This window comes from Nocardia gamkensis NBRC 108242 (assembly GCF_001612985.1).
GTDB classification, from domain to species: Bacteria; Actinomycetota; Actinomycetes; order Mycobacteriales; family Mycobacteriaceae; genus Nocardia; species Nocardia gamkensis.
Window position 1 is genome coordinate 1 of the sequence record NZ_BDBM01000046.1, and the last position, 57671, is coordinate 57671.

The 57671-nt window shown below is 67.6% G+C and carries 49 protein-coding genes, 4 tRNA genes and 1 other annotated feature (1 of these 54 running past the window's edge); of the genes, 24 read left to right on the forward strand and 29 right to left on the reverse strand.

Translation table 11 applies throughout. The annotated features are described in order from the left end of the window. Positions 1–511: 511 nt before the first annotated feature. A complete protein-coding gene (locus tag NG1_RS37035) occupies positions 512–1066 on the forward strand; it encodes a hypothetical protein (RefSeq protein ID WP_157114265.1) in 555 nt (184 codons plus the stop codon). Positions 1067–2220: 1154 nt separating this feature from the next. Next, complete coding sequence (locus NG1_RS27765; protein WP_157114266.1) at positions 2221–2559, forward strand: hypothetical protein; 339 nt, start codon at positions 2221–2223, stop codon at positions 2557–2559. Here NG1_RS27765 and NG1_RS27770 read toward each other — a convergent pair. Further along, on the reverse strand, positions 2536–3504 hold the full coding sequence (locus tag NG1_RS27770; RefSeq protein ID WP_062975662.1) for a hypothetical protein: 969 nt from the start codon (positions 3502–3504) through the stop codon (positions 2536–2538). The two genes, NG1_RS27765 and NG1_RS27770, sit on opposite strands and share 24 nt — an antisense overlap. Positions 3505–3690: 186 nt before the next feature. On the opposite strand from NG1_RS27770, the gene NG1_RS27775 reads away from it, so the two are divergent. The 3 genes from NG1_RS27775 to NG1_RS27790 all read left to right on the forward strand — a co-directional run bounded on the left by NG1_RS27775 (position 3691) and on the right by NG1_RS27790 (position 5840). After that, on the forward strand, positions 3691–3978 hold the full coding sequence (locus tag NG1_RS27775; protein ID WP_063910457.1) for a hypothetical protein: 288 nt from the start codon (positions 3691–3693) through the stop codon (positions 3976–3978). Continuing rightward, positions 3938–4067 (forward strand) — a sequence feature (AL1L pseudoknot). (Overlaps the previous gene by 41 nt.) 372 nt (positions 4068–4439) lie before the next feature. Beyond that, entirely contained in the window at positions 4440–4718 is a 279-nt protein-coding gene (locus tag NG1_RS27785) for a type II toxin-antitoxin system RelE/ParE family toxin (protein ID WP_247611451.1), read from the forward strand. A 42-nt stretch (positions 4719–4760) separates the two neighbouring features. Next, entirely contained in the window at positions 4761–5840 is a 1080-nt protein-coding gene (locus tag NG1_RS27790) for a HigA family addiction module antitoxin (protein ID WP_062975666.1), read from the forward strand. Between the two features lie 355 nt (positions 5841–6195). Here the strand turns inward: NG1_RS27790 and NG1_RS35030 are convergent, their stop codons facing one another. Further along, the gene (locus tag NG1_RS35030) at positions 6196–9588 is read right to left on the reverse strand and encodes a type I restriction-modification system subunit M (RefSeq protein WP_063910458.1); all 3393 of its coding nucleotides are present in this window, start codon (positions 9586–9588) and stop codon (positions 6196–6198) included. Positions 9589–10133: 545 nt separating this feature from the next. Beyond that, positions 10134–10215, reverse strand: a tRNA-Leu gene (locus tag NG1_RS27800). A gap of 386 nt (positions 10216–10601) precedes the next feature. Between NG1_RS27800 and NG1_RS27805 the strand changes: the two genes are divergently transcribed. Both NG1_RS27805 and acpS read left to right on the forward strand, forming a co-directional pair. Beyond that, positions 10602–19919, forward strand: coding sequence for a type I polyketide synthase (locus NG1_RS27805; protein WP_062975668.1), 9318 nt, complete (start codon positions 10602–10604; stop codon positions 19917–19919). 76 nt (positions 19920–19995) lie between these two features. Further along, positions 19996–20433 (forward strand): holo-ACP synthase AcpS, encoded by a 438-nt coding sequence (acpS, locus tag NG1_RS27810; RefSeq protein WP_040865364.1) that lies wholly within the window; start codon positions 19996–19998, stop codon positions 20431–20433. 36 nt (positions 20434–20469) lie between these two features. Here the strand turns inward: acpS and NG1_RS27815 are convergent, their stop codons facing one another. After that, positions 20470–21090 (reverse strand): TetR/AcrR family transcriptional regulator, encoded by a 621-nt coding sequence (locus NG1_RS27815; protein WP_227954938.1) that lies wholly within the window; start codon positions 21088–21090, stop codon positions 20470–20472. 295 nt (positions 21091–21385) lie between these two features. Here NG1_RS27815 and NG1_RS27820 point away from each other — a divergent pair, with 295 nt between their 5' ends. Then, positions 21386–22612, forward strand: a complete 1227-nt coding sequence (locus tag NG1_RS27820; protein WP_157114268.1) for a hypothetical protein — start codon at positions 21386–21388, stop codon at positions 22610–22612. 68 nt (positions 22613–22680) lie between these two features. Here the strand turns inward: NG1_RS27820 and bcp are convergent, their stop codons facing one another. Then, positions 22681–23154, reverse strand: a complete 474-nt coding sequence (gene bcp, locus NG1_RS27825) for a thioredoxin-dependent thiol peroxidase (protein ID WP_062975728.1) — start codon at positions 23152–23154, stop codon at positions 22681–22683. A gap of 165 nt (positions 23155–23319) precedes the next feature. Here bcp and NG1_RS27830 point away from each other — a divergent pair, with 165 nt between their 5' ends. Next, on the forward strand, positions 23320–23541 hold the full coding sequence (locus NG1_RS27830; RefSeq protein WP_040865367.1) for a DUF3618 domain-containing protein: 222 nt from the start codon (positions 23320–23322) through the stop codon (positions 23539–23541). Between the two features lie 63 nt (positions 23542–23604). Here NG1_RS27830 and NG1_RS27835 read toward each other — a convergent pair whose 3' ends face one another. Next, a complete protein-coding gene (locus NG1_RS27835; protein WP_040865425.1) occupies positions 23605–23901 on the reverse strand; it encodes an excalibur calcium-binding domain-containing protein in 297 nt (98 codons plus the stop codon). A 101-nt stretch (positions 23902–24002) separates the two neighbouring features. Further along, a complete protein-coding gene (locus NG1_RS27840; RefSeq protein WP_062975672.1) occupies positions 24003–24992 on the reverse strand; it encodes a pirin family protein in 990 nt (329 codons plus the stop codon). 58 nt (positions 24993–25050) lie between these two features. On the opposite strand from NG1_RS27840, the gene NG1_RS27845 reads away from it, so the two are divergent. After that, positions 25051–25515: a MarR family winged helix-turn-helix transcriptional regulator gene (locus NG1_RS27845; protein WP_062975674.1), complete on the forward strand. Its 465-nt coding sequence runs from the start codon at positions 25051–25053 to the stop codon at positions 25513–25515. Between the two features lie 29 nt (positions 25516–25544). Here the strand turns inward: NG1_RS27845 and NG1_RS27850 are convergent, their stop codons facing one another. The 5 genes from NG1_RS27850 to NG1_RS27865 form a co-directional block, all read right to left on the reverse strand. Next, the gene (locus NG1_RS27850) at positions 25545–26066 is read right to left on the reverse strand and encodes a DnaJ family domain-containing protein (protein WP_062975676.1); all 522 of its coding nucleotides are present in this window, start codon (positions 26064–26066) and stop codon (positions 25545–25547) included. A 90-nt stretch (positions 26067–26156) separates the two neighbouring features. Next, positions 26157–26471 carry a hypothetical protein gene (locus NG1_RS27855; protein ID WP_051174964.1) on the reverse strand — a complete coding sequence of 105 codons (315 nt, stop codon included), beginning with the start codon at positions 26469–26471 and terminating at the stop codon, positions 26157–26159. A 112-nt stretch (positions 26472–26583) separates the two neighbouring features. Next, positions 26584–27225 (reverse strand): transglycosylase SLT domain-containing protein, encoded by a 642-nt coding sequence (locus NG1_RS27860; RefSeq protein WP_062975678.1) that lies wholly within the window; start codon positions 27223–27225, stop codon positions 26584–26586. A 520-nt stretch (positions 27226–27745) separates the two neighbouring features. Then, complete coding sequence (locus NG1_RS35960; protein WP_084499242.1) at positions 27746–27946, reverse strand: hypothetical protein; 201 nt, start codon at positions 27944–27946, stop codon at positions 27746–27748. After that, positions 27939–28011 (reverse strand) — tRNA-Lys (locus NG1_RS27865). Before NG1_RS27865 ends, NG1_RS35960 begins: the two co-directional genes overlap by 8 nt. Before the next feature lie 308 nt (positions 28012–28319). Here NG1_RS27865 and NG1_RS27870 point away from each other — a divergent pair. Further along, the gene (locus NG1_RS27870; RefSeq protein WP_040865373.1) at positions 28320–29558 is read left to right on the forward strand and encodes a L,D-transpeptidase; all 1239 of its coding nucleotides are present in this window, start codon (positions 28320–28322) and stop codon (positions 29556–29558) included. 70 nt (positions 29559–29628) lie between these two features. Here NG1_RS27870 and NG1_RS27875 read toward each other — a convergent pair whose 3' ends face one another. The 3 genes from NG1_RS27875 to orn form a co-directional block, all read right to left on the reverse strand. Next, a complete protein-coding gene (locus NG1_RS27875) occupies positions 29629–29880 on the reverse strand; it encodes a hypothetical protein (protein WP_062975680.1) in 252 nt (83 codons plus the stop codon). 192 nt (positions 29881–30072) lie between these two features. Further along, positions 30073–30148 (reverse strand) — tRNA-His (locus NG1_RS27880). 55 nt (positions 30149–30203) lie between these two features. After that, a complete protein-coding gene (gene orn, locus NG1_RS27885) occupies positions 30204–30857 on the reverse strand; it encodes an oligoribonuclease (protein WP_062975682.1) in 654 nt (217 codons plus the stop codon). A gap of 187 nt (positions 30858–31044) precedes the next feature. On the opposite strand from orn, the gene NG1_RS27890 reads away from it, so the two are divergent. Next, entirely contained in the window at positions 31045–32751 is a 1707-nt protein-coding gene (locus NG1_RS27890; RefSeq protein WP_062975730.1) for a helicase HerA-like domain-containing protein, read from the forward strand. Positions 32752–32757: 6 nt separating this feature from the next. On the opposite strand, the gene cmrA is transcribed toward NG1_RS27890, so the two are convergent. From cmrA to NG1_RS27905, 3 genes are all read right to left on the reverse strand, one after another. Next, positions 32758–33561 carry a mycolate reductase gene (cmrA, locus tag NG1_RS27895; protein ID WP_062975684.1) on the reverse strand — a complete coding sequence of 268 codons (804 nt, stop codon included), beginning with the start codon at positions 33559–33561 and terminating at the stop codon, positions 32758–32760. A gap of 125 nt (positions 33562–33686) precedes the next feature. Next, positions 33687–35717, reverse strand: coding sequence for an NADPH-dependent 2,4-dienoyl-CoA reductase (locus NG1_RS27900; protein ID WP_062975686.1), 2031 nt, complete (start codon positions 35715–35717; stop codon positions 33687–33689). Between the two features lie 21 nt (positions 35718–35738). Beyond that, positions 35739–36296, reverse strand: a complete 558-nt coding sequence (locus NG1_RS27905) for a PadR family transcriptional regulator (protein WP_062975688.1) — start codon at positions 36294–36296, stop codon at positions 35739–35741. Between the two features lie 119 nt (positions 36297–36415). Here NG1_RS27905 and NG1_RS27910 point away from each other — a divergent pair, with 119 nt between their 5' ends. Then, entirely contained in the window at positions 36416–37780 is a 1365-nt protein-coding gene (locus NG1_RS27910; RefSeq protein ID WP_062975690.1) for an MFS transporter, read from the forward strand. Between the two features lie 44 nt (positions 37781–37824). Here the strand turns inward: NG1_RS27910 and NG1_RS27915 are convergent, their stop codons facing one another. Then, positions 37825–38445: a TetR family transcriptional regulator gene (locus NG1_RS27915; RefSeq protein WP_245660087.1), complete on the reverse strand. Its 621-nt coding sequence runs from the start codon at positions 38443–38445 to the stop codon at positions 37825–37827. 170 nt (positions 38446–38615) lie between these two features. On the opposite strand from NG1_RS27915, the gene NG1_RS27920 reads away from it, so the two are divergent. Genes NG1_RS27920 through NG1_RS27930 form a run of 3 tightly spaced genes read left to right on the forward strand, consistent with a single transcriptional unit; the run spans position 38616 to position 41221 of the window. Then, on the forward strand, positions 38616–39734 hold the full coding sequence (locus NG1_RS27920; RefSeq protein WP_062975694.1) for a ferredoxin reductase: 1119 nt from the start codon (positions 38616–38618) through the stop codon (positions 39732–39734). A 20-nt stretch (positions 39735–39754) separates the two neighbouring features. Next, entirely contained in the window at positions 39755–40903 is a 1149-nt protein-coding gene (locus NG1_RS27925) for a fatty acid desaturase family protein (RefSeq protein ID WP_062975697.1), read from the forward strand. Further along, entirely contained in the window at positions 40904–41221 is a 318-nt protein-coding gene (locus tag NG1_RS27930; RefSeq protein WP_062975699.1) for a hypothetical protein, read from the forward strand. Here NG1_RS27930 and NG1_RS27935 read toward each other — a convergent pair whose 3' ends face one another. Continuing rightward, positions 41222–41752 carry a DUF4254 domain-containing protein gene (locus NG1_RS27935; RefSeq protein WP_062975701.1) on the reverse strand — a complete coding sequence of 177 codons (531 nt, stop codon included), beginning with the start codon at positions 41750–41752 and terminating at the stop codon, positions 41222–41224. 431 nt (positions 41753–42183) lie between these two features. On the opposite strand from NG1_RS27935, the gene NG1_RS27940 reads away from it, so the two are divergent. Next, the gene (locus tag NG1_RS27940) at positions 42184–42462 is read left to right on the forward strand and encodes a hypothetical protein (protein WP_210750904.1); all 279 of its coding nucleotides are present in this window, start codon (positions 42184–42186) and stop codon (positions 42460–42462) included. 43 nt (positions 42463–42505) lie between these two features. Here the strand turns inward: NG1_RS27940 and NG1_RS27945 are convergent, their stop codons facing one another. From NG1_RS27945 to lpqS, 3 genes are all read right to left on the reverse strand, one after another. Continuing rightward, on the reverse strand, positions 42506–43744 hold the full coding sequence (locus NG1_RS27945) for an MFS transporter (protein ID WP_062975732.1): 1239 nt from the start codon (positions 43742–43744) through the stop codon (positions 42506–42508). After that, positions 43741–44793 (reverse strand): PLP-dependent cysteine synthase family protein, encoded by a 1053-nt coding sequence (locus tag NG1_RS27950; protein WP_245660089.1) that lies wholly within the window; start codon positions 44791–44793, stop codon positions 43741–43743. The genes NG1_RS27945 and NG1_RS27950 overlap by 4 nt, the downstream gene beginning before the upstream one ends. Before the next feature lie 239 nt (positions 44794–45032). Further along, positions 45033–45449, reverse strand: coding sequence for a putative copper homeostasis (lipo)protein LpqS (gene lpqS, locus NG1_RS27955; RefSeq protein ID WP_062975703.1), 417 nt, complete (start codon positions 45447–45449; stop codon positions 45033–45035). Between the two features lie 227 nt (positions 45450–45676). On the opposite strand from lpqS, the gene NG1_RS27960 reads away from it, so the two are divergent. Further along, on the forward strand, positions 45677–46354 hold the full coding sequence (locus tag NG1_RS27960; protein WP_062975705.1) for a DUF4389 domain-containing protein: 678 nt from the start codon (positions 45677–45679) through the stop codon (positions 46352–46354). Between the two features lie 32 nt (positions 46355–46386). Here the strand turns inward: NG1_RS27960 and NG1_RS27965 are convergent, their stop codons facing one another. From NG1_RS27965 to NG1_RS27975, 3 genes are read right to left on the reverse strand one after another with little or no spacing between them, the layout of a single operon-like run. Next, entirely contained in the window at positions 46387–47382 is a 996-nt protein-coding gene (locus tag NG1_RS27965) for an ABC transporter ATP-binding protein (RefSeq protein WP_062975707.1), read from the reverse strand. Then, complete coding sequence (locus NG1_RS27970; protein WP_062975709.1) at positions 47379–48206, reverse strand: ABC transporter permease; 828 nt, start codon at positions 48204–48206, stop codon at positions 47379–47381. Before NG1_RS27970 ends, NG1_RS27965 begins: the two co-directional genes overlap by 4 nt. Further along, positions 48199–48972: an ABC transporter permease gene (locus tag NG1_RS27975; protein ID WP_062975711.1), complete on the reverse strand. Its 774-nt coding sequence runs from the start codon at positions 48970–48972 to the stop codon at positions 48199–48201. Before NG1_RS27975 ends, NG1_RS27970 begins: the two co-directional genes overlap by 8 nt. Positions 48973–49200: 228 nt before the next feature. Between NG1_RS27975 and ectB the strand changes: the two genes are divergently transcribed. Then, entirely contained in the window at positions 49201–50457 is a 1257-nt protein-coding gene (ectB, locus tag NG1_RS27980) for a diaminobutyrate--2-oxoglutarate transaminase (protein ID WP_062975713.1), read from the forward strand. 129 nt (positions 50458–50586) lie between these two features. Continuing rightward, a complete protein-coding gene (locus tag NG1_RS27985; protein ID WP_062975714.1) occupies positions 50587–50988 on the forward strand; it encodes a group I truncated hemoglobin in 402 nt (133 codons plus the stop codon). Between the two features lie 211 nt (positions 50989–51199). On the opposite strand, the gene NG1_RS27990 is transcribed toward NG1_RS27985, so the two are convergent. Beyond that, positions 51200–51273: transfer RNA gene (locus NG1_RS27990), tRNA-Arg, on the reverse strand. A 201-nt stretch (positions 51274–51474) separates the two neighbouring features. Here NG1_RS27990 and NG1_RS27995 point away from each other — a divergent pair. The 3 genes from NG1_RS27995 (at position 51475) to NG1_RS28005 (ending at position 55132) form a co-directional block, all read left to right on the forward strand. After that, on the forward strand, positions 51475–53508 hold the full coding sequence (locus NG1_RS27995; protein WP_062975716.1) for a bifunctional copper resistance protein CopD/cytochrome c oxidase assembly protein: 2034 nt from the start codon (positions 51475–51477) through the stop codon (positions 53506–53508). Continuing rightward, positions 53505–54473 carry a serine/threonine dehydratase gene (locus NG1_RS28000; protein ID WP_084499244.1) on the forward strand — a complete coding sequence of 323 codons (969 nt, stop codon included), beginning with the start codon at positions 53505–53507 and terminating at the stop codon, positions 54471–54473. The genes NG1_RS27995 and NG1_RS28000 overlap by 4 nt, the downstream gene beginning before the upstream one ends. Positions 54474–54634: 161 nt before the next feature. Continuing rightward, positions 54635–55132, forward strand: coding sequence for a single-stranded DNA-binding protein (locus NG1_RS28005; RefSeq protein WP_084499245.1), 498 nt, complete (start codon positions 54635–54637; stop codon positions 55130–55132). Between the two features lie 808 nt (positions 55133–55940). Here NG1_RS28005 and NG1_RS35965 read toward each other — a convergent pair. Together NG1_RS35965 and NG1_RS28010 are read right to left on the reverse strand one after the other, a co-directional pair. Beyond that, the gene (locus NG1_RS35965) at positions 55941–56354 is read right to left on the reverse strand and encodes a kinase (RefSeq protein ID WP_245660088.1); all 414 of its coding nucleotides are present in this window, start codon (positions 56352–56354) and stop codon (positions 55941–55943) included. Between the two features lie 134 nt (positions 56355–56488). Further along, positions 56489–57349 carry a P-loop nucleotide/nucleoside kinase family protein gene (locus NG1_RS28010; RefSeq protein ID WP_062975720.1) on the reverse strand — a complete coding sequence of 287 codons (861 nt, stop codon included), beginning with the start codon at positions 57347–57349 and terminating at the stop codon, positions 56489–56491. Between the two features lie 185 nt (positions 57350–57534). Here NG1_RS28010 and NG1_RS28015 point away from each other — a divergent pair, with 185 nt between their 5' ends. Next, positions 57535–57671, forward strand: the 5' end (the start) of a protein-coding gene (locus NG1_RS28015) for a hypothetical protein (RefSeq protein ID WP_062975722.1). The gene runs 217 nt beyond the window's last position; 137 of the gene's 354 nt are visible here — the first part of the coding sequence; its start codon is at positions 57535–57537; its stop codon lies beyond the right edge, outside the window.

Here is a 57671-nt window from a genome sequence, read left to right on the forward strand (position 1 = left end):
ACGTGGGTCGGTGGAGTGCTACATCGTCGGTTGCTGGTGGGTGGCTGATTCGAGGATTTTCGGTCGGGCGACACGCCGACGCTTGGTCGGCATGGGAGGAGTGGGCGCGACCCGGTGGCGATCGTGGTGTGCGCGATGGGCTTCGGCGTTCGCGGAAATCCCCAGGTTGAGCCGATAGGCTCGTCGGCGGCGCGTGGGTCGGTAATGCGTGGTCGTTCCGCGTGTCAGAGGAGCGCTCGTCCACGCGGACGTCTCGGTCCGAGCGATGGCGCTGGCGGTAGAGGGCGGGCGTCTTCCGCTCGCACCCGCGAGGGTGTCATTTCCGACGCGAATATGTGGGCCTACGCTTGTGTGCCGAGAGTTGGGTGAAGACACTCACAAACACCTGACGCGAGGTGGTCAGGGAAGGGCGTTTGGTTGCTTCCCACGGGGTTTCGAACCGACTCCTGGCGAGTGAACTCGAGGCGTGGCAGGGCAGAATCGAGCGTGCGGGCGAGAGAAGGGGTTGCTGATGGATGGAAGTGCGGAACTGTACGCCGACCTGCTCGGCCAGATCGAAGAACTGCTGCCGAGTGTTGCCGATGAGATTCGTCGTGACGTCGATCGGGGCGGTCGAGAACTGGAGCTGTACGAGCCGACCGAGGCGTACACGTTTAGTGATGACTATCAGGAGGTCGATCGGCGAGAGGCTACGCACCGCCGACATCCTCCGCGACAGAGTCCATCTCAAGCGGAGCAGCAGCCTGCGCAGCCAGACCACATCGTACCGTTTCGACAGCAACAGCGACTCGGTGGAAACAGCGGTGACATTGTGCGTCCGCTATCTGGTGACGGGCGCCTGGCGATACTTCTCGACGCAGTGATCACGCTGCTTCGGACGGTCAACGGCTCGGAAGGCGAATTGACCAGTTACCTACGCCAAAAAGGCGTTCGATCTGTGACCTTCGGTGTTGGGGACATTGACATGGACCGGAGCCAGATCTCCGTGGACCAGATCGGCTACATCGCGGCTCAGAGAGGTGAAGTCATGGACACTCTGCTCACTGCCTTGGAAGATCTGCAATGATCTCCGCTGCCAGCTTGAAGGCTGCCGTGGAATCGGCTCTGTCCCTGACGTTGTCAGGTCCATACTCCGCTCGTGCAAAGCCGACCGACCTGTATGAGGCAGCCATGTTCACGATGATGTTGCGTGCGGCGGAGCATGCGGGCGGTACTGTGTTCGTGACGAATGACGGACTGAATTCTGCCGTAGATGCCCGGTTTCGGACAAGCCCGGGCATTTTGTCGGCGAGCAGTGAGTACACCTATGCAGTTGTCACCTTCCCCGCGACACCAACACGTCATGCGCAAAGAGTTGAGGTACACCTGGGCATACGGTTCAGCGGTCGGTCAGGTATCTGCCATGAGTGCGATATCGCGATGCTCACCGGAGCTGAGGCGGACCGAGTGCGGGCGGGTCGACGATCTTTCCCATCTTCACGCGCGCTGATCACAGCGGTCGAGGCCAAGTTGCTGACTCGCGGGCCTGGTCTCGAAGACGGTCGCAATTTGTTGGGTCTAGGAACTGAGTTTCGCCTACAGAAATGCCGGCTTGTTGCCCCGAACAGCGGCGCGGCTTCCTTACGCAGACTGTTCGCTTATTGGCCGTGCCAGTTGTCGGAGAATCTCATCCCGGGTACTGCCGAAGCGTTGAAGTTGGAGGACGATCTTCGCGAGACCATCTTGGAGTGGCTGAGTCGCCGTCGGCGGCGTCAACTGTAGTGGCCTTTGACCTGTGATTCCGGATAGCGGGAGTCGGAGTCCAAGTTGTTTTCGTTCCAATGTTTGCTGATGTCTCAGGTCACAGGGGATGGATGTGGCTGCAGCGGGCTGCGTAGTCGGCCAGATGACGTCGCGATGCCGGTCTCCATGACTGTGCTCGGCCTTGAAGTCGCCGATTGCGACGCGCGCGTTGGCAGCAGGACCGCTGGCCCCTCCCCACCGAATGAGACCGATTAGTCTCTTCTCTCGGGGTCAGATCAGATTGTATGACACCGAACCAAACTCGGTAGTTGGGCATACCCCACCGGCAGAATTTAGCTGCGGGTGGCGAACTCGTCACGGACTTGCGGTTTTGCCGACGTCATGCTTGACGGGGCGCCCCGCCGAACCTCGGTCGCGAACTCTCTTCTGGCGCTCCCGAGCGGACTCCTGACCGCGCTCGGTCCCGATGACCGCGTCGTGACCGGCTCGAACGCGTTCTTCGACCAGATTGCGCAACTGTTCCACGGTGACACCGATGGTGCCTGCCAGGCCATGTTGGACAAGTTCGATGAACTGCGTGTTTACCAGGTGACGTGGAACTTGGGGGTAGCCGAGCATCCGCCCGTCTTCTCCGTTGCCGCGAGTTCGGCCGCTGAGGGTGCAGTCGTCTTGCAGAAGGAGCCTGACGTACGAGACGGGGAGGTACATACCTGGGGCGAGACTATCTACGCGGTTTACGGGGTTGTCCTGCCAGTATGCAAGTTTCAGGAAGCACGGATCGGTTCCGAGTCGCTAGTCTTCCGGTCGGGCCGCTGATCTGCTGAGACGAGCCACCTCCTCAAGGCGGTCCAGCTGACCGAGCAGTCGTGCATCAACCGACATCGTGCGCCGGGTTGGGTCAAGACGTTTGTACTGAACGAGGACGAAGCTCGATGTCGGTTCGTAGAAGTAGATCATGTCTGTGCCCAGCCGGGCTTCGACATTGGTTGCGTTGACGTTGGCGATCTCGAGCGTGCGCCCGGCTTCGTCCTGGAAGACGTGGATGTCGCACCTGGCATCGGGACGGTCGGCCCATTCGCTGAACAGACTGGGACTGTCCGCAAACGCCCTGGCATCATGTTCGATCAGGCTGTGCTCCACAGGATCTGGAATAAGGCCCGCGAGATAGGGTGCATGCCTCGATGACGGGCGCCGCCAGGCGCTGAAAGTTGTTGGCGGAACCTTGAAGATCCGCGCAATAGTACCGACTGCGTCTCGCTGTTCCTGCCAGGCTCGATTCGCCGGATCGTCGTTTGAGAGTACGGGCGGGTCGGCAAGCGCGCCGAGCCATTCGAGAATCGGTGCGAGATTCGGGTGCTTGTCCCGCAGCTTGGTCTCCATGGCCTCCCACGCCATGCGACCGAAGGAGCCGACACTGCCGAGGACGAACGATTGATCGATCGGCTCACGGACTGCGTCCGGGAGTAGACGCAGCAGACCACCATCCCCGTCTAGCGGTATGTCCTCGGTGCATTCCCGAAGATGGTCGACTGTCGGACTGTCGTCAACCGCTCCAATTTTGCCCCGGTGAACCGCAATCCCAAGCCACGCCAACGTCCGGGATCGCTCGTCATGGGTATCGTCCCGAACCACCAGCACTACTCTTGGGGGATCGGCGGCCACGCCACCTTTGTTGAACGCTTTGGTCAGGCGTTGCTCGGCTCTGAGCTTCGACCGGATGTCGGAGAGCTCTTCCCCAGTGAGCGTTACGACGTAGACCACGCACGGACAGTAGCCGCCATACCATCGACGTAGGCGCCCAGGTCCCTCGACAGCGAGCAGCAACACACGCGTCGGTGGTTTGCCCGGGTGTCTGAACCGTCGCGGGTTGGGGGCCGCTTCCTTCGTAGAGGAAGATGGTCACCATCATGTCGAAGCGTTACCCCGCCCGAGGTTCGTGAGAAAGCCGTGCGATTGGCTCTGGAACGGCTCGATGAGTACGGATCCGCCTATGCCGCTGCCCGTGCGATCGGCCCACTGGTCGATGTGCATCACGAGACTTTGAGGTTGTGGATCAAGAAGGCCCTCGACACCGGATCTCGACCCGGTGCGCCGGCCTCGGCGGGATTGTCGTCGGTCGAGCGGGACGAGTTGGCACGGCTGCGGAAAGAGAACCGGGAACTCAAGCAGACCAACGAGATCCTGAAGCTGGCCTCGAGTTTTTTCGCGCGGGAACTCGACCCGCGACACCGCTGATCGTCGGGTTCATCGACGAATACCGCCAGGTCTACGGCGTCGAGTCGATCTGCCGCGCATTATCGGCGCATGGTGTGCAGATCGCGCCCAGGACCTACCGAAAGGCCCGCCGTCGGCCAGCCTCGGACCGTGACGTCACCGACGCGCAGGTCGAGAACGCCCTGCGGAATCTGCGCGATACCACCGGATCCACCGCGCATTGGCTCACTCTCAGCGAACGAGCCGAACTCGTGAATTCAGATTTGATAAGTGGTCTCCAGGCGCTGATGTAGCCCATACATGGGTGATCTGGCCCACTAGCTGACACCAATCCGTGCAGCAGTCCCAGGGGCCGTGGGTGTGACCTATCAGGCATCTGGTTCGCTTGTAGCTGTTGGTCACATCTAGGCTGTTCGGACCCGTTTCGGGACTGCGGGTGCCTACTTATTCGGCTAGACTGTAACCAGATCGGTGACACCTCCTTGGACGTGTTCTACGACGACAAGAAACTCGAGCAGCTGTGTACGAACGAACGCGAGATGCGCAGGAAGCGCGGGGACATTGCTGAGAAGCTGAGGTTGCGTATCAAGGCGCTGGAGACGGCGAAGACGGTCGGAGAGCTACCTACCCACGACCCGCTCGGAAGGTGGCATGCGCTCTCGGCGGACCTGGACGGCCTCTGGGCGGGCAAGCTCAGCGCCAACTATCGGCTCCTGGTTCGACCCGAGGGCGAGGGTGAGCCCTTTCGGCGGTCACGGTGACCGTGATCGACATCGACGACTACCACTGAGGGAGGAGAAGCGATGACCGCGACCGATTATGCAGTTGCTCCGGGTGAGTACCTGGAGGAGTGGATCGATGAGCAGGGCTTGTCCCAGCAGCACGTCGCCGACCGTCTCGGGTGCAGCCGCAAGCAGGTCAACGAGATCGTCAACGGGCGCGCGCCCATTACCAGCGACACCGCGCTACGCCTGGAACGTGTCGTGGGCATCCCCGCCGACTCGTGGCTGCGCTACGAGGCTGCCTATCGAGCCGACCTCGCCCGCCTGGCCGATCAAGAAAACCTCGCCGCCCACGTCGATGAGATCGACCCGAACGCCATCACCTACCTGCGCAAGCTCGGAGCCACCACGGCCACGCGAAAGGCGCCCGGCACGCTCGTCTCGGACTTCTTGGCCTTTCATCGTTGCGGGACCTGGGAGGCGTACACCCACCTGCACGAAACAGCGTCCACGGGCGACTACGCACTCGCCGCGCTCACCGAGTCCAAGGCCACGATCGACCAGACCGTCCTGACGACCTGGCTACGTGCCGGCGAACTCGCCGAACCGTTCGAACGCGGCCGCAGCTACCGCTACGACCCGCAGCGACTCCGCCGGGCCCTGCCTCGCCTGCGAGCCCGAGCCGCTACCCCTGACGCGATGATGCTCGCCGACATCGCGACCATGCTCGCCGAGGTCGGTGTCGTGTTCATGGTGGTCGAACCGCCCACCAAGTTCCCGCTGCATGGAATGACACGCTGGATCGACAAACGAGTACCGGTCATTCAGCAGACCGGCCGATGGGGCAAGGACGGCTTCGTGATCTGGACCTTGTTCCACGAACTCGGTCACGTGCTCAACGATCCTCGTGGCGAGATGCACCTGGAGTACACCACGGAGAAGAAGCGCAATAGCGCGGCAGAGACAGCCGCCAACAAGTTCGCGATGGAGGTCCTGTTCGGCGATGCGGGGATGACACCGTTCGAGGGGATGACCCGTGATCGTGAGATTGCCGCGATGGCTGCGCGCATCGGCGTTGCCCCCGGCGTGGCGGTACACCAACTGCATCGATGCAGGCTGCTGCACTACGCGTACGGAAACAAACTTTATGTCAACCTTTAGCACTTGCAGCCCATAGCACGCCTCGAACCTCACCGCGTCATTCGGAAATGACCTGGATCCGTGTCCTCGAATCCGCACTGGCAGTGATGGGGGTGTCCAGGATCGGGCCCTGACCTGCCGTAAGCCTTCGCGGTAGCGGAGGCTGTGGCCAATCTGCCGATTAGTGATTCGGTGTGTGTCGCAGAGTTGGGTTCGCCGTGCCGCCGGGGGTCGTGCGCTGCGTGCTGGATTCGGTGCAGCGTGTCATAACCAACTACTGTCTACGCGTTCCTCGGCAAGTCGCCTTCGACCGCAATGCCGCGCCGCTGTGACTATTCCCCTTCACCCCGCATCAGACGCAGCCTCGCCTCTGCCACTACTCGGGCTGGCCATACGTTATCTCCAGCGAATGCTCTTCCAGGCTGCGGAGCGTCAGTTGGTCGTCTCGGACCTGGTTGAGCAGGAAGAGTTCCCTCGTGTGGCATTTGTCGCACAGGCTGACGACTGCAAACGGCCACAGGTCGACCGGAGCTCCGTAGGGGGCACTGTCCACGTAGATGCGGTCGGGACGCAGCGGCCGAGTGCTCGATCGATCGAACGGCTCCCAGTTCGGATGACTGCCTCTCAGTCGGAACCCGACGATCCGATACTGGCCCTCGTCGAGGTACTCACACCGTTCGACCCAATCCCAGTGGGTTCCGGAAAGCCATCTGACCGCACTGATCGCCCCCACGATGTGTGGTTCCAGCCGTTCGACGTCTTCCGCCAGTTGGTGGCTGGCGCGGACGCCGTGCGCGTGGTGCGAGGTGTTCCTGAAGTCCTTGATGCGGCCCAGGAGGGCGCGTGCGTTGCCTCGGTCGCTTAGGGTGGTGAGCTGTTGGATGCGGGGCATGATTTCCTCAGTCTCCAGCCGGTCGAGGAACCAGAGCCAGGTACCGAAGGTGGCGCCGGTCCGGAACTGCTTGCGCAGGTTCCGGGAGAATCCGCTCGACGCGGCGAGTTCGGTGAGCGCCAGCACGCCCAGCACACGGGCCAGACCCTCTCCCAGCTTGAGCAGTCCGTCTTTCTGCTCTGCCGGGTGCGTGCTGATTCGGTACCGACGGGACAGTGCGGCCGCGTGGTACGGAAAGCTCCACTCGGCGCGCGAGATAAGATCGTCCAGGGGCCGCACGAGTTCACCGATCAGGCGTGCCTCATGGGCGGCGAACCGGATTTCGTTCCGAACCCCCTGGACGTCCCGCTCGCCGCTGCTGAAGACGTTGGGCAGTATTCCCGACGTCGTATTCCGCAGTGCGCGCCGCCCCTCTTGTACGGTTCTCAGGAGGCCCTCCACCTCGCGGTCGGTCACCAGGTCGACGGGGACGTGCGTATCCAGCAGGTCGCGAGCGCTGGGGTACTGACCGTTGTCCTTACGGGAGTTCAACCACTCGCATAGCGCCTGGCCACAGCCGCGCAGCGGCTGCAGCACAAACAGCGAGGTGGCCGCCTCGCCGAAGCCGTTCGGGAGTAGACGCCAGTTCCCCGGCCGCCCGACGAGCATGCCGCCCGAACAGAGAGTCAACGGCGCCCCGTCCTCCGGTGCATCGGGCAGGTCAGCGGCAGAGTCCGCATCGTGAAGGTCTTGGGCGCGCAGATGCTTGGGCTGGTCAACGCCCTCGTTCTGCTCCTCACCGCGCCGCGGCGGGTGGACCCGAGTGGTCTCCAATCGGACGAGGTTGCGCAGCAATTCAAATTCGCCGTCGAGTTCCGGCCGATAGAAGAGCGAGGGTGGGATCTCGCAACCCACCCGTGTCCTGCTGTCATCGATCCAGGCATCCGGAGCACTCTGGTGCACTTCGCGTCGGAGGTGGTCGCTCGGATCCACATGAAGCGGCAGACTGACCGACTCACGTAGCTCGGGATCCGGCTCGTAAGCATCCCCCGTCCGCTGCGGCTCCCCTTCGCCGTCGCGCACACCTATGGCCTTGCGGACCGCCACCTCGAAGACCTTCCCCCGTGGCCAGCTCACGCCAGCCGAGGTGACTGCCCGGCGCAACGCCGTGATGGCTTCCTGGCACTTGGTCCACGTCGAGCCGACCAACGGACGCAGGGCGGCCACCAGACCGGCAGGATCACGGGTCTTCTTTATCGCACGCGATTCGGCGAGCCGAGTCAGGGCCTCCTCGGACAGCTCGTACCGGAGCCGCAGCGGTTGATCGATCGTGACGTGCTGGTACATCAGTTCGTGGGTGGAGACGATGCGGACCCGGTCGTCTGGCCGCTGGGCAGGGTCGGCGGACAGGGTGTCCAGGTAGAGCCCGGTGATCTCGGCAATCTGGTCCGGTGTGATGTAGTTGCGCTTCGAGCCGATGGAGCGGCGCATCGGCTGGTACTGGTCCTGCGCGTTCAGTAGCAGCACCTGACGCCTGCGCTGTGCCGGCTTGCGGTTGCTGAGGACCCACAGGTAGGTGCTGATGCCGGTGTTGTGGAAGAGTCGGTCGGGCAGCGCGACCAAGGCCTCAAGCCAGTCGTTCTCCAAGATCCACCGCCGGATCTCTGATTCGCCGGACCCCGCGGCGCCGGCGTACATCGGGGAGGCGTTGAAGATGACCGCGATCCGGCTGCCGCCCTCACCCGAGGGGCCCACTGGCTTCATCTTCGCCAGCATGTGCTGTAGGAAGAGCAGCGAGCCGTCGTTGATCCGGGGAAGACCGGCCCCGAAACGGCCCGCGAAACTATGCTGCTCGTGCTCCCACCGGACTGTGGATTCGATCGTCTTCCAGCCAACGCCGAACGGTGGATTGGCGAGGAGATAGTCGAAGGCGATTCCTTGGTGCCCATCTTCAGCGAGGACGTTCCCAAAGGCGATCGTCGAGGCCGGACGGCCGCTGATCATCATGTTGGCACAGGAAATCGCCCATGACTCCCGGTTGATCTCCTGGCCGTACACCATGACGTCCGCCCTCGGGTTCATCGACGTGATGAACGAGGCCGCCTCGGTCAGCAAGCCGGCCGCTCCACAAGCCGGGTCCAGGATGGTGCGAACGGCGTGTGGCGACGTCAGCAGGTCCGAGTCGGCGGAGATGAGGAACGAGGTCATCAGGTGGGCGAGGTCCCGGGGGGTGTAATGCTCCCCGCTCGTCTCGTTGTTGCTCTCCGCGAACCGTCGGACTAGCTCCTCGAAGAGGTTCTCCATGTGGTCGCCAGTGATCATCTGTCCCAGGTCGATCGAGGCGAACTGCCTGACTACGGGGTAGAGGAGCTCTGCCTCATGCAGGCGGATGACGGTCCGCTCAAACTCGAAGCCGTCCAGGATTTCCCTGACGTTGCAGGAGTACCCGCAAACATAATCCAAGAGCACCCGGTCGGCGTTCGACGGATCATTGAGCACACTCTGGAACGAGAACCGGCTCAGATTGTAAAAGGGCCAACCCGAGGCTGCCTTAAGGCGCTGCTCCTGCTCCTGTTCGCTGTCGGTGCGCTCGGCTTCGTCGAGCACCGCTTGCCGGCTCGGTGCCAGCAGGGAGTCGAGTCGGCGCAACACCGTGAACGGCAGGATCACCCGTCCGTACTCGGAAGGCTTGAAGTCGCCGCGCAGCAGGTCAGCCACCGACCAGACGAAGCTGGACAGGTGTCCGATGTTGCCACTCAAATTGCCCCCACGCAGGCCAGCGCCTTCCATAGGACTGATCATCCCAGGGCTACGGCCGGGGTCAGGGCCCAGTTCCATCATCGACATCGAAAATCGTCTCCGAACATCCTCGACCATGGTTGACGCATCGAAGACCATTGCACCTCAGTACTTTTCGGTTACACAAATACTGCTGATCGAGTCCACCGACGAATATGGCAGACCGAACCACAACAACAACACCGACGACCCTGCTACGAACCGTCACCGCCGACGCGAGGCCGACATCGCCGAGGTGACATACGAGTGGAAACTGTCGCGTGGCTGATTCGAGAATTCGGCTGAAGTCGACACGCCGGTTCGCGGCCGGCCCGTGGGGGAGCGCCTCGAACGAGCGATGACCGCGTGGTGTCCGGCGATGTGCTCGCGTCGGCCCGCGGTGCCGGTGTGGGTGCTGTTCCGCGTGCACGAGGAGGTTCTCGTGCACGGTTGCCGCGCGGTCGCGCTGAGCCCGGGTGGTAGAGGAGCGTGAGGTGATCACCCGGGCGCACGAGGACGTCATCCGTGGTGCTGATATGTGCCTCGAGCAGCGGTTTCGGCGGGTATTCGACATCGCGGAGTGCTGCGGGCGAGCGGGAGGGTGGATGAGCGAGCGCTCTTGCGCGGATCCCCGTCACGCGTGACGGGGATCCGTGTGCAAGTAATGCGCGAGAGGGGACTTGAACCCCTACGTCCGTGGACACCAGAACCTAAATCTGGCGCGTCTGCCAATTTCGCCACTCGCGCTTGATGGTACGACCGTCCAAACTCTACCGGGCGATTCGCCCATTACGAAGCATTGGGAGGGTGTGGCGTACTCGTCAGTAACCTTACCTGGGATTATAACGATTTGGACAAGGCCAACATGAGGGGCGCTCATGTTTCGTACGCGTTGGTAACCCGATGGACCAGCGGGTTCAAACATGAGGCGGAGTCATGTTCACCACTATTCTGGTACGTAAGTGCACGAATACTCCTAAGTAGCGACCACACGCGAGGCCAAACGTGAGGATTTCCTCATGATTTTGTGCCATTCTCGCCCGTATCAGGCCGATCACCCGCGATCACTTGTGAACCGGTAGGGACCGGCGTGTCGCCGAGGCATGTCGCATGGAGAAGGAAGTCGAAGCGTCTTGACGATCAACGAGAGCACCAAGACCGAGTCCGGACAGAGCACGAAGGCGGTAGCCGCCGCCGGGAAGGCCGCGTCGGGCGGGGCGCGGTCGCCGCTGTTGGATCGTCTGCTCGACGGCGTGCCGTACGCGCTCGCCTTCGGTGGGCAGGGTGCGCAGTGGTTGAGCGAGCTGGAGGAGATCGGGCGCGACAGCGCGCTGGAGCCGGAGCTGACCGCGCTGGTCAACGAGGCGGCCGCGCTGCTCGAGCCGGTGGCCGCGCAGTTGCTGGTGGTGCGTCCGGTCGGCTTCGACCCGATCGGCTGGATGCTCGAGAACGAGCTGGCCGACACCGACGAGGGGGAGACCTCCGCGGCTCCGTCCGAGCATGTGCTGCGTTCGGCCGCCGTGTCGATGCCCGGCGTGATGCTGACCCAGGTGGCGGCCGTGCGCGCGCTGCGATTGCAAGGTCTCGATCCGGCGGCGCACGCGCCGGTCGCGATCGTCGGGCACTCGCAGGGCCTGCTCGCCGCCGCGGCGGTCGAAGCCGGTGGTGCCCGTGACGCGGAGCTGCTCGCGGTGGCCCAGATGATCGGCGCCGCGGCGGGGTTGGTGGCGCGGCGGCGCGGGCTGATGCCGGTGGGCGAACGCTCGCCGATGGTCGCGGTGTCGAATGTCGATCCCGAGCAGTTGCGCGCAGTGGTGGCCGAGGTGTGCGAGGGAGCCGATCCCGCCGCCACCGTGGTGGTCTCGATCCGCAACGGCCGTCGGCGCGCGGTGCTCTCCGGTCCGCCCGCGCAGCTGGAGCGGGTGCGCCAGCGGTGCGCGCAGATGCACGACGAGCAGGCACGTGAGCGCGACGCCAAGGTGCGCGGCGGCTCGGTGTTCGCTCCGGTCTTCGAGGACGTGGCCGTCGACGTGGCGTTCCACCACCCGGCGCTGTCCGACACCGTCGAACTGGTGAGCAGCTGGGCCACCCAGTGCGGCCTCGATGCCGAACTGGCGGGCCGGTTGGCGCGGCAGATCCTGGTCGATCCGATCGACTGGGTGGAGGTCGTCGAGGGCGTGATCTCCGCGGGCGCGCAATGGATTCTGGACCTGGGCCCGGGTGATCTGCTGTCCCGCGTCACATCGGGCACGTTGAAGGGCACCGGCCTCGGCATGATCGCGGCCGCCACCCGCGCCGGACAGCGCAGCCTGCTCACCCCGGGGGCGGCGCCGGAGCCCGCCACCCCGTGGTCGGCGTTCGCGCCGCGCCCGGTGCGACTGCCCAACGGGCGCATCGTGGTCGAGACCGCCTTCACCAAGCTGACCGGACGCTCGCCGATCCTGCTGGCGGGCATGACCCCGACCACGGTCGACGCGAAGATCGTCGCGGCCGCGGCGAACGCGGGCCACTGGGCGGAGCTGGCCGGCGGTGGGCAGGTGACCGAGCAGATCTTCGCCGACCGGGTGACCGAGCTGAAGAAGCTGCTGCACCCGGGTCGCTCGGTGCAGTTCAATTCCTTGTTCCTCGATCCCTACCTGTGGAAGCTCCAGCTGGGCGGCAAGCGGCTGGTGCAGCGGGCCCGCTCGGCAGGCGCACCGTTCGACGGCGTCATCGTGACCGCGGGCATCCCGGAGCTGGAGGAAGCCGTCGCGCTGATCCAGGAGCTCACCGAGGTCGGTATCTCCCACGTCGCGTTCAAGCCGGGCACCGTCGCCCAGATCCGGGCCGTGCTGCGGATCGCCGACGAGGTGCCGGACTACCCGGTGATCATGCACATCGAGGGTGGTAAGGCCGGTGGCCACCACTCTTGGGAAGACCTGGACGACCTGCTGCTGGACACCTACGCCGAGCTGCGCAACCGCGCGAACGTGGTGGTGTGCGTCGGCGGTGGCATCGGAACCCCCGAGCGCGCGACGGAGTACCTCACCGGCCAGTGGGCGGTCCGGCACGGCTATCCCGTGATGCCGCTGGACGGCGTGCTGGTCGGCACGGCGGCGATGGCCACGCTGGAGGCCACCACCGCGCCGGAGGTCAAGCAACTGCTGGTGGACACCCCCGGCACCCCCGACTGGGTCGGCGCGGGCACCGCGTCCGGCGGAATGGCCTCGGGCCGTAGCCAATTGGGCGCCGACATCCACGAGATCGACAACGCCGCCTCACGCACCGGCCGCCTGCTGGACGAGGTCGCGGGCGACGCCGACGCGGTCGCCGCGCGCCGCGCGGAGATCATCGCGGCGCTGAACGCCACCGCCAAGCCGTACTTCGGCGATCTGACCACCATGACCTACCAGGACTGGCTGGAGCGCTACGTCGAGCTCGCGGTCGGGCTGGACCGCCGCAAGGACTTCGACTGCGGCAGCGACCTGGGCGACGCGATCGCGGAGGCCACCAGTTCGGTGTGGCTGGACATCACCTGGCGCGAACGGTTCGCGGAGATGATGCGCCGCACCGAGGCCCGGCTGCATCCGGCCGACCGCGGCGAGATCGCGACGCTGTTCGCCGCCGACGAGGATTTCGAAGACCCGGTCGCGGCGCTGTGCGCCCTGAAGGACGCCTACCCCGCGACGGCGCAGACCCTGCTGCACCCGGCCGACATCCCGTTCTTCATCGCGTTGTGCAAGACGCCGGGCAAGCCGGTGAACTTCGTGCCGGTCGTCGACGCCGACGTGCGCCGCTGGTGGCGCTCGGATTCGCTGTGGCAGGCGCACGATCCGCGCTACTCGGCCGATCAGGTGTGCGTCATTCCCGGCACCGTCGCGGTCGCCGGCATCACCCGGGTCGACGAGCCGGTCGGCGAGCTGCTCGACCGCTTCGAACAGGACACCGCGTACTCGCTGGTGCGTGCGGGCGTGACGCCCGCCGCGGTGGACGCGCGCCGCACGGCGGGCGTCACCAGCGGCCCGATCGACGCCGTGCTGGCCGCCCCGGACGTCCAGTGGGCCGGGCGCACCACGATCAGCCCGGTACACCGGCTCGGTGACCTGTCCGAATGGGTCGTCGACGGGAAGGGCGCGGTGCATCCGCCCAGCGGCGCGACACTCGCCGAGACCACCGGCCCCGAGCCGGAGAACAGCTATCTGGAGCTGACCGTCCCGCTGCTGGCGGGCAACGCGGTGCGCATCCGGATCACCGTGCCGACCTCGGTCTACAACGGCGGCGCCCCGGTGGTCACCGAGGCCGACGCCCACGAGGCCATGGCCGCGCTGCTCGCGGTCGCCGCGGGCCAGGATCTTCCGGAGGTCAAGGGCAAGGTCGCGCACGTGAACCTGGCCTGGATACCGGATCTGATCGCCGACCACGCCGGCGTCACCGGTTCCGGCCTGCCCGCCACGCTGAGCACGCTCGGCCGTACCGTGCCGGACGTGCTGGTCGGCGCCTGCTGGCCCGCCGTGTTCGCGGTGCTGGGTGCGACCCGAACCGCGAAGGGCGAGAGCGTCATCGAGGGCATGCTGGACCTGGTCCACTTGGACCACCAGGTGCACCTCGCCGGTGAGCTGCCCGCCGAGACCAGTGTGCTGGCGGTGCGCGCGGAGGCCGGGGAGACCCTGGACACCGACCTCGGCCGCGTCGTCGAAGTGAATGTGCGGATCACCGCCATGCTGGACAAGCCCGAGACCGGGATGTCGATGCCGGTGCTGGCCACGCTCACCGAGCGTTTCGCGATCCGCGGGCGCAACGGCGCGGGCGAACTGACCGATCCGCCGCGCGCGGCGGGCACGGTGTCCGACGCGGCCACCGACACCCCGCGCAGGCGTCGTCGCGACGTCACGATCGTGGCGCCGCGCACCATGCACGCCTTCGCCGCCGTCTCCGGTGACCACAACCCGATCCACACCAGCGATTCCGCCGCGAAGCTCGCCGGGCTCGGTAGCCCGATCGTGCACGGCATGTGGTTGTCGGCCGCCGCGCAGCACGTCGTGTCTGCGGTCGATCCGGCCGCTTCGACTCCGGCGCGGAGGCTGACCGCGTGGACCACCCGGTTCCTGGGCATGGTCCGCCCCGGCGCGCAGATCGATGTGCGCGTCGAGCGCGTCGCGGTCGACGCGGGCAGTGAGATCGTCGAGGTCTCCTGCCGGACCGAAGGCGAACTGGTGATGACCGCGACCGGTCGCACCGCGGCGCCGAAGACCGTATACGCCTTCCCCGGTCAGGGCATCCAGCGCAAGGGGATGGGGCTCGACGCCCGCTCCCGGTCGAAGGCGGCCAAGGAGATCTGGGAGCGCGCGGACAAGCACACCCGTGCCGCGCTCGGCTTCTCCATCCTGGCCGTGGTGCGCGACAACCCGACCTACCTCAAGGCGCGGGGCGTCGAGCACCGGCACCCGGACGGCGTGCTGCACCTGACGCAGTTCACCCAGGTCGCCATGGCGGTTCTCGGTGTCGCCCAGGTGGCGGAACTGCGCGAGGCCGGGGCGTTCGTCGAGGACGCGCTGCTGGCCGGTCACTCGGTGGGCGAATACAACGCGCTCGCCGCCGTCGCCGGGGTGCTTCCCTTGGAGGCGGTGCTCGAGGTGGTGTTCCAGCGCGGTTCCGCGATGCACGAGCTGGTGCCGCGCGACGCGCAGGGCCGCAGCGATTACCGGATGGCCGCGATCCGGCCCTCGCAGATCGGACTGCCCGACGCGGAGGTCGTCGGCTTCGTCCAGGAAGTCGGCGAGCGGGTCGGGGAGTTCCTCGAGGTGGTCAACCTGAACCTGCGCGGGTCGCAGTACGCGATCGCAGGCACGGTGGCCGGGCTGGAGGCGCTGGAGGAGGAGATCGACCGCCGCCGTGCCGAATTCGGCGGCAAGCGGGCGTTCATCCTGGTCCCCGGCATCGACGTGCCGTTCCATTCGACGGTGCTGCGCAAGGGCGTTCCGGAATTCCGGCAGAAGCTCGAACAGTTGCTTCCGGTGGATCTGCGCCCGGAGGTCCTGGTCGGCCGCTACATCCCGAATCTGGTGCCCAGGCTGTTCTCGCTGGAGCGGGCGTTCGTCCAGGAGATCGCCGACCTGGTGCCGTCCGAGCCGCTCACCGCCGTGCTGGCCGACTTCGACAGCTGGGCGGCCCGGCCGACCGAGCTGTGCCGTGTGGTGCTGGTCGAGTTGCTGGCCTGGCAGTTCGCCAGCCCGGTGCGCTGGATCGAGACGCAGGACCTGCTGTTCACCGATCCCGCGCAGGGCGGCCTCGGCGTCGAGCGGTTCGTCGAGATCGGTCTCGGTGCCACGCCGACGGTGGCGAACCTGGCCGGCCAGACACTGAAGCTGCCCGCGTTCGGCGACGCCACGGTCGAGGTGCTCAACATCGAGCGCGAGGCCGCGATCGTCTACGCGACCGACACCGACCCCGCGCCGGTCGACGAGCCCGTCGAGGAGCAGGCGGCCACCGCGGCTCCGGCAGCGGCCGTCGCCGCCGCTCCCGTGGCCGCGCCCGCCCCGAGTTCGGGCGGTCCGCGTCCGGACGACATCGCGTTCACCGCCGCCGACGCCACCCGCGTGCTGATCGCGCTGTGGACCAAGCTGCGGCTGGACCAGATCGGCCCCGTGGACACCATCGAGGGCCTGTGCGACGGTGTGTCCTCCCGGCGCAACCAGCTGCTGGTCGACCTCGGCTCCGAGCTCTCGCTCGGCGCGATCGACGGCGCCGCCGACGCCGACATGGGCGCGCTGTCGGCGACGGTGGAGCGGCTCGCCCGTACCTACCGTCCCTTCGGCACGGTGCTCACCGACGCCATCGGCGATCATCTGCGCAAGGTGTTCGGCCCGTCCGGCAAGCGTCCGGCCGCCATCGCGGATCGGGTCACGAAGGTCTGGGAACTCGGTGACGGCTGGGCCAGCCACGTGACCGCCGAGGTGTCGCTGGGCACCAGGGAGGGCACCAGCGTGCGCGGCGGTGATCTGGGCGGGCTGGTCTCCGGCGCGCTGGGCGACGCCGCCTCGGTCGACGCGGCCATCGACGCCGCCGTGCAGGCCGTCGCGGCCCGCCGCGGTGTCGCGGTGTCGCTTCCCTCGGCGGGCGGCGGTGGCGGCGCGACCGTCGACGCCGCGGCGCTGGGTGAGTTCACCGAGCAGATCACCGGGCGCGACGGCGTGCTGGCCACGGCCGCGCGCGTGGTGCTCGAACAGCTCGGACTGTCCGAGCGGGTCTCCGCTCCGGAAGCGTCCGATGACTCCCTGGTCGACCTGGTGTCGGCCGAACTCGGCGCGGACTGGCCGCGCCTGGTCGCGCCCGCGTTCGACGCACGCAAGGCGGTGCTGCTGGACGACCGGTGGGCCACGGCGCGCGAGGATCTGGCCCGGCTGTGGCTGGCCGACGACTCCGGCAGCGCGAACGGACCGGTCACCGGGTTCATCGGCGCGGGCGAAGCCGTTGCGGCGCAGGCGAACTGGTGGCGCCAGCGGGCGATGCACGAGGCGCGTTCGGTGCTCGCGGGCGTGTACGAGCGCATCGCCGAGGCCGCGTTGAGCACCGAAGAGCCCGGACTGTGGTCCTCGGACATCGCGGTGATCACCGGCGCCAGCAAGGGATCCATCGCCGCGGCGGTGACCGGCAGGCTGCTCAGCGGTGGCGCCACGGTGGTGGTGACCACCTCGGCGCTGAACGACGAGCGCCTCGGCTTCTACCGGAAGCTGTACCGGGACAACGCCCGCCACGGCGCGGCCCTGTGGGTGGTGCCCGCCAACATGGCGTCCTACCAGGACGTCGACGCTTTGATCGACTGGATCGGCACCGAGCAGGTCGACAGCGCGGGCGGCGCGAAGATCAAGGTCAAGGACGCGATGACGCCCACCCTGCTGCTGCCGTTCGCGGCGCCGCGGGTGGCCGGTGACCTCGCCGACGCGGGCGCTCGCGCCGAAATGGAAATGCGCGTGCTGCTCTGGTCGGTCGAACGGCTGATCGGCGGGCTGTCCAAGCTGGGCGCCGATTTCGACGTGGACGCGAAACTGCATGTGGTGCTGCCGGGTTCGCCCAACCGCGGCATGTTCGGCGGCGACGGCGCCTACGGTGAGTCGAAGGCGGCGCTGGACGCGGTGGTCGCCAAGTGGCGGGCCGAGAAGTCGTGGTCGGCCCGGGTCACCCTGGTGCACGCGCTGATCGGCTGGGTGCGCGGCACCGGCCTGATGGGCCACAACGACCCGATGGTCGAGGCGGTCGAGAAGGCAGGCGTGCAGACCTGGTCAACCACGGAGATGGCCGACGAACTGCTCAAGTGGTGCACCTCCCGGGCGCGTCAGGTGACCGCGACCGGCCCGCAGCAGATCGACCTGACCGGCGGACTCGCCCGGGCCAAGCTGGACCTGCCCGCGCTGGCCAAGCAGGCCGCGGAGCAGGCCGAAGCGGAGACCGACGCCGACGCGGGCCGCACCATCGCCGCGCTGCCCGCGCCGCCGACCGTGACCTCCGCGCTGCCGGTGCCGGAGTGGAGCGAGGTGGCCGCGGACCTGGCCGACATGGTGGTCATCGTCGGTGCTGGCGAACTCGGCCCGTACGGTTCGGCGCGCACTCGCTTCGAGATGGAGGTCTCCGACGAGCTGTCGGCGGCGGGCGTGCTGGAGCTGGCCTGGACCACCGGCATGGTCATCTGGGAGAACGACCCGAAGCCGGGCTGGTACGACGCCGAGTCCGGCGACTACGTGCCCGAGCACGAGCTGGCCGAGCGCTACCACGACGCCGTCGTCGCCCGCTGCGGTGTGCGCCGCTACGAGGACGACGGCGCCATGACCGACAACTCGGCGCCGCTGATGACCTCGGTCTTCCTCGACCAGGACCTGTCGTTCACGGTGGGCGGCGAGGCCGAGGCCCGCGCCTTCTACGCCGCCGATCCGGAGCACACGGTGATCACGCCGGTCGCCGACTCGGGTGACTGGACCGTGACGCGCAAGGCGGGCACCGAGATCCGGGTGCCGCGCCGGGCCAAGCTCTCGCGCACCGTCGGCGGCCAGATCCCGACCGGCTGGGACCCCACCATCTGGGGTATCTCGCCCGATATGGCCGCGTCGGTGGACCGGGTGGCGTTGTGGAACATCGTCTGCACGGTGGACGCGTTCATCGGCTCCGGGTTCAGTCCCGCCGAGCTGATGAGCTGGGTGCATCCCTCGCTGGTCGCCAACACCCAAGGCACCGGCATGGGTGGCATGTCCTCGATGCGCTCGCTGTACATCGACAACCTGCTCGGTGAGTCGCGCCCGAACGACATCCTGCAGGAGGCGCTGCCGAATGTGGCGCTGGCGCACGTGGTGCAGTCCTACGTCGGCAGCTACGGCGCGATGGTGCACCCGGTGGCGGCCTGCGCCACCGCGGCGGTGTCGGTCGAAGAGGGCGTCGACAAGATCCGGCTCGGCAAGGCCGATCTGGTCGTGGCGGGCGGTTACGACGACCTCGGCATCGAGGGCATCGTCGGCTTCGGTGACATGTCGGCCACCGCGGATTCGGCGGCCATGAGCGCCAAGGGCATCAGCGACCGGTACTTCTCCCGCGCCAACGACCGCCGCCGCGGCGGGTTCATCGAATCGCAGGGCGGCGGAACGGTCCTGCTGGCGCGCGGCAGCGTCGCGCTGGAGATGGGTCTGCCGGTGCTCGGCGTGGTGGCGTACGCGCAGTCCTTCGCGGACGGTGTGCACACCTCGATCCCGGCTCCTGGTCTGGGCGCGCTGGGCGCCGGTCGTGGCGGGGCGGAGTCCAGGCTGGCGACCGAACTCCGCAAGCTCGGCGTGACGCCGGACGAGATCGCGGTGGTGTCCAAGCACGACACCTCGACGGCTGCCAACGACCCGAACGAGTCGGAGCTGCACGAGCGTCTCGCGACGGCCATCGGACGCTCGGACGGCGCTCCGCTGTTCGTCGTCTCGCAGAAGACCCTCACCGGGCACGCGAAGGGCGGCGCGGCCGCCTTCCAGCTCATCGGCCTGTGCCAGGTGCTGGAGCAGGGCGTCATCCCGCCGAACCGCAGCCTGGACTGCGTCGACGAGAAGATGCTTGCCTTCCCGCACCTGGTGTGGCTGCGCGAGCCGCTGCGGCTGGGCGATCGCCTTCCGCTCAAGGCCGGTCTGGTCACCTCCCTCGGCTTCGGCCACGTGAACGGCCTGCTGGCGGTCGTGCACCCGGAGGCGTTCATCCAGGCCATCGAGCCGGGACGGCGCGAGGAGTACCAGCGCAGGGCGCAGGAGCGTCAGCTGGCGGGCAGGCAGCGGTTCGTGGAGGCGATGTGTGGCGGCGCGCCGCTGTACGAGCGTCCCGCGGATCGCAGGCTCGGCGGCGACGGCACCCCCGCCAAGCGGGCTCGTCAGCTGGAGGCCGACGTGCTGCTCTCGCCGGAGGCGCGCCTGGCGCAGGACGGCTCCTACCGCGCGAAGGGCATCGGATGCGCGTAACCGGAAGCGCGGCGGGGCAACTCGCCGCGCCGGGTCCGTGCGCGGGCTCGCCGAGTACGTCGTAGGCTGCCCGCCTATGACGATCCTCGGTATCGGCCTGGACTTGGTGACCATCTCCGAGTTCTCCGAACAGCTCGAACGCGCCGGAACGACCATGCTCAGGGAAAGTTTCACCGCGGGAGAGCGGCGCTACTGCCAGAGCAAAGGGACCGACCCGGCGCGCAGCTACGCGGCGCGGTGGGCGGCGAAAGAGGCGGTGCTCAAAGCCTGGGCATCGTCCCGGTTCGCCCGCCGCCCGCAGATCGGGGACAACCCGTATCCGCTGATCGAGGTGGTCAACGACGCGTGGGGCAGGCCGAGCATCAAGCTGCACGGCCTGGCCGCGGAATTCCTGCCCCGGGTGCGGGTGCATCTGTCGCTGACCCACGACGGCGACACCGCCGCCGCGATGGTGGTGCTCGAGGACCCGGGTGAGCTGGCCGACCTCATCGAAGGCCGCGACAGCGCCGGGTGAGCCGCACGGTGGTCCCGGTTCCCGCCGGGACCACCGTCATCGCTCGCTGCCGGTGCGCGACTCCTTCTCCGCGACGAGCAGGTAGGCGACCATCAGCCGCTTGAGTTCGGCGACCGCTTCCGCGCTGCTCTGCTCGTCCTGCACCGAGAAATTGAGCATCGAATAGACCACGTGCACCAGCACTTCGGCCATCATGGTGCGCCGTACCCGCGGGGTGCGCGGGGTGAGCGGCCGCAGCATCTGCGACACCACCTCGGCGAACTGCTTCTCGTGGATCGCGCCCGTGGCCCGGGTGGACGGCGTGGACTGCATGGCCAGCCACACTTCCCGGCGGGACGGGTCGGTCATCCAGAGGTTGGCCAGGTGGTCGACGAACTGGTTCATGTGCCGCAGCCAGTCCAGCGACGGGATCTCCCCGTGGAAGTCGGCCAGCTCTTGGGAAACCGCAACCAGGTCTTGGCGATTCAGCTCACAGACGATGACGTACTTGTTGGCGAAGAACTGATACAGCGTGCCGATCGGCACCTCGGCCCTGGCCGCCACCTCTTCGCAGGTGAACGATTCGAACCCGACCTCGACGAGCAACTCCCTGGACGCCTGGAGCAAGGCGTCGAACTTTCGTTTGCTGCGTTCCTGCGTCGGCCGGCGTCGCGGCATGAGCTCCTGTGGGTCGTCCTGCAACTCCAACGCAGGGTCCACACGGTGCTTCGACCTGGCCTCCGCGCGTACGTCCACGCATCCAGGCTAACGGTAGCGGCGAGCGGGCGATACGCGCATCCGCCGTTCGGATCCAGGCGGCTCGAGTTCCGCTACCCATCCGTAACCGATGTGGTGCCGAACACATACCGAGCGCGCGTGCATCGCGACGTGTGTTCCGAGCAGGGGAATCCATGGGGCTCATGGCTTTCGGCAAGCATGAGCTCGGTCAATGCACAGAGGGAAGGCGTGATCAGTGGTAGCTGAATCTGTGGTGACTCTCGGCGTTTCCACCGAACGCGGTGCCGTGCACGCGGTAGCGCTCGCCGACGGCAAGAAGCTCGCCGACCGGGTGCTGCTGCGGCGCGTGGTGCGAGCGGACGGTGACGGCAAGGCCGACGTGGCCGCGGCGGTGGAGGCCGCGCTGAGCGCCCTGGCCGCGGGGCTGGGCTCGGAGTGGGCGATCGGGGGTGTCGCGGTCGCCTATCGGGACGCCGCCGAGCGGCGCGCCATCGTGACCCGGTTGGCGGCCGGTCCGTGGCACAGCGCATCGATGGTCTCGGTGAAATCGGCCCACTTGAGCGTGGCGAGCATGATGACGTGGCTCGAGGCCCACGACAACCTGCTGATCTGCGAGGTGGTGCCCGGGTACCAGGCGTTCACCCTGGTCGACCGCGGTCGCCGCCGGGTGCTCGCCGCGGTGGGGCAGGCGGGCCGGGCGACGCCGCGGTCGCTCGGCATGGGCGTCGCGGCGGCGTGGGAGCAACTGGACGCGGCCGACGCGCGGCCGGACGCGGTGGCGCTGATCGGCTCGGCGGGCGCCGGGTCGGTGGTGCTTGCGGCGGTCGAGAAATTCGGGGCGCCGGTGATCCCGTGCACGATAGGGGCTTTCGCCTCCGCCGCGGGCGCGGCGTTGAGCGTGCGGTTGGAGCAGGACACCTGCGCCGACTCGGTGAGCGAGCCGCACCGGGCTCGCGGCGGAGTCGCGGTGTTCGCGGCGGCCGGGGTACTGGCCAGCGGAATGGTCGTCGGCGGGAGTTACCTGCTGAACGACTCCTCGCGGCCGGCGCCGACCGTCGTGTCGGACGCCCGGATCGAAGGCGCCGGCGCGTCGCATCCGGCAGACCAGGTCCGGCCCGCGGATACCGAGGCGCACGAGTCGTCCGACGGGCCGCTCGGCTCCGGCGCCGATGCCGGCGCGACCGGAGTCCAGTTCCCCGAGCCTCGGTGGGGTGCCGCACCGCGTCCGCTGCCGCTGGTCGCCGCCGATGCCACGAACGGACCGGAGACGAACGCCTCGGCGCCGCTGGTGCCGGGTACCGGGGTCCCGGCCGACCGCGCGGTGGGCGCGCCCGACGGTGCGCTGTTGTTCCCCGGCGAGGCCCCACCGCCCGCCGTATTCACCCCGGAAGCCGCGGACTGGTGGGACGAGCACCTGCGTTTGATGGCGCAGTGGGCCGCCCAGCAGGTGTGGCAGGCCTGATCCACCCGAACCGCGGCCCCGTCTCGGCCCGGCGCCCCTGCGGCGCCGGGCTTTTCGCTGCCCGCGGGCTACACCGACAGATCGCGGCGCAACTTGGCGACGTGGCCGGTGGCGCGCACGTTGTACTGCGCGACGGCGATCTTGCCCTGTTCGTCCACCAGGAAGGTCGAGCGGATGACGCCGACGACCGTCTTGCCGTACATGGTCTTCTCGCCGTAGGCGCCCCAGGCGGTGAGCACGGCGCGGTCGGGATCCGACAGCAGTGGGAAGGTCAACTGCTCGGCGTCGCGGAACTTGGCCAGCTTGGCCGGCTTGTCCGGGGAGATGCCCACCACGTCGATGCCCGCGCCGTCCAGGTCGGCCAGGTTGTCGCGGAAGTCGCAGGCTTGCTTGGTGCAGCCGGGCGTGCTCGCGGCGGGGTAGAAGTACACGATCACCTTGCGACCGCGGTAGTCCGACAGCGAGACGTTCTTGCCGTCGGCGTCGGGAAGCGTGAACTCGGGGGCGGTGTCGCCCGGGGAGAGTCGTTGGTTGGTGGTCACCTCCAGCACGGTATCCGAAGGTCCGGACAGGTGATCCGCGCGCGGCCGGATAGTGGAGGGTGGCGGCGGATACACTCGTCCGCGAGCCCCGGGTGCCGCACGAAAGGCCGAGCATGCGGCGTGATCGTGCACCGGGTGCGGCAATCGACAACAGGAGGGTGGAACGTGGCAAGGGATACCGAGCGGATCGAGCAGGAGATCGAGGCCGCCCGCACTCGGCTGGCGAGCACGCTCGACGAACTCGCGGTACGCGCGGACCCGCATCGCATCGCGGACGACACCAAGCAGATCGTGGTCGGGAAGCTGAACGAGCCGAAGGTGAAATACAGCCTGATCGGCGCCGCCGCCCTGGTCGTCGGGCTGGTGCTGCTCAAAATCTTCCGCTGAGCTGGAAAAACGACGACACCCGGTGTGGCATGGCCCACCGGGTGTCGTCGTTTCGCGGTCGGTTCAGACCGTCGGGCAGGCGAAGCCGTCGCCGTCGGGATCCAGGTGCGGGCCGTAGCCCGGTTCGCCACGGAACAGCGGCGCACGGCCCGCGTTGCGGGCGTCGTCGCAGTTGGCGAAGGCGCCACCGGCCGAACCGGTCTGCGACAGACCGGCCGAGCCGGTCGCGGCGGAGCCGGTGTCGACGGCCGAGGAACCCGTTCCGGCGGATCCGGACGGAGGGGCGGCTAGGGCGGCTGGAGCCGCGAGAAAGGTCAGTCCCGCGACGGCCGCGCTGACGGAGAGCCGGCGAACGTTCATGTATTCCTCTATGTGGTTGCTGCGGTGGATGCGGCGTCCGACCGGACGCCGCATCCACTGTTGTGACGGGCCGCTCTCTTGTCAACCTAGGGGGGACGGAACTAGGGCATTAGGGGATCCTGCCCACCGGCGCCGCTGATGTGCTGTGCGGGGATGTTTCCCATGCGCCCGGCCTGGTAGTCCTCCATCGCTTCGATGATCTCCGCGCGGGTGTTCATCACGAACGGCCCGTACTGCACCACCGGTTCCCGGATCGGCCGTCCGCCGAGCAGCAGCACTTCGAACGCGCCGGTCCGATTATCTTGGCGCGCATCGGCTGTCACGCTGATCGCGTCTCCGCGGCCGAACACCGCCAGCTGTCCTTCGCTCAGCGGCCTGCGTTCCGCGCCGACCGCGCCACTGCCGGAGAGCACGTACGCCATCGCCGTAAACTCTTGCGGCCAAGGTGTTTCCAGAATCCCGCCGGGAGTGATCGACGCGTGCGCGTAGGCGATCGGGGTGTAGGTCGAACCGGGACCGGTGAACCCGCCGACCTCCCCGGCGATGAGCCGGACCAGCGCGCCGCCGTCGTGCGAACTCACCAGCGTCAGTTCGCGAGCGCGCAGGTCTTGATAACGCGGGGTGGCGAACTTGAGCGCGCGCGGCAGGTTCACCCAGAGTTGGATGCCGTGGAACCATCCGCCCGAGGCGACCATCTCCTCCGGCGGCACCTCGTCGTGCAGGATGCCGGAGCCCGCGGTCATCCACTGGGTGTCACCCTCGCCGATGACGCCGCCGCCGCCCTGTGAATCGTGATGCACCATGGTGCCGTCGAGCATGTAGGTGACCGTCTCGAAGCCGCGGTGCGGATGCCATGGCGCGCCCTTCGCCTCGTTCGGTTCGTAGGCGACCGGGCCCATCTGGTCGAGCAGGATGAACGGATCGGCGGTGCGCAGATCCATGCTGGGGAACGGCCTGCGCACCTCGAAACCCGCGCCTTCGCGCTGTTTGTGCGCGGTGACCACGCTCCGGACCGGCCGTTCGCGCAGGGTCGCGTCGAGACGGGGGAGGCGTGGCAGGACCATGATGTCGGGCACGGTGACGGCGGGCATGGGGACCTCCTCGGGAGTTGGTGTCCATGTCAACCAACCGTGACTACACTTCATTCCCATGGTCCGGTGGTTGAGTGACGACGAGCAGGCGACTTGGCAGGCATACGTGCGGCTGCGGCAGCGTTTGGACGGCGCGATTTCGGCCGGCCTGGCTGAGGACGGTCTGTCCCTGGCGGACTACGAGCTGATGGTGGCGTTGTCCGCTGCCCCCAACGGTTGTCTGCGCGCCAAGGAACTGGCCGCCGAGGTGTGCTGGGAGAAGAGCCGGTTGTCCAAGCACCTGGCCAGGATGGACGCGCGCGGTCTGGTCGAGCGGCGGCCCGCCGAAGAGGATGCCCGCGGCATCATCGTCCAGCTCACGCCGGAAGGGCGCGTCGCGTTGGAGCGGGCCGCGCCGAACCACGTCGATCTGGTCCGTCGCGTCTTCATCGAGCCGATGACGGCGGATGAGGCGCGGGTGCTGCGCGCGCTGGCGGACAAAGTGGTCGCCGAGGTGGAGCAGGTGACCGAACTCGGCGCATGAGCGGCGCGGTTCGTTCTCCTGCGCGGACGCTATCCGGCTTCGGTGTCACGGCGTCGCCATCGGCGCCACCACGGGGCCCGCACGGTGGCCTCGCCGGCCCCCGCTCGGGAAGGGGCCGCCGTCGCGCGGCTCGGCTGCTCGCGCCTCGGCCGCGCGGACTCGCGCCACTGCCGGACGATGTCGTCCGCGTTCACCGGAGCGATCGGCACGAACGGTCCTTCCGGCATCCGCAGCCAGTCCACGATGCGTTTGTTGAGTTCGCTCACGGCCGCCCGCACCTGCCGTTCGCTGGTCGCGTCGCGCACGTCTTCGGGCAGGTGCTCGATATCGCGCCGCAACAGCAGCGACGGTGGCAACAGCGCCTCACTGCCGACTCCTTCGCGACGTAGATAGCCGCGCAGCCACCAGTCTTCGTCGTAAGCGTTACCCGCCCCGGGAAGCGGCTTGCCGGTGCCGGGCAGGTTGTCGAATTCGCCGCGCTCGGCCGCCTCGCGGATCTGCTTGTCGACCCACGATTCGAACGTCTGCTTCGCCGGTTTGCGCTCGGTCATCGCGACGGCGGTGTCGACGGAACCATGACCACCACTCTACGGAAGTCTGTAGTAGATGTGGAAAATCCTGTGCTGAAACGTTTTCGGAGATCAGGACCACGGCGTGATCGGCGGCTTCACCCAGAGCAGCTTCTCGTCGGTGTGCTCCCGTCGAGCCGCGGGATGCTCCGGATGGCGGGCGGCCCAGTCGTCCTTCTCGGTCAGCAACCGCGCCACCGTAGTCCAGGTCTCGTCCGTGCTCGGCGGATTCGTCGCGGCGGCCCTGGCCAGTTTGCGCCGGACGGACGCCGTCATCGCGAGCACCTCGGAGCCGGTGATGCCACGGTGCCAGAGGTAGCTCGCCAGCCGTCGCGCTTTCTCGGCGCGGCTCTTGGCCGCCACGTCGTTGTGTGCGTAGTCGGTCACGGGCACGTCCACGGGTCGCAGGTGGCATCGACCCTAGCCGACCGGGCGCACCGGCCGGAATGCGCCGCGGCCTCCCCATCGTCGGATGGGGAGGCCGCGGCGCGAGGCGGACTCAGTACGCGCTGTCGACGTTGTCCATCGAGCCGTAACGGTGCGCGGCGTAGTTGCAGGCGGCGACGATGTTGGCGACCGGATCCCAGATGTCGAAGGGCGTGCCCGCGACGTGGTAGGTGGCGAACGTGGGGTCGATCACCTGGAGCAGGCCCTTGGACGGGATGCCCATGGCGGCATTGGAGTCCCACAGGTTGATGGCCTGGGGGTTGCCGGTGGACTCACGCATGATGTTGCGGTGGATGCCCTCGTAGGTGCCCGGGATGCCGTTGGCCTGCATGATGTCGAGCGCCTGATGGATCCAGCCGTCGAGGTTGTCCGCGTAGACCGGCGCGGCCGGGGCGGGCATCGGGGCCGGAATCGGCTCGGGAGCGGGGGCAGGCGCCGGAGCAGGGGCGGGAGCGGGAGCGGGCATCGGCGCGGGGATCGCCTCGGCGACCGGGGCGGCGACCACGGCGGGCGCGGCGGCGGCGGCCTCGGGCTGCTGCTCGGCCACCATGGCGATGCGAGACGGGACGCTGTCATCGGCCACGGACGCCGCGGAGCAGGCGGCCACGGCGACGACACCCGCGGCGGCGACGGCCACGGTGACGGTTTCGCGGAGCGAGGGGCGACGAAGGGTGGAAAGGCGTCTGTCAGGCATTCGAATCGGTTCCTTTATCGGGGACTTACTCGATCCGGGCCGCAATTGGGCAGCACGGATCCTGCGGCGTACGCTCGGGGCGTTCGCCGAAAACGGCCATGTGCTGTTGTGTGGTTTTGTTGTGGGGGACGATGATGTCCCCGGAACGCGACGCGGTTCGTGTGTGCGGCGCCGGATCGCCCTCGATGGGCTCGGCCGCGGTGTCGCGCGGGACTTCGCATCTCGATGCGAAGAGACGGGGCGGAAGTGTGGATCGCGGGTCCGTTGCCGGATTCCGCTCCGTCGATCACGTGGCGGGCAGTTGCTTGCCGGTGATCGTTACCGAATCGGTGTCTACAACTCCTCGGGCTGACCAAACTTCAGGTCGCTTCTTGACCTGATTGCAGAATGGTCACGCTTGGTTAACGGAGGGTGAACGAAACCTGAATGATAGGCGTTGGCGATCTTGGAAAGCCCAGGGCGCGGTAGCCGAATCGTTATCCAAGCTGGGAGTTTGCTGTTAAACCTCTTGTGCTGTACATCACAGAAGTTTTCGGCTGTACAACTGGATTTCGGAGGCTTCGCGGACGTATTGCTGTCCGAATTGAGACCACTGGTGCAACTGGGAAGAAGCCGAGGTCACGGTGATGTCACGGGTTCTGCGGCGAATCCGGGAGACGAGAAAACCGTGCCCTTGCCAGCCGATGACTGACAAGGGCACGGTTTGCGTGATGTGCGCCATCAGGGACTCGAACCCCGAACCCGCTGATTAAGAGTCAGCTGCTCTGCCAATTGAGCTAATGGCGCGTGCACCGTGTTCCGGTGCGGGACAAACCTTAACAGGCCGGGGCCGCAGAAGTGAAATCGTGCCCTGACCGGCCGCGATGCGATGCGCTCGCGGGCCGGTAACGCCGGGGATCGCCGGGTTGATCTACAGGTGGTAACGCTGCAGTGACGGACGAGGTGTTCACATTGGCCTGGACGTTACGCACTGGCAGAATGTCCGATTGTGGTTTCGATCGCCCGCGTCCACGGCGGGGTGACGCAGCGCAGCGGTCGGTATCCGAAGCCATCGGTGTGTCCTGGAGCACCGAGACTTTGAAACGGGGTTGGAAATGAGTGTTGGTCGAGGTCGGCAGAAGCGCAAGCCGGCCGCGCGGTGGTCCCTACGTACTGTCGCGGGACCGGTGATCGTCGTCGCGGTCGCCGCCTTGGCGTTGACGGGATGTTCGGCATCCGACGCCACGGATGCGGCGCAGGCGGTCATCGACCGCAATCCCATCACCGAATTGATCAAGCCCAAGCTGCTGTCGCCGGTGAAGGACGGCGAGGTGGGGGTCTCGCCCGGCGTCCCGATGACGTTCAAGGTGGAGGACGGCAAGTTCACCGGGGTTACCTTGGTCAGCCCGCAGGGCAAGTCGATCGAGGGCAAGCTCGCCGCCGACGGCCGGTCGTGGGAGACGACCGAGGTGCTCGGATACGGGAAGACGTACCGGTTGAAGGCCGACGCGATCGGCCTGGGCGGGGCGAACACCGCGACGCTGAGCTTCACCACGAGTTCGCCCGGTAACCAGACCAAGCCGTACCTGGTCCCCGGCGAGGGGGAGGTGGTCGGTATCGGCCAGCCGGTGGCCGTCCAGTTCGACGAGAACATCCCGGACCGGAAGGCGGCGCAGTCCGCCATCAAGATCACCACCGAGCCGCCGGTGGAGGGCGCGTTCTACTGGGTGAACAATCGCGAGGTGCGGTGGCGGCCGGAGCATTTCTGGGCGCCGGGGACGAAGGTCACCATCGACGTGAACGTCTATGGGCGTGATCTCGGTAACGGGTTGTACGGCCAGGACAACATCCACTCGTTCTTCACCATCGGCGACGCGGTGGTCTTCACCGCCGACGACAACACCAAGCAGGTGGTCGTCGAGCAGAACGGCCAGGTGATCCGCACCATGCCGACCTCGATGGGCAAGGACAGCACGCCCACAGACAACGGCATCTACATCGTCGCCGACCGGCACGAGAAGATCATCATGGACTCCTCGACCTACGGCGTGTCGGTCAGCTCGCCGGACGGGTACAAAACGCCGGTGGACTTCGCGACGCGACTGTCTTACAGCGGCATCTTCTTCCACTCGGCGCCGTGGTCGGTGGGTGCGCAGGGGTACAGCAACACCAGTCACGGCTGCCTGAACCTCAGCCCGGCGAACGCGCAATGGGTCTTCCAGAACGCCAAGCGCGGCGATATCACGATCGTGAAGAACACCGTGGGCGGCACCCTGTCCGGCGTGGACGGCCTGGGTGACTGGAACATCCCCTGGCCGGTCTGGAAGGCGGGCAACGCGGACGACAATCGCTGAGCCGACGCAGCACGCCGAACGGGCCACCGGAGCGTAATCCGGTGGCCCGTTCGGCATTTCGGGGCTGTGTTCACGGCAGCATGTTGCAGCCCAACTGGGCGTCGCCCAGGATCGCGATCGCGCTGCCGGTCGCTGCGCACAGCAGTTTGCTGCCCGCCGAACCGCTGCCCGCGGAGCCGGTGGTGGCCAGGCCGCCCGCCGATCCGCTCGACGCCGAGCCGGAGTCGGGCAGTGGCGGAAGCCCGATGCCCGCGGCCGCGGTTCCGCTGGATCCGGTGAGGAGGGTGGCGCCGACGAAGGCTGCGATAACCGCAGAACGCATCACGAGGTGTGTCTTTCTGGTCGAACTGGGAGGCGCCCCAGCGACACCCTCCCACATGGATCGCAGTCTACGGAGACGTGCCGGATTCTGGACGATATTCGTTTCACATTGCGGCGGGCGTGCGCCGGGGAAGGGCATGGGACGCAAAGAAAAACCCGGACGGCTCCGATTTCTCGGGGCCGTCCGGGCTCCTGGGGTGAGCGACGGGACTCGAACCCGCGACAGCCAGGATCACAACCTGGTGCTCTACCAACTGAACTACGCTCACCATCGCCGGTCAACAACCGGCGGGCTAGATATTAGCGTGTCAACCCGCCCACTCCCTAATCGGCGTCAGGCGAGCCGTTGACCTGGGCTGATTCGGTCCGCTCCGGAGCGAGTTCGGAGACTTCGGCGGCGATGGCGGCGATTTCGGTGGTGGAAGGGCCGGGCGGCGCGACGAACGCGGTCCGCCGGTAGTACTCCAGTTCCCGGATCGACTCCTGGATGTCGGCCAGCGCGCGGTGGCTCAGGCCCTTCTCCGGCTGGCCGAAGTAGATGCGCGGATACCAGCGACGGCACAGCTCCTTGATCGAACTCACATCCACCATCCGGTAGTGCAGGTGGGCGTCGAGCAGGGGCATGTCCCTGGCGATGAAACCGCGGTCGGTGGCGATCGAGTTACCGGCCAGCGGCACGGTGCGCGGGGTGGGGATGTACTGGCGGATGTAGTCGAGCACCCGCTGCTCGGCCTCTTCCAGGGTGACGGTGGAGCGGCGGACCTCTTCGGTCAGGCCGGAGCGCGCGTGCATGTCGGCGACCACCGCGGGCATCGCGGCCAGCGCGTCGTCGTCGGCGTGGATGACGATGTCCACGCCCTCGCCGAGGATGTTGAGATCGCTGTCGGTCACGAGCGCGGCCACCTCGATCAGCTTGTCGCTGTCCAAGCGCAGGCCGGTCATCTCGCAATCCATCCACACCATGTATTTGTCGGACACCCGTGCAACATTAGCCGGGCCGAGGTCCCGAGCAGGCGGTACGGCACGGCAACCGTACAGCCGCAGATCCAGCCATGAACCTGACCGGCGGGGATACAGTTTCTTCCAGATCGGCACCCGGCGTTTTCGGTGCGACAGCAAACACTGCGTGAAGCAGTTCGAGTCGAGCCAGGACGGAGGACGTGCGATGACCACCCCTCAGGAGAAGGCGGCCGCGGCGCGCAAGGCGGCCGACGAGGCGGCGCGGGTCGCGGCCGAGGCGGCCGCTGCCGCGGAGGCCGCCGAACGCGAGCTGGCCGAACAGGCGGTCGCCGCCGAGGCGGGAGCGGGTTCGTCCGTGGCGCGAGACGAGCCGTCCGGCGAGCGGAGAGACGCCTCCGCCGCGCAAGAGATCGCCGCGGGTTACGCCTTCGAAGGACTCGCGCTGGAACTGGGCACCGTCGTGGTCGACGGAACGGTTGATCCCGCCGCCCGCGTCCGTATTCCGATGCCGATGGTGAACCGGCACGGGTTGGTCGCCGGGGCCACCGGTACCGGGAAGACGAAAACCTTGCAGGGCATCGCGGAGCAACTGTCGAGTGCCGGTGTTCCGGTGGTGCTGGCCGACATCAAAGGCGACTTGTCGGGTCTGGCCGAGCCGGGGCGATCGAGCGACAGGCTCGCCGCACGCATCGCGGAGACCGCCGCCGCGGACTGGGCGCCGACCGGCTTCCCGACCGAGTTCGTCTCACTGGGCACCACCGGAGCCGGGCTGCCGATCCGCGCGACGATCAGCTCCTTCGGCCCGGTGCTGCTGAGCAAGGTGCTCGAGCTGAACGATACGCAGGAGTCCACCCTCGGCTTGATCTTCCACTGGGCGGACCGCAACGGCCTCGCACTGCTGGATCTGAAGGACCTGCGCGCCGTGATCACGCATTTGACCAGCCCCGAGGGCAAGGAGGATCTGAAGGGTATCGGGGGTGTCTCCGCGGCCACCGCGGGGGTGATCCTGCGCGCACTGGTGAATCTGGAGGCCGACGGCGGCGACACGTTCTTCGGCGAACCCGAACTCGACCCGGCCGACCTGGTGCGGGTCGTGGACGGAAAAGGGGTGATCACGCTCTTCGAGTTCGGCGCACAGGCGGCGCGGCCGGTGATGTTCTCCACCTTCCTGATGTGGGTGCTCGCCGACCTGTTCCAGACGCTGCCCGAGGTCGGCGACGTGGACAAGCCCGCACTGGTCTTCATCTTCGACGAGGCGCATCTGCTGTTCTCCGACGCCTCGAAGGCGTTCCTGGAGCAGGTGGAGCAGACCGTCAAGCTGATCCGGTCCAAGGGGGTCGGCGTGTTCTTCTGCACCCAGCTGCCCACCGACATCCCGAACCAGGTGCTCTCCCAGCTCGGCGCGCGCATCCAGCACGCCCTGCGCGCATTCACCCCGGACGACCAGAAGGCCTTGGCGAAGACCGTCCGCACCTACCCCAGAACCGGCGTCTACGACTTGGAGCAGGCGCTGACCTCCCTCGGCACCGGCGAGGCGATCGTGACCGTGCTCTCCGAGCAGGGCGCGCCGACGCCGGTGGCCTGGACCAGGCTGCGGCCGCCCCGGTCGCTGATGGACACCATCGGTGCGGACGCGATCAAATCGCGGGCGCTGTCCAGCCCGCTGGCCTCGAAGTACGCCCAGACCATCGACCGGGAGTCGGCCTACGAACTGCTCGCAGCGAAGATGGCCGCGGCGGCGCCGGAGGCGGAACCCGCTCCCGTGCCCGGCCGTGCCGCGACCCGCGAGGAAGAGGAGTCCGCCGCCGAGCGGATCATGAAAAACCCCGCGGTGCGCAGCTTCCTGCGTTCGGCCGCGAGCGCGGCAGGCCGCCAGATCACCCGCAGCCTGTTCGGCACCAGGCGTCGCTGAGCGAGGTCAGCCGCCGAGCTTCTTGTAGAACGCGCCCGCGATGGGAGCGGTGACCGCGCGCGGGCCGTACTGGCCCGCCACGCTCATGCCCTTGCTGATCAGGCCGGGGACCACGCGCATCTTGTTGCGGGCGAGCGCGTCGATGGACACCTTCGCGGTGTACTCAGAGGAGACCCACATGAAGTCGGGCACCATCCGGTCGACGATGGAGGCGTCGGCGGGGTCCGGGAGTTCGGTGCGCACCGGGCCGGGTGCCAGCAGCGTGACGTGCACGCCGGAGCCCTTCAGCTCACCGCGCAGCGATTCGGAGAAGGTGTTGGCGAACGCCTTGCTCGCGGCGTAGGTGGTGTTGTTCGGGATCGGCATGTTGCCCGCGGCCGAGCCGCTGATCAGGATGCCGCCACCGCCCCGGGCCAGCATGCCGGGCAGCACGGCCAGGGTGAGATCGTGCACGGCGACGGCGTTGAGCTCCATCTGCGCGCGCTCGTAGGCCGGGTCGAGTTCGGCGACCGCGCCGAAGGTCGCGATGCCCGCGTTGTTGCACAGGATGGCGATGTCGCGGGCGGCCAGTTCCTCCACCAGCACGCCGCGCTGGTCGCGGTCGGCCAGGTCGACGGCGCGCACCTCGGCGGTGATGCCGTGGGCCAGGGTCAGCCGCTGCCCGAGCTCGGTGAGCAGCTCCTCACGGCGGGCGACCAGGATCAGCGAGTAGCCGCGGGCGGCGAGGTCGGCGGCGAGCGCGGTGCCGATGCCGGAGGAGGCGCCGGTGACGACCGCGCGGTTCTCGGAGGTGGGGGAGGGCAGGCTCACCCCGTGCAGCCTAGGCGATGCCGCCCGAGGGGACGCCGACGGAGGCTGTCGCGCGATCCCGGGCGAGGCGGTATTCCACGCCGCGGCAACGGCGACCGGGCATCCGGCCCGGCCGCCGCGCCCGGTCAGAGCCGTGCGGCCAGCCGGGTGCCCTGGTCGATGGCTCGTTTGGCGTCCAGTTCGGCGGCGAGCTCCGCGCCGCCGATGAGATGCAGGCTGACGCCTGCGGCGCGCAGCGGGGCCTCCAGATCACGCACGGACTCCTGGCCCGCGCAGACGACGACGTTGTCAACCGGGATCAGTTGCGGCCGTTGCCGTTTCTCCCCGAAGCTGATGTGCAGGCCGTTGTCGTCGATGCGTTCGTAGTTGACGCCGCCGATCTGATAGACGCCCTTGGCCTTCAGCGCGGCGCGGTGCACCCATCCGGTGGTCTTGCCGAGGTCTTTGCCGAACGCGGACGTCTTCCGTTGCAGCAGAACAACTTCGCGTGCCGCAGGAGCCGGCCGCGGCGCGGTGAGCTGTCCGCGGACCTGCTCGTCGTCGGAGCTGACGCCCCACTCTTCCTTCCATTCGTCCAGCTTGAGGGTGGGATGACCCTCGACGGTGAGGAATTCGCCGACGTCGTAGCCGATGCCGCCCGCGCCGATCACGGCGACGCGCTTGCCGACCGGCTTCTCCTCCCGGACCAGTTCGGCGTAGGACAGCACCATGGGGTGGTCGATTCCGGGGATGTCGGGGATCCGCGGCCGCACACCGGTGGCGAGTACGACCTCGTCGTAGCCTCCGGCGATGAGTTCGTCGGCGCCCACCCGCTTGTTCAGGTGCACGGTGACGCCGGTGATTTCGAGCATCCGGTGGTAGTAGCGGATCGACTCGCTGAATTCCTCTTTGCCGGGGATGCGGCGGGCGATGTCGAACTGACCGCCGATCTTGTCGTCGGCTTCGAACAACTCGACGTGATGGCCGCGTTCGGCGAGGTTCACCGCCGCCGAAAGCCCGGCCGGGCCCGCGCCGACCACGGCGACGCGCTTGCCGCGGCGGGTCGGCAGCAGCTTCAGTTCGGTCTCATGGCCGGCGCGCGGGTTGAGCAGACACGACACGGTCTTGCGCTGGAAGGCGTGGTCCAGGCAGGCCTGGTTGCACGCGATGCAGGTGTTGATCTCGTCGACGCGATCCTGCGCGGCCTTGTTCGCCCACTCCGGATCGGTGAGGAACGGGCGGGCCAGCGAAACGAGCTGCGCGTCACCCCTGGTCAGGATCTCCTCGGCCACTTCGGGCATGTTGATCCGATTGGACGCGCACACCGGGATGCCCACCCGCGCGGTGATCTTCGCGGTGAACTCCACGAAGGCGGCGCGCGGCACCGAGGTCACGATGGTGGGCACCCGCGCCTCGTGCCAGCCGATGTCGGTGTTGAGGATGTTCGCCCCGGCGGCTTCGAGTTCCTGGGCCAGCGCGACGATCTCGTCGAAGGTCTGCCCCTTCTCCACCAGCTCGGCCATGGACAACCGGAACACGATGATGAAGTCCGGATCGACCGCGGCGCGGGTGCGGCGCACGATCTCCACCGCGATCCGCCGCCGGTTCTCCGGTGAGCCGCCCCACGCGTCGGTGCGCTTGTTGGTGCGCGGTGCGAGGAACTGGTTGATGAAATAGCCTTCACCACCCATGATCTCGCAGCCGTCGTAGCCGGCGAACTGGGCCAGCTTCGCGCAGCGGGCGTAGTCGTCGATGGTCCGCTCGATGCCCTTGGCCGAGAGCGCGCGCGGGCGGAAGGGATTGATCGGCGCCTTGATCGACGATGCCGACACACTGCCCGGCATGTAGGAGTAGCGACCCGCGTGCAGGATCTGAATGGCGATCTTGCCGCCTTCGGCGTGCACCGCTTCGGTGATCGTCCGATGCCGGTATGCCTCGGTCTTGTTGGTCAGCTTGGCGCCGAAGGGCAGCAGCCAGCCCGCGCGGTTGGGCGCGTAGCCGCCGGTGATGATCAGGCCCGCGCCGCCGCGTGCGCGCTCGGCGAAGTAGGCGGCCAGCCTGTGGGTGTCCCAGGCGCGATCCTCCAGCCCGGTGTGCATCGACCCCATCACCACTCGGTTGCGCAAGGTGGTGAAGCCGAGATCGAGCGGCTCGAACAAATGGGGGAAGGAACTCATCGGTGCGGTCGCCTTTCTCCGTCAATCCGCGTGCGGGGCTGTCGCGCGCGGGTGCAGTGCGTGCAGTACTTCGTCGCACCATTCGACGAACCCCGACTCCACGCGGATGCCCGCGCGCAGGACGAGGTACTGGTGCAGGGCCGTCCCGCCGAGCCGGTCGGGGGCGGGGAAGTCACGTTTCTCGATCTGCCGGTACAGCTCGAGTCGCTGGGCGTGCTGGTCGCGATGGCGGGCCACTTCGGCCCGCAACGCGGTGATGTCACCGTGGGCGGCGGCGCGGATCTTCACCGCGAGTTCGTTGCGCGGGGTACCGGAGTCGCTCGGTTCGGCGATCCAGCGCGCGAGTTCGGCGCGGCCGGCCTCGCTCACCGAGTACACCTTCTTGTCCGGCCTGCCCTCCTGGACCACCGACTCGCCGTCGATCCAGCCGGACTCCTCCATGCGTTTGAGGACGCGATAGATCTGCTGGTGGGTCGCGCTCCAGAAGTATCCGATGGACTTGTCGAAGCGCCGCGCCAACTCGTATCCCGAGCCGGCGCGCTCGGTCAGCGATACCAGCAACGCGTGCTCCAGTGCCATGCGGTGAGAATAGCCGTGACATTCGGTACTATGCAACTAAGTGCATAGCGGACTTCGGGGTCCCGGGCCGGAACTCGCTTCCACCGGACTCGAAGGGCCGCGCGCATTAAGCTGCGCGCATGACCGAGGTGAACGCCCGGGCGACAGTCGGGCAGGCCGCCGGGCGCGGGCAGGTGGTGGCGTGGGGGCTGTGGGACTGGGGGTCTTCGGCATTCAACGCCGTGATCCTCACCTTCGTGTTCTCCGTCTATCTCACCGACAAGGTCGGCGACGACCTACCCGGCGGTGTCTCCGCCAGCGCGTGGCTGGGGTGGGCGCTGGGCAGCGCGGGCCTGGTCGTGGCGTTGACCGCGCCGGTCAGCGGACAGCGCTTCGACGCGTCCGCGAAACGCAAACGCTCCCTCGGTGCGCTGACCGCGCTGACCATCGCGGCGATGACGCTGATGTTCTTCGTGCACGACGACTATCGCGACTTGTGGCTCGGTCTGGCCTTACTGGCATTCGCGTCGGCCTGTTTCGAATTGGCGAACGTGCCGTACAACGCGATGCTGCGACAGGTGTCCACGCCCGCGACGGTCGGCCGGGTCTCCGGATTCGGCTGGGCGATGGGCTATTTCGGCGGCATCTTCCTGCTGCTCATCTGCTACTTCGGCTTCATCTCCGGCGAGGGCGACAACCGCGGGCTGCTCGGTATGCCCACCGACGACGGACTCAACATCCGCCTGGTCGCCGTGCTGGCCGCCGTCTGGTTCGCCGCCTTCGCGCTGCCGGTTCTGTTCGCGGTCCCCGAACTGCCGCGCACCGACGCCGATCCCGGTGCGGCGAGCGCCGGATTCCTCGGCTCGTACCGGGTGCTGTGGCGCGACCTGCGCGAGCTGTGGCGCACCGACCGGCGCACGGTCGGCTTCCTGGTGGCCAGCGCCGTGTTCCGGGACGGTCTCGCCGGAGTGTTCACCTTCGGGGCGGTGCTCGCCGTGCGGGTCTACGGCATCGCCGACTCGGATGTGCTGCTGTTCGGCATAGCCGCCAATGTCGTTGCGGCGCTGGGCGCGATCGTCGCGGGCCGGTTCGACGACCGGGTCGGGCCGAAGATCGTCATCGTGGTGTCCCTGGCCGCCATGCTGGTGTGCGGGCTGGCCCTGGCCGTGGTGTCCGGGCCGCTGATGTTCTGGATCTTCGGCTTGCTGCTGACCGTTTTCGTAGGACCAGCGCAGGCCGCGGCGCGCTCGTTCCTGACCCGCCTCGCACCGCCCGGCCGCGAAGGCCAGCTCTTCGGCTTGTACACGACCACCGGGCGCGCGGTGTCCTTCCTCGCGCCGAGCCTGTTCGGCTTGTTCGTCTGGCTGTTCGACGCCGACCGCGCGGGCATCGCGGGCCTGCTGGTCGTGCTGGCGGCAGGGCTCGCGGTGCTGCTGCCGGTGCGGCCGCCGGATCCGGTCGTAGCGCCGCGCGACGACGCCGAGGAGCCGCGGCTCGCCGAGTGAGCGTGGCGGGCGAGTGAGAAGCGCGACGGCTGTCCGTCGCCGGATCAGCGCCGCTTCGGAGGACGCCAACCGCCCATGCCGAGCGCGATCAACCGCATCTGCTGGACGGTGCGGTCGATGATGGTCTGCTCGTCGCGCGGTGCGGCCGACACGTAGGCGGCGATCCCGTCGGTCACCGTGGTGACCATGAGGTCGGCGGCGATTTCCAGGTCGCGTGGCGTCCAGGAGTCGAGGGCGCGGATCCGGGAGAGGTCGGCGACCAGTTCGCGCACGATCAGCTGGATCTCCCGGGCGATGGCCGTGCGCAGCGCCGCGGACCCGCCGCGGCGCTCCCTGGTCAGGAAACCGAACAGCTCACGTTTCGGCCCAACCTGCGTGAACACGAAACGCACCGTGTCCGACAGGCTCGCATCCGCGTTGCGGCGGACTTCACGCAGCGCCAGCCGCAGCGCGGTGACGCCGTCGTCGACCAGGGTGGCGCCGAGGTCCTCCAGCGACGCGAAGTGCCGGTAGAACGCCGTGGGCACGATGCCCGCCGAGCGGGCGATCTCCCGCAGGCTGAGTGCGGCGAATCCGCGCTCGGCAGCCAGCGCGAGGGTGCCGTCCAGGAGTGCCTGCCTGGTCCGCTCCTTGCGTTCGCCTCGGGTAGCAGCCTGCTCATTCATCCCGGTGAGCATACATCCGTTCACCATTCGACCTATCCCTAAATGTAGTTCGAGTCACATGTTTCGCCGGTTGACACCTAGCCCCCATCATCCGTCACACTAGTTTAGTGTACAGACGTGCACTGAAAATCGGTCGCACGTCGTCAGCCCGACAAGGCACGGAGTAACTAATGGTGGATCTCATCAACCTGGTGCAGACCCTGACCTCGCCACACCCGCTGGATCGGTATCTGGAACTGGTCCGCCCCACCCTCACGGTGCGGGACATGCGGGCCGAAATCACTCACGTGCGCCGCTCGGCGCCGGGTTCGGTCACGCTCACGCTGCGCCCGACCCGGCAGTGGAAGGGCCATGTCGCCGGACAGTACGTCCAGATCGGCGTGGTCATCGACGGTGTGCGGCACACGCGGTGCTATTCGCCGGTGAACCCGGAAGGCGGTCGGGATCGCACCATCCAGCTGACCGTCAAGGCGCATCCGGACGGCTTGGTGTCGCAGTACCTCTACCGCCACGCCACCCCCGGCATGGTGGTGGACCTGACCCCCGCCGACGGCGTGTTCCGGCTGCCCGAACCGCGACCGCAGCGCGTATTGCTGATCAGCGGCGGCAGCGGCATCACGCCGGTGCTGTCCATGCTGCGCACGCTCGCCGCGGAGGACCATCGGGGCGAGGTGGTGTTCCTGCACTACGCGAAGTCACCCGCGGTGCTGCCGCACCGAGCCGAACTGGACGCGATCGCGCAGCGGCACCCGAACTTCCGCATCGAGCTGCGGTATCCGCATCGCACACCGGACCTGGCGCTGGTCGACCCCGACGCACCGTGGGTGGATGTGAACCAACCGAAGAACAGCGGATACTTCGGCTACGACGAACTCGAGCGCGTAGCGCCGTGGTTCGCCGACGCGCAGACCTATGTCTGCGGCCCGCAGTCGCTGATGGACGCGGTGCGCACGATCTATCAGGCCGAGCAGCTGGAAGACCGGCTGCACACCGAGGAGTTCACCCTCTCGTTCGCCCCGGCCGACGCTGCGGACGCGCAGGGCACCGTGAGCTTCTCGGCCAGTGGCGTGAGCGCGCAGAACAACGGCGCCCCGCTGCTCGAACAGGCCGAATCCGCCGGGCTCAGCCCGGAGTACGGCTGCCGCATGGGGATCTGTTTCTCCTGCACCGCGGTGCGCCGCTCCGGCTGCACGCGCAATCTGCGCACCGGCGAGACCGACAGTGACCCCGACCAGCCGATCCAGCTGTGCATCAGCGCGCCGGTCGGCGACGTCGAGGTCGACATCTAATCGAAGAAGGGGAACCGATCATGACCATCCTGACCGAAACCGACAACGGACCGTTGGTCCTGAGCCCGGATCAGATCGAGGAACTCGGCCGCGAACTCGACGAGTTGCGCGCCGCGATCGTCGCCGACCTCGGCGAGCGCGACCGGGAATACCTGTACTCGATCATCAAGGCCCAGCGCGGCTTCGAGATCGCCGGGCGCGGCCTGATGTATCTCGGCTTCCTTCCGCCGGTCTGGCTGGCCGCGGTGGCCGCGCTGAGTGTGTCGAAGATCCTGGACAACATGGAGATCGGCCACAACGTGATGCACGGCCAGTACGACTGGATGCGCGAGCCCGGCCTGAATTCCCGTGTGTTCGAGTGGGACACGGTCTGCCCGGCCGACCAGTGGAAGCACTCGCACAACTACCTGCACCACACCTACACCAACATCCACAACAAGGACCGCGACATCGGCTACTCCATCCTGCGCATGGACGAGGCCCAGGAGTGGAACGCGCTGCGGCTCGGGCAGCCGCTGTACGCCTTCGTGCTCATGATGCTGTTCGAGTGGGGTGTGATGGGCCACGACCTCGAGGTCGAGAACATCCTGGCGGGCAAGAAGAAGTGGCCGGAGGTCAAGAAGCTGCTCCTCGGCCAGTGGCGCAAGGCGGGCAAGCAGGTGCTCAAGGACTACCTGGTGTTCCCCGCCCTGACCGGGCCGCTGTTCTTCCACACGCTGGCCGGTAACGTCACCGCCAATCTGGTGCGCAACGTGTGGGCCTTCGCCATCATCTTCTGTGGTCACTTCCCGACCGGCGTACAGACGTTCACCGAGGAGGAGACCGCGGACGAGACCCGCGGCGAGTGGTACATCCGGCAGATGCTCGGCTCGGCCAACATCAGCGGCAGCAAACTGTTCCACCTCATGTCCGGCAATTTGTCGCACCAGATCGAACACCACCTGTTCCCGGACCTGCCCGCGAGCCGTTATCCGGAGATGGCGCCGATTGTGCGCGCATTGTGCGAGAAGTACGGTTTGCCCTACAACACCGGCCCGCTCGGTAAGCAGATCGGCTCGGTGTGGAAGAAGATTTTCAAGCTCGCACTGCCGCCGCGCTGGGTCGAGAGCGAGCCGTCTCCCGGTGTTATCGTGATGCGACAGCGGCAGGCGAGCGAAGCGGGCGTGTGAATGATCGGGAAATTCGAAAGCAACAAAGATCTCATTCAGGAATTGACCTCCTCCGGCGCCAAGCATGTCGGCAATATCGCCGGCATCATCACGGGCACCGTCGCCGAGGTCACCCGGGAGATCGGTGAGTGGATCACCGACACGATCGAGATGCGGGAGGCGGCGGCCGCGGCTCGCCGGGACGCCGCCGCGCAGCGCGACCTCGATACCGATCTCGGCGACGAGGCCGATGTCCCGGTCGAGGAGCCGCCGGTCAGCCGGACGGAAGAGTTCCTCGACGCCGAAGTCGTCGAACCCGGAGTCGACGAGCCGCGCTGATCACCACACCGGCAGCCGGCGCCGGTGCTGGGTGACGTCGGTGATCAGATCCTGGTAGCCGTCGATCAGTTCGGCCAGCCTCGTCCACCGCAGGTGGGCTTCCCCGTCCACCTGCGCCGGATGCGGCCCGGTCGTGATCTCGTCGCCCAAAGTGTGACGAGCCGCAACCCATTTCGCCGCGATTCGATCGATCACCGCCCCGAGTGTCTCGGTATGCAGGGAGGCGCCCTCCCGGTGCTGCACGTTGGCGGCGACCCAGGCGTCGATTCGTCCGATCCATTCGGCGCGGCAGCCGTCGATGTCCTCCAGCTGTCTGCTGCATGCCGCGACGTGCGCGCTGGAGGCCCCCGGCGCGTGTGCTCGCTCGAGCGCCGGCTGCCGTCGTTCGTGGCAGTCGACGAGCATGCGCGCGGCGTGCAGCACGCTGTGCCTGTGCTGGTTCTCGCCGGCTTCGCGGATCGCGCGAAGCAGTGCGGCGGCCGGTGGCAGCTCCTCGGCTCCGAGGCCGCGCTGAGCGTATTCGGTGGGCATGGCATACCTCCGGCGACGCGGCGAATCTTGGATGCGCCAGGGCCGAGGGGGATTTCGGGGAGGGGCGCCCCTCGGCTCCGGCGCAGTCCCGCATCCGGATGTCGTCCCACGGTCCACCAGCACGGCAGAGAAACCGGGAAATCCGCGACGATGCGAGAGAAGACGTCCGAGTAATCGGGACACTTTCAGGAAAGCGCGATAGCCGAAGCCACGCAATACTCTGGTGTACGAATCCGAGAGCTGCCGGGAAATCGTTATGTTCCGTTACGGATCGGTCAACCGGCTCTGCGCAGGGGTTGTGCGCTCTCGAATTGTTCGAGCGCATGCGCAGCAACCCGATTCGACCCGAGCGCTGCGCATCCGCGTCCGATCGGCTAACCTCGGTCTTCGTGCCCGCCTACGTGTCATCGCCCGAGTTGACATTCGGCTTCATGTTCGCACTGGAAGACCCTGAGCGAATCGCCGAGGTCGTGCGCAATCTGATCGTCCGCAAGACCGTCTCGGTCTTCCGTCTGGCCCGGCTGTCCGATGACGACGGCCCGCCGGAGCGCTACGTGGTCAACTGGGCGGTCATCCCGCAGATCTCGATCACCACCAGCGCCCCGGATCACGAGGAACTGCGCGCCAACCGCACCATGTTGGTCAACGCCTTCCTCAGCGAGGACGGCGAGGTCAGCTTGTATTCGGCGCAGTCGAACGGACCTGCCTGACCAGGCCGTCCCGGCCGGTACGCACCCGGGACGGCCCGCTCGATCAGCCCACCGGGATCGGTGCGTCGAGCCGTCCGGAACGGGCGAGCGCGAACAACGCCGCCGCCGCGACCGTGCCGACGGCGACCAGCGCCGCCCACGCCAGTGCGCTCAGACCGGCCTCGCGCGTGGCATCCAGCAGCGTTCCGATGCCCAGATTCCCGAGCAGGATGCCGACGCCGACGATCGTGTTGTAGAGGCCGTAGTGCGTCGCCACCAGGCGGTTGCCCGACAGTGCGACCACCGTGTCCATCTCGAACGGAAAGACCGCTGCCGCACCGATTCCCAGGACGACGGCGGTCAGCAGCAGCGCGCCGATCGCAGGCCACACACCCGAGCCGGTGCCCGGGATCGCCACCAGCGGTATGAACGCGAACGCGAGAATCGCCATACCCAGTGCCAGGCTGTGCGCGCGGCCCCAGCGCTGCCCGAACCAGCGGGTGATGCGCAGCTGCCCGGCGATAGCGATCAACCCGGACAGCACGAACACCGCGGTCATCAGCGCGGTCGCCGAGTCGCCCGCGATCCGTGCCGCGTGCACGGGCAACGCCAGGTAGACCTGGAAGGCCAGCACCGAGGAACTGATCATCGCCGAGGCGAACAGCAGGAACGGGCGGTTGGCCAGTACGACGCGCCAATCATCCAGCACAGAGGTGGTTTTCGGTGCGGCCGTGTGCTGCGGGAGCGCGCGTAACTGGGCCAGCGTCAGCGCGCCGAACACCACCGCGGCGCCCGTGGCGGTCGCGCGGAAGTCGACGGCCAACAGCGCGAGCCCGACGATCGGGCCGAGCAATATGCCCGCCTGATAGAAGACGTTGAACACGGCGAACGCCTCCACCCGGCGCGACCCCGAGTCCACCGCCAGATACGCGCGGACCGCGGGATTGAACAGCGCGCCCGCGAAACCGGTCGCGGCCGACGCGACCAGCAGCGCCGGGAGCGTATCCGCGACCGCCAGCAGCGCGAAACCGCCTGTGCGCAGCAGACATCCGGTCACGATCAGCGGTTTGTAGCCGAGTCGATCGGCCAGGGTGCCGCCGAGCAGGAACATGCCCTGCTGGGCGAAGTTCCGGATGCCGAGGACCAGCCCGACCGCCCACGCGGCCAGCCCGAGCGGGCCTGCCAGGTAACCCGCCAGGTAGGGCATCAGCATGTAGAACCCGGTGTTGATGGCGAACTGATTGACCATCAGCATGCGGCTGGGGCGGTTGAAGCCGCGGAAGGTGGCGATCAGCTCGGTCATCGCGTCCGCTCCGCGTCGGCGCCACCGCGGGGATCGACGACCGTCGTGCAGCGCGTCCACGAGTCGACGACGGCGTCGGCCGGGTGCGTGATGCGCAGGGGTGCGGCGGGCGGCGTGACGCCGAGCAAGCCGTGCGCACGGCAGTACTCGTCGTTGTAGACGGTGTCGAAATAGCGCAGCGGGCCGTCGGGGAAGATCGCGGCGATCCGTGTGGCCGGATCGCTGGTGCGGGCCAGCCAACCGGCGACCAAGGTAACGGCGCCGACGCTCCAGCCGCCGCTGGCGTGGTGTGTCGCGGCGAGCCTGCGGCAGGCCCACACCGCTTCCGCGGGCGCGACCCAGTGAACCTCGTCGAACGCCGGATAGTCGACGTTGCCCGGATGAATACTCGACCCCAGCCCGCGCATCAGCCGCCGCCCCGCGGGCTGGCCGAAGATCGTGGACGCCACGGCGTCGACGCCGACCAAACGCAGGTGCGGGAAGTATCGGCGCAGCGTGCGCGCGATTCCGGCGGAATGGCCGCCCGTGCCGACCGAGCAGACCAGGACATCGATCCGGCCCAGCTGGGCCACCAGTTCGAGCGCCAGGGTTTCGTAGGCGTCGCGATTGTCGGGATTGCGATACTGGTCGGGGCACCACGCCCGGGGGTCCCGGGCCAGCAGTTCGGCGACGCGGTCGCGGCGCGCCTGCTGCCAGCCGCCGGTCGGGTGCGGCTCGGCGACCAGTTCTATCCGGGCACCGTAGGCCGCGAGCATGCGGTGCATGAGTGGTTCCAGGCCGGGGTCGGTGACCAGTGTGACCGGGTGGTGGTACACCATGCCCGCCAACGCGAGGCCCAGACCGAGCGTGCCGCTGGTCGATTCGATGATCGGCGCGCCCGGTGCGAGGTCGCCGCGCGCGATGGCGCGCTCGACCATGTGCAGCGCGGGCCGGTCCTTCATCCCGCCGGGATTGGCGCCTTCGAGCTTGGCCCAGAAGCCGCGGCCCTCCGGTGGCGTGGTGTCGCCCAGCGGTTCGGTGATCCAGAGGACCGGCGTGTTGCCCACCATGGTGTCCGGACGCGGACAGCGCTGGGCGGTGGTCAGGAGACTCGCCGGGCTCGCGAGCGGTGTCGAGGGACGCGTCCGCGGCTCGCGCGGAGCGGGATCGGGCACGGCCGGGTTCTGCAGCGCAGAAGTCATGGGGAATCGTCGATTCTGTGCGGTCGCTACTGGTAGCGACGGTGTGAGTGCGGACTTCGCACGAACACCGGCCGGGCCCCGGCAGGCTCCGGCCTGACGCTGACCGATCAGTTCCGATCGATGCCGAATCGAGTGAGTTTGTCTCTGCCCGGACACACCGGGATGGCCGCGATCGGGGGCGCGCGCACGCCGCCACCGAGCGCGGTCGCGGGCGCCGCCAGAAGCACCGGCACCGATGCGACCAGCAGCAGCACCAGCAGCGAGATGGCGCGCGGCAGGGCGGCGAGCACTGCGTCGCCGGGAACGTGCCGATCCGGCTCGTTGGCGTGCTGATGGCGGTCGAGGAGGATCGCCTGGGTGACGGAAGAGGCCATGACCGGGCCGGACGCTTCGATATGCGCATGCGGCGCGGCGGCGTGGGTGAAGACGTGACACTGGGGCACCGCGATGGCGACCACCCAGGCGGTGTACGCGAGAGCCACGAGTACCCGGGTCACCGGTAGTCGCAGCGCGCCGAACGTCACGTCCCGATGGTACAAGTCCGGCCGGGGCGCGATCCGCCGGTGTTGGGGGCGGTTCGATCGATTCGATTGCGGCTCAGGCCCAGCCGTGTGCGGACCGCCCTCTCCGCGCCCCTATTCGTTGGCGTGTCGGTATCAGATGGTGCCGTTCCCGCACGGCTGGATACGGGACAATCAGGACCACCTACTGGTTGTGGTTTGGATCACAACAACCGTAAGGAGCGTTGTTCATGGAACTCGAGAAGCCCGCCGTCCCGTCCGACCCGATTCGCGTGCGTGGCGATCTGGATCCCGCGCTGTCGCGGTGGTTGTGGCTGGTCAAGTGGCTACTGGCGATACCGCACTACATCGTGCTGTTCTTCCTGCACATCGCCTACGCGGTGCTCACGGTCGTCGCCTTCTTCGCGATCCTGATCACCGGTAAGTACCCGCGGGGCCTGTTCGACTTCAATGTCGGCGTCATGCGCTGGGGATGGCGGGTGACCTTCTACTCCTTGTCGGTGCTCGGCACCGATAAATACCCGCCGTTCAGCTTGCGGGCGAACGCGGACTACCCGGCCGACCTGGAGATCGACTACCCGGAGACGTTGCACCGCGGCCTGGTACTGGTGAAGTGGTGGTTGCTGGCCATTCCGCACTACCTGATCGTCGGCGCGGTGGTGAGCGGCGGCGTCGCGTTCGCGGGCGGAGAGGGGGACGACTGGGGCGGCGCCTCGATTTCGCTGCTGAGCATCCTGCTGATCGTCGCGCTGGTCGCCTTGCTGTTCACGGCGCGCTACCCGCAGGGCCTCTACGACTTCGTGATGGGCGTCAATCGCTGGATCATCCGCGTCCAGGCATACGCCGGTTTGATGCGGGACGAGTACCCGCCCTTCCGGCTCGACCAGGGCGCTCGCGAGTCCGACTGAACCCGGCATCGCCACCGGATCCGTCCGTCCTGTCAGCGGGCGGATTCGTAGATCCGCCGCACCACGTCCTCGATCTCGGGCTCCTCGATCGACAGGTCCCGCACTTCGGCGCGCTCCGACACCGCCGCCAGCAACTGCGCGGCCGTGATCTGTTCCGGATCGAAGGCCAGCCGTTGCCGCATGCCGTCGGCTTCGGTGCCCAGCAATTGGGCCCAGGGCAGATCGTCGAAGTCCGGCGCCGGTTCGGCCAGGTCCACCACCAGCACCCGGCGCGCGCCGACGGTGGCCGCCAATCCGGTGAGCGATCCGTCGTACACCAAGCGGCCGTGGTCGGCGACGAGCACACGCTCGCAGAGCCTTTCGATGTCGCCCATGTCGTGGGTGGTGAGCAGCAGGGTAGTGCCGCGCTCGGCGCGCTCGGCCCGCAGGAACTCGCGCAACCGTTGTTTCGACAGCACGTCGAGGCCGATCGTTGGCTCGTCGAGGATCACCAGCTCGGGCGAATGCAGCAGGGCCGCGGCGACTTCCGCGCGCATGCGCTGGCCGAGCGAGAGCTGGCGCACCGGTGTGTCGAGGGTGTCGGCCATTTCCAGTTGCTCGATCAGTTCGTGTGCGCGCTCGCGTGCGGCATCCGGCGCCAATCGGTGGATCGCGGCGAGGATCGAGAAAGATTCGCGCAGCGGCAGATCCCACCACAGCTGGGAGCGCTGGCCGAACACCACCCCGATCCGGCCGGCCAGTTCGCGACGCTGCCGCACCGGGTCCAGCCCGCAGGTACGCACGGTGCCGGAGGTGGGCACCAGGATACCGGTGAGCATCTTGATCGTGGTGGACTTGCCCGCACCGTTGGCGCCGATGTAGCCGACGGCGGTGCCCCGCTCGATCCGGGCGGTCATCCCGTCGACGGCGGTGAGCGTTTCACGGCGCCTGCGCCAGCGGCGGCCGTTCTTGCGATACAGAATGAACTGCCTGGTGAGGTCCTCCATATCGATGATCGCCTCCGGGCCGGGGCGCCGGCTCGTTCTCATCCTCCGCCTCCCTGATAGTGCCGAGTGCCCGAACGCCACAGACCGAGCGCCAGCAGCCAGACCCACAGCGCCGCCACCGGAGTCAGCCAGGCCAGCCAGGCGGGCAGCAGCGGCGGGCCGGGCAGGCGCAGCAGCGCGAGGGTGGGCAGGTAGGCCGTGAACGCGACCGGAATCGCGAACCCGAACAGCAATCGCATGGGGGTGGGGAACACCGAAGCGGGTTGTGTCGCCGCGAACGAGCCGCCATAGGTGAAGCTGTTGGTGAGCTCGGAGCCGTCGATCAGGTAGAACTGCAACCCCGCGGCGCAGACGAACACGCCGCCGAACAGCGCGATACCGCCGACGAGCGTGAGGGCGAGCAGCGCGGCCGTGGTCGCGTCGCAGGCGATGTCGTTGCGCACCAAGCCCGCCGCCAGCGCGACGATCGAGACGGACGCGCGCGCGAACCTGCGCAGCGAGACATCGCTGGTGATCAGTTGCAGCAGCAGCGGTTGCGGTCGCAGATGATAGGCGTCGAGCTGGCCCATCCTGATCAGGACCGGCAGCGTGTCGAGGTGGCCGAACAGCACCTGGGACAGCGCGAAACTCGTGTTGCTCAATCCGAACAGCAACAGTGCGCCGTCCAGATCCAGTCCGCCGAGCACGCGCGCGGCGCGGAAGATCAGCCAGACTTCGGCCAACTCGACCAAGCCGACCAGCAGGGCGCTCAACAGCTCACTGACGAAGGACAATCGGTAACTGCGCTGTGCGCGGATCCTGGAGCGCAACACCGCGACGTAGGGTGTCGACCACGACCCGGCACGCGCGGCAGCGACCTCAACCACCCTGCACCTCCAGCCTGCGCCGGCCGGTGATCAGCAGCACGCGCCCGGCGACACCGGCCACCAGCACCCAGAACACCTGAACGCCGAGGACGGAAAGCGCTTGCGCACCGGTGATCCGGCCGGAGAGCACGTCGATCGGAGACTGCAGGATCGAGGGGAAAGGTGTGGCGGCCGCGAGCGCGCCCAGCCACGCGGGGAACATGTGCACCGGGACGAAGAGCCCGGCCAGGAAGGTCCCGCCGGTGTAGTACAGCACCCGGATGCCGCGGGTCTCCACGACCCAGAATCCGATCAGCACCACGATGAACCGGCACAGGAACGAAATCACCACGGCCAGTAGGACACTCACCGCGCCGAGCAGGTAGGGGCCGGCCGAGGCCGGCATCACCAGCCCGAAGGTGAACGTGCCCACCAGCACGCTCGGTATGCCGCGAGGCAGGAAGGTGCACGCCGCTCGCCCGAGATCGTCCGCGAGATAACCGCATTGGATATCGACAGGACGCAGGAAATCGATGGCGATGTCACCGTTCTTCACCCGATCATCCAGTGGTCCTAGGGATCCCATGAATTGCAACGCACCGAGCAGCCCCTGTGACAGCCATACGTAGGCGCCGATGCTGCCCCGGTCGTACCCGCCGAAGTCACCGCCGGCGTCCACCGCCGCGGCCAGGACGGCCGCGCGGACGAACCCGAATACACAGTTGGTGAACAGTCCCGCGAACATCGCCGCTTTGTATTGCCACTGTCTGCGGAATCCGGCGCCCATGAGCGATGTGTAGAGGGCGACGGCGCTGCGAAATCGTTCCCCCGACGGCACGCTGTCCGCCCCCCTCCGGTCTCCCGCGCACAAGGAGTCAACCCTACCGGCCCAGGTGGGCACGGGAAAGGCCTCTGCGCTGTTTGGGGGAAAAGGCCACATCCAGGCGTCGCGGATGTTAGAAACACTGTCACTTCAGATTGTGGAGCGCTCGCGCACGACGAGTAAGGATCGCCGATGACCGTCACCGAGATGACTGTTTTCGAGGCACTCGAATCCAATGTGCGCGGGTACTGTCGCTGCTGGCCCGCGGTCTTCGACACCGCCAGCGGAGCGTGGCTGCGCGATGAGACCGGCAAGGAATACCTGGATTTCTTCGCCGGGGCGGGATCACTCAACTACGGCCACAACAACCCCGTGCTCAAGCGGGCGCTACTGGACTACATCGCGGGCGACGGCATCACCCACGGCCTGGACATGTCCACCGTCGCCAAGCGGCGGCTGCTGGAAGCGCTGCGCGACAACGTCTTCGGCCCCCGCGGCCTGGACTGGAAAGTCCAGTTCCCCGGGCCGACCGGAGCGAACGCGGTCGAGGCCGCGTTGAAGCTCGCCCGCAAGGTCACCGGGCGCCAGACCGTGCTGAGCTTCACCAACGCCTTCCATGGCATGTCGCTCGGCGCGCTCGCGGTCACCGGAAACGCCGCCAAGCGGTCCGGCGCGGGGGTGCCGCTCGCGCATGCCATGCCCATGCCCTACGACGGATACCTCGGCATCGCCGACGACCTGCTCTGGATGCGCAGGGCGCTGGACGATCCGTCCTCCGGTCTGGACAAACCGGCCGCGGTGATCGTGGAGACGGTGCAGGGCGAAGGGGGTATCAACGTGGCCCGCGTGGAATGGCTGCGCGGGCTGGCCGAATTGTGTTCGGCCCGCGGCATCCTGCTGATCGTCGACGATGTCCAGATGGGCTGCGGCCGTACCGGGCCGTTCTTCTCCTTCGAGGTCGCCGGGATCACGCCCGACATCGTGACGTTGTCGAAGTCGATCGGCGGCTACGGCCTGCCGATGGCGTTGGTGCTGTTCAAGCCGGAACTCGATCAGTGGTCGCCCGGCGAGCACAACGGCACCTTCCGTGGCAACAACGCGGCATTCGTCACCGGTCGTGTGGCGCTCGAGCACTATTGGTCGGATTCCGTGCTGGAACTCGCGACTCTCGCCAAGGGTGAGCGAATCGCACGGGCGCTCGATGGGCTGGCCGAGGCGTTCGAGGGGGTCTCGGCGCGCGGACGCGGACTGGTGCACGGCGTTGTCTTCGAAGACGCGTCGCTGGCGGAGAAGGTCGGCCAGGCCGCGTTCGACCGCGGATTGCTCGTGGAGACCTCCGGCTCGGCGGACGAGGTGATCAAGCTCATGCCGCCCCTGACGGTCACCGACGACGAGATCGATCACGGCATTCGCCTGTTGACCGGAGCGATGGAGGCGGTCTGCGGTTGACGTGTTGCGGAAGTCTCACAGCGCTGCCGATGTGGCGGTGAGGTGCGAGTAATCGCGCTGCGATGAAGGCAAACGAGCCGCGACGTCGCACTAATCCGGACGCAACAGTCCGGTGGTGTCCTGGTAGTCATGCGAATGCCCTCCTGGCTCGGGAAGAGCAAGACAACCAGCATCTACGACAAGGTCGGCGGTCACGAGGCGCTCGAGGTCGTCGTGGAAGACTTCTACACTCGCGTACTCGCCGACGGTGAATTGGCCGGGTTCTTCACCGGCACGAACATGTCGCGGTTGAAGGGGAAACAGGTCGAGTTCTTCGCGGCGGCCCTGGGCGGTCCCCTCCCGTACACCGGCGCTCCGATGAAACAGGTGCACCAGGGCCGGGGCATCACCATGCACCACTTCGGTCTGGTGGCGGGACACCTGGAGGCCTCGCTCACCGCGGCCGGGGTGCCCGCCGACCTGGTCGCCGAGATCCTGGGCGCCGTGGCCCCGCTGGCCGACGACATCGCTTCCTCGCCTGCGAAGATCTGACACTTGGCAGGCGCTCGCACTGGCTGGCGGCGGACAGTGGTGCGGTGTCCGGCCCTGCAACCGGCTCGCAAGTCTCGCGGGAACTTCGGCTCGATCGCGGACACTGCCCGCCGTCGAGATGCGCGGGAGGAGAATCTCCGAGTGTTTGAGCTCCGCGCTCCCAGGGTAATAGCACTGGAGACCCGCATAGCTGCAGGTCTCCAGTGTGCTGCGCCCCCGGCAGGAATCGAACCTGCGACCTAGGGATTAGAAGGCCCTTGCTCTATCCAACTGAGCTACGGAGGCAGCGGGTTCCACGATGGCCGACATTGGCCGTGCTGTCCAGCGGGTCGATTATAGCGACCGTCCAGGTGGTCAAACTCTTAGCATTAGCAACGTTTCAGCCATCCCGAGACAGTAGGTGACGCGCCGGTGGTGATCCGCGGTCAGGATATCGGTACAAACCCGACCGGGCCACGGATTACTCGCCGAACTACGCTCAGTCGTATGTCGTCCGCCCCCACCTCGTCCGCCGCTCCCGAAGCCGAGGCCGTCCGGTCCGGGGCGACGTTCACGACGGTCACCGCGCTGGCCGGCGCCATCGCGGCCGTGGTCGCGGCACTGGTGGTGGGGCTGTCGGCGGCGCAGGCGCTGAGTCTGCTCGGCATCCCCGACCCGGGCGTGGCGACCACCTACGGCCTGCCCGCGGTGCGGGCGCTCGCCGATCTGGCGGCGGCCCTGACGGTCGGTTCGCTGCTCTTCGCGGCGTTCCTCGTGCCGCCGCAGGGCAACGGACTGCTGGACGTCGGCGGATATCGGGCGGTGCACCGGGCATCGAACTTCGCGGTGGTCTGGGCATGCTGCGCGGCGCTGCTCGTGCCGCTCACGGTCTCGGACACCACGGGCCGGCCGGTCGGGGAGGTGCTGCGGCCCGACGGTCTGTGGCGGGCGATCGGTCAGATCGAGCTGGCCGGGGCCTGGCGCACGACCGTCGTCTTCGCGCTGATCGTCGCGGTCGGCTGCCGGCTCGCGCTGCGCTGGGGCTGGACTCCGGTTCTGCTCGGCGGCGCGATCGCGACCATGATGCCGCTGGCGTTGACCGGCCATTCGTCCTCGGGCGGGTCGCACGACGTGGCGACCAACAGCCTGATCCTGCACCTGGTGGGGTCCGCCGTCTGGATCGGCGGCCTGTTCGCGGTGCTGGCGCATGCCTTGCGCGGCGGCGCGTACACCGACCTGGCGGCGCGGCGCTTCTCGCTGACCGCGACGGTGGCGTTCGCGGTCATCGCGGTCAGCGGCGTGATCAACTCCTGGGTCCGGGTGCCGCTGGACGAGCTGTTCAGCACCACCTACGGCAGGCTGGTGCTCGCCAAGGCCGCGGCGCTGGCGGTGCTCGGCGCGTTCGGTTATCTCCAGCGCCGCGCCGCCTTGCCCGCCCTCGCCGCCGATCCCCGCGACCGCTCGGCGCTGATCCGCTACGCTGGCGTCGAGGTGCTGATCTTCGCCGCGACCATCGGCCTCGCGGTCGGGCTCGGGCGCACGCCGCCGCCACCTCCGGATTCCGTTCCGACCCCCGTCGAAGTGGAGCTGGGCTACGACCTGGCCGGGCCGCCCAGCATCGCCCGCATGATGTTCGACTGGCGGTTCGATCTGATCTTCGGAACGCTGTCGCTCGTGCTCGCGGTGCTGTATCTGCTGGGCGTGCGGCGGCTGCGAGCGCGGGGTGACGCGTGGCCTGCCGGGCGGACGCTGGCCTGGCTGTCCGGGTGCGTGGTGCTGCTCGTCGCCACCTCCTCCGGCGTCGGCCGGTACTCGCCCGCGATGTTCAGCGTGCATATGGGAGCGCACATGGCGCTGTCGATGCTCACCCCGATCCTGTTCGCGCTGGGTGGCGCGGTGACGCTGGCGTTGCGCGCGCTGCCTCCGGCGGGCCGCGGCGGCGTGCCCGGCCCCCGGGAATGGCTGCTGGCCGCCGTGCACAACCCGGTGTCGCGTTTCCTGACCCACCCGATCGTGGCCTCGGCGATCTTCGTGGCGGGGTTCTACGCGCTGTATCTGGGCGGCATCTTCGACGCCTACGCCGACTCGCACGCCGCGCATCTGCTGATGAACACGCACTTCCTGCTCAGCGGTTACCTGTTCTACTGGGTGGTGATCGGCATCGACCCCAAGCCGAGGCAGGTCGAACCGCTGACCAAGCTCGCCATGGTGTTCGGCTCGCTGCCGTTCCACGCGTTCTTCGGCGTCGCGCTGATGAGCACGACCACGGTGCTCGGCGGCTGGTTCTACCGCGGCCTCGGGCTCGGCTGGAACGGCGATCTGCTCGGCGACCAGCGCACCGGCGGCAGCCTCGCCTGGGCGAGCGGTGAGGTCCCTCTGGTGGTGGTGATGCTGGCCTTGCTGATCCAATGGTCGCGCAGCGACAAGCGGCTCGCGCAACGCACCGATCGAGCCGCCGAACGCGACAACGACGCCGCACTCGCCGCATACAACGCGATGTACGCCGAACTGGCCAAGCGAGATGGAGAAGTGCGTAAGTGAGTGAACGCGCCACCGTGGTCTCCCCACACAGACCGGTCGGGCGGGTGGAACGGTCGCACGTGCGATCCGCGCGCAAGCGGCTGGCGGGGCAGATCCGCAAGACGCCGGTCTTCCACACGTCCGTGGCGAGCCCCTCCGGTCCGGTGCCGGTGACGATGAAGCTCGAGCATCTCCAGCACGGCGGGACGTTCAAGGTCCGCGGCAGCCTCAACGCGCTGCTGGAGTCGGGCGAGGAGGCCGATCATGTCGTGATCGCCTCCGGTGGCAACGCCGGTATCGCGGCCGCGCTCGCCGCCGCGCGACTGGGCAAGTCGTGCACGGTCGTGGTCCCGGAGACCGCCCCGCACACCAAGGTCGCCGCGATGTGGTCGCACGGCGCCGATGTGCTCTGGCACGGCACCACCTACGCGGAGGCCTCGGTGCACGCGGCCGAGCTGGCCGCCGAACGCGACGCGCTGCTGCTGCACGGCTACGACCTGCCCGCGGTGGTCGCCGGCATCGGTGTGGTCGGGCTGGAACTCGAGGAGCAGGTGCGCGGTCGGCCGCCGGTGCTGGCCGCGGTGGGCGGCGGCGGACTGGTCGCCGGGATCGCGGCGGCGGTCGGGCGCCGTCAGCAGGTCATCGGGGTGGAGCCCGAGGGCGCCGCGATCCTGCGCGCGGCGTTGACGGCGGACCATCCCGTGGACATCGTCGCGTCCGGGCTCACCGTCGACGCGCTGGGCCCGACGCGGATCGGCGATATCGCCCTCGACGTCTCGCGCCGGCACGGTGTGCGGTCGCTGCTGGTCAGCGACGACGCGATCAGCGCGGCACGCGAGTATCTGTGGCGCGAATTCCGCATCTTGGTGGAACTGGCCGGCGCGGCGGCGCTGGCCGCGGTGCACAGCGGAGCCTATGTTCCCGAGCCGGACGAGCGCCCGGTCATCGTGCTCTGCGGCGCCAATACCGACGTGGCGGTGTTCTGATCTCCGCTGCGTGAAACGCCCAATCTTCACAACTTGGGAAGCTGTGCACATTTCCGGATCGGCTCGCTCGGCGCCCGCGGAGCGGCGCACCCTGGAAGAGCCCTCCTGGAGGGGGAGGAGATTCCGGGCAGGCCCGGATCCGAATGTGAAGGGGCGTAATCATGTACGAGGCTCACGCGACGGTGATCGGAACGATCGCCACTCATCCGGTCAAGCGCGACCTCGCCAACGGCGAGCAGGTGGTGACCTTCCGGCTGGCGAGCAATTCGCGCCGGCTGGATCACGCGTCGGGGCAATGGGTGGACAACGGCACCTTGTACCTCACGGTCAGCTGCTGGCGCAGGCTGGTGGCGGGCGTCGACGCCTCCCTGCGGCGCGGCGATCCGGTCATCGCCTACGGCCACCTGCGCTCCCACGAGTACCGCAGCAAGGACGGTGTGGAACGACGGGACCTGGAGATGCGCGCTACCGTGGTCGGACCGGACCTGTCCCGCTGTGTGGCGCGGCTGACACGGTTGTCCGACCTGCCGTCGCGGAATACTTCCGAGGTGCCGAGCGCTGAAGCTCGGGTACCGGACGGCGATGCGCCGGGGGAGAATGTCGCAGCCGCCGGTTCGGCACGGCCACACAGCAGCGCACCCGAGCCTGTCGACGCTTGATCGCACGACCGGTTTCGTCCCGGCGGCAGGGTAGCTCTGCTTCGTCCCCTCATCTCACGCACCGATAGGCTTCACACTTATGGCTGAGTTCATTTACCAGATGAACGACATCACATAATCCCAGGTTGGACGATTCCGCATCGTGCCTTTTCGTCGCTGGTGTTTGAGGGTGTTGGTGGGTGCTGTGGGTGGGTCCGTGGTGACCTCTGACGGCCTGTACACGGCCTGCGATGGGGGCGGATGGGATCTCCTGTCCGCCGCTTTCGCATGTCCGGGTGACTTCCCTTCCCCTGCTTCCTCATACTTGCCGCCCTCAGCGGAACTCGGTCGTGTCAAGGGCGCTCTTTCCCTTGACTCGGCCGAGTGCAGCGAGACAATCGGCGGATGAGGAGGCAGGGGTTTCGCAACCAGCCAGTCCTCCACGTACGGAAGTCCGGCGGCGGGATTTCGTTCAGCAATTCATCCGCCCAGGTCAGCTCTGTTTCTGGAGTTCCAAGGACTGGACCACAGCCGGTGGACCGGGCAGGGTGCCGGCCGATTCGCGCTCGGCTGCGGGAGGTCAGTCGGGTACGGCTGTCGTCGTGCCCAGCACTGCTCGGTTATTGCAAAAGCGGCCCATAGTGTCCTGGAGCGACATTGTGGGCGCAGGTGTGCCGCCGACGTGCCGACGCGCCGGGCTCCCGCCAGCGCAGCCAGGGTGCCCGTTGCGCGTCGTGGCGCGGCGGCGGCGCGCATGCGCCGCCGCAGGCGCCCTTGATCCTATATAGCCAAATTCAGCAACAACTCGCACAACGTAGGGCGCGAAGATTCAGTCAGTCGGAGTTCGATTTGATCCGAGTACCAGCGCACGAATCGACTGAGCAGCTTCTTCCGGCGAAACCGTGTCGGTGCGGATCGTCAGGTCTGCGGCTCGCAGCAGCGGGGTTGAGTCCCAAGCTTGAAGCCGTGCCGCAGTGTCTCCGGTTTCTCTGGCGATAATTCGGGCTCGGGCTACATCACGAGAGCATCGAAGTTCGACAACTGACCAGCAGACTTCGGGCGTGGCCTTCATGACTGCCCAAATGACCTCGGGCTGGCCAGCATGGACGACAGGAATCTGGCGCGCGGCGAATTGAGAATTCAAACCGGGGCGGTCGATGCCGTAGCGGGCGGCGTATCGCTCGTTCATCCAAATCAGCTCTCCAGCTTCGGAGAGACGCTCAAACTCGGATGCGGTGGTCATTCGGTAGCCGACAGTTCGACCGGGGCCACACTTGATTCGCCGGAAGAGCTGAAAGGTTGGATCCAACTGGGTGAGAGCACCCGTAATGGTGTCCTTACCGTTGGCGGGTGCTCCATAGAGGATGACTCCCGCGCTCATTGGGTGGCGGGCTCGCGACGGATGCCTTCAATGAGGCGCTGAGCTTGGGTGCGCAGAGGCTCGCTGTCCGGGTCGTTGTCGATGAGAAGATGTTCGACTGCGGGTCGGAATTCAAGGTTGAGGTGCGAGCTGTAGGTGGCCCAGTTTGCAAGCTTCCATGCGTCACGTGCTGCGCCTCGTCGTCGGAGGTACATCAGCATCGTGTCGAGAGAGCAGCGGACCCAGACGAAAGTTGCATCGACGTCAGCTGTCTCGGCACGGGCGATCGTCTGGTCCAGCCAAGATCGGTCGGCAAACTCGCGGATATAGGGAGCCGCAGCGATGGCGGAGTTCCCACATTCAATGTTGTCCTGAACAACTGCGGCGAGGGCGTCGTACTCCCGCGGCCGGATTCGAGTCAGGTAGATGTCGGATTCTCGGTCATCAATGGTCGATCCGAGATCCTCAAGTGCGGGCTCGATGATGGGCCGCGCAATCGTGTCCTTATCCAAGAGTGCCCAGCCGGTCTCACGGGCGAGGGTCCGCGCGAACTCGCTTTTGCCGCTCCCAGGGAACCCTCCGACGTAGATCACTCGCGGCCGGATGGGTCGGACGGGTGAGGCCAGGGTGAGGCTCAGCGAAGTAGGGGTAGTGACGACGCGGCCGGATCGGTCATGGCTGGCGATGTAGCCGTCTGCCGCGAGCTGCTCCATTGCCTTGGTGATGGTGAGCTGACTTGCCTGCCACTCCTGAGCCAACGCGCGGGTAGTCGGAAGCCGCTGACCATCACGCAGGCGTCCGGACTCGATGTCGTTCCGGATGGCCTGAGCGATCCGCAGGTGCGCGGGTGTCGCAGTCGAACGCTGGGGGCCAGGCACGAACCGTCTCCTTCGGTAGCAGTTGCCTCCCAGAGGGTATCAGGCGCTTCTGACCAGTTGACCTGGGCGAATTTCCGGTCTGGACGGTCTGTTGTAACGATTCCCGAAAGTACTTGCTTCCCTAGGAAAGCACTTGCTACCGTTGTGACACAACGCACGATTGCACCTACCGGGGAGGCCCTGAGATGACCGAGAACTACGCGCGGCTGCTGTTGCTGGGCAGAGAAGCCTTGTCGATTCAGGAGCGCTGGTTGCTGGCCTGGCTGTTGGCGCGGCCGAACCGGATGTCGATCGCCTTCGAGGAAGTCGCGGGCTTGGGTCC

Excerpts from the sequence above, each read along its gene's own strand:
- NG1_RS27835 (WP_040865425.1), bottom strand. The coding sequence starts at position 23,901 with ATGAACGTTCGCCGGCTCTCCGTCAGCGCGGCCGTCGCGGGACTGACC.
- NG1_RS27850 (WP_062975676.1), bottom strand. The coding sequence starts at position 26,066 with ATGACCGAGCGCAAACCGGCGAAGCAGACGTTCGAATCGTGGGTCGAC.
- acpS (WP_040865364.1), top strand. The coding sequence starts at position 19,996 with ATGACGATCCTCGGTATCGGCCTGGACTTGGTGACCATCTCCGAGTTC.
- NG1_RS27930 (WP_062975699.1), top strand. The coding sequence starts at position 40,904 with ATGATCGGGAAATTCGAAAGCAACAAAGATCTCATTCAGGAATTGACC.
- NG1_RS27845 (WP_062975674.1), top strand. The coding sequence starts at position 25,051 with ATGGTCCGGTGGTTGAGTGACGACGAGCAGGCGACTTGGCAGGCATAC.
- NG1_RS27925 (WP_062975697.1), top strand. The coding sequence starts at position 39,755 with ATGACCATCCTGACCGAAACCGACAACGGACCGTTGGTCCTGAGCCCG.
- NG1_RS28005 (WP_084499245.1), top strand. The coding sequence starts at position 54,635 with ATGTACGAGGCTCACGCGACGGTGATCGGAACGATCGCCACTCATCCG.
- NG1_RS27975 (WP_062975711.1), bottom strand. The coding sequence starts at position 48,972 with ATGGGCGCCGGATTCCGCAGACAGTGGCAATACAAAGCGGCGATGTTC.
- NG1_RS27920 (WP_062975694.1), top strand. The coding sequence starts at position 38,616 with ATGGTGGATCTCATCAACCTGGTGCAGACCCTGACCTCGCCACACCCG.
- NG1_RS27910 (WP_062975690.1), top strand. The coding sequence starts at position 36,416 with ATGACCGAGGTGAACGCCCGGGCGACAGTCGGGCAGGCCGCCGGGCGC.
- NG1_RS27890 (WP_062975730.1), top strand. The coding sequence starts at position 31,045 with ATGACCACCCCTCAGGAGAAGGCGGCCGCGGCGCGCAAGGCGGCCGAC.
- NG1_RS27945 (WP_062975732.1), bottom strand. The coding sequence starts at position 43,744 with ATGACCGAGCTGATCGCCACCTTCCGCGGCTTCAACCGCCCCAGCCGC.
- NG1_RS27940 (WP_210750904.1), top strand. The coding sequence starts at position 42,184 with ATGTTCGCACTGGAAGACCCTGAGCGAATCGCCGAGGTCGTGCGCAAT.
- NG1_RS27860 (WP_062975678.1), bottom strand. The coding sequence starts at position 27,225 with ATGCCTGACAGACGCCTTTCCACCCTTCGTCGCCCCTCGCTCCGCGAA.
- NG1_RS27915 (WP_245660087.1), bottom strand. The coding sequence starts at position 38,445 with ATGAATGAGCAGGCTGCTACCCGAGGCGAACGCAAGGAGCGGACCAGG.
- NG1_RS37035 (WP_157114265.1), top strand. The coding sequence starts at position 512 with ATGGATGGAAGTGCGGAACTGTACGCCGACCTGCTCGGCCAGATCGAA.
- NG1_RS35965 (WP_245660088.1), bottom strand. The coding sequence starts at position 56,354 with ATGACCACCGCATCCGAGTTTGAGCGTCTCTCCGAAGCTGGAGAGCTG.
- NG1_RS27950 (WP_245660089.1), bottom strand. The coding sequence starts at position 44,793 with ATGGTGGGCAACACGCCGGTCCTCTGGATCACCGAACCGCTGGGCGAC.
- NG1_RS27790 (WP_062975666.1), top strand. The coding sequence starts at position 4,761 with ATGACCGCGACCGATTATGCAGTTGCTCCGGGTGAGTACCTGGAGGAG.
- NG1_RS27995 (WP_062975716.1), top strand. The coding sequence starts at position 51,475 with ATGTCGTCCGCCCCCACCTCGTCCGCCGCTCCCGAAGCCGAGGCCGTC.
- NG1_RS27815 (WP_227954938.1), bottom strand. The coding sequence starts at position 21,090 with ATGCCGCGACGCCGGCCGACGCAGGAACGCAGCAAACGAAAGTTCGAC.
- NG1_RS35030 (WP_063910458.1), bottom strand. The coding sequence starts at position 9,588 with ATGGTCTTCGATGCGTCAACCATGGTCGAGGATGTTCGGAGACGATTT.
- NG1_RS27870 (WP_040865373.1), top strand. The coding sequence starts at position 28,320 with ATGAGTGTTGGTCGAGGTCGGCAGAAGCGCAAGCCGGCCGCGCGGTGG.
- NG1_RS27905 (WP_062975688.1), bottom strand. The coding sequence starts at position 36,296 with ATGGCACTGGAGCACGCGTTGCTGGTATCGCTGACCGAGCGCGCCGGC.
- NG1_RS27960 (WP_062975705.1), top strand. The coding sequence starts at position 45,677 with ATGGAACTCGAGAAGCCCGCCGTCCCGTCCGACCCGATTCGCGTGCGT.
- NG1_RS35960 (WP_084499242.1), bottom strand. The coding sequence starts at position 27,946 with ATGGCGCACATCACGCAAACCGTGCCCTTGTCAGTCATCGGCTGGCAA.
- NG1_RS27985 (WP_062975714.1), top strand. The coding sequence starts at position 50,587 with ATGCGAATGCCCTCCTGGCTCGGGAAGAGCAAGACAACCAGCATCTAC.
- ectB (WP_062975713.1), top strand. The coding sequence starts at position 49,201 with ATGACCGTCACCGAGATGACTGTTTTCGAGGCACTCGAATCCAATGTG.
- NG1_RS27935 (WP_062975701.1), bottom strand. The coding sequence starts at position 41,752 with ATGCCCACCGAATACGCTCAGCGCGGCCTCGGAGCCGAGGAGCTGCCA.
- NG1_RS27965 (WP_062975707.1), bottom strand. The coding sequence starts at position 47,382 with ATGAGAACGAGCCGGCGCCCCGGCCCGGAGGCGATCATCGATATGGAG.
- NG1_RS27900 (WP_062975686.1), bottom strand. The coding sequence starts at position 35,717 with ATGAGTTCCTTCCCCCATTTGTTCGAGCCGCTCGATCTCGGCTTCACC.
- NG1_RS27875 (WP_062975680.1), bottom strand. The coding sequence starts at position 29,880 with ATGCGTTCTGCGGTTATCGCAGCCTTCGTCGGCGCCACCCTCCTCACC.
- NG1_RS27840 (WP_062975672.1), bottom strand. The coding sequence starts at position 24,992 with ATGCCCGCCGTCACCGTGCCCGACATCATGGTCCTGCCACGCCTCCCC.